Source organism: Chitiniphilus shinanonensis DSM 23277 (assembly GCF_000374805.1).
Lineage (GTDB): Bacteria > Pseudomonadota > Gammaproteobacteria > Burkholderiales > Chitinibacteraceae > Chitiniphilus > Chitiniphilus shinanonensis.
On record NZ_KB895359.1, the window covers coordinates 1 to 53,275 of the forward strand.

At 67.0% G+C, this 53,275-nt stretch carries 42 protein-coding genes and 1 rRNA gene; 22 read left to right on the forward strand and 21 right to left on the reverse strand.

Features of this window, described 5'->3' with window-relative positions; all coding sequences use genetic code 11:
- The first annotated feature begins 81 nt into the window (after positions 1 to 81).
- The 6 genes from rrf to C556_RS0117730 all read left to right on the forward strand — a co-directional run bounded on the left by rrf (position 82) and on the right by C556_RS0117730 (position 5,533).
- A 5S ribosomal RNA gene (gene rrf / locus C556_RS0117705) occupies positions 82 to 194 on the forward strand.
- 192 nt (positions 195 to 386) lie between these two features.
- On the forward strand, positions 387 to 680 hold the full coding sequence (locus C556_RS0117710) for a hypothetical protein (RefSeq protein WP_018749587.1): 294 nt from the start codon (positions 387 to 389) through the stop codon (positions 678 to 680).
- Positions 681 to 831: 151 nt separating this feature from the next.
- Positions 832 to 1,155 (forward strand): hypothetical protein, encoded by a 324-nt coding sequence (locus C556_RS0117715; RefSeq protein ID WP_018749588.1) that lies wholly within the window; start codon positions 832 to 834, stop codon positions 1,153 to 1,155.
- 180 nt (positions 1,156 to 1,335) lie between these two features.
- Positions 1,336 to 3,504 carry a type I secretion system permease/ATPase gene (locus C556_RS0117720; protein WP_051083266.1) on the forward strand — a complete coding sequence of 723 codons (2,169 nt, stop codon included), beginning with the start codon at positions 1,336 to 1,338 and terminating at the stop codon, positions 3,502 to 3,504.
- Positions 3,504 to 4,922 (forward strand): HlyD family type I secretion periplasmic adaptor subunit, encoded by a 1,419-nt coding sequence (locus C556_RS0117725; protein ID WP_018749590.1) that lies wholly within the window; start codon positions 3,504 to 3,506, stop codon positions 4,920 to 4,922. Before C556_RS0117720 ends, C556_RS0117725 begins: the two co-directional genes overlap by 1 nt.
- Positions 4,919 to 5,533, forward strand: a complete 615-nt coding sequence (locus tag C556_RS0117730) for a response regulator transcription factor (RefSeq protein ID WP_018749591.1) — start codon at positions 4,919 to 4,921, stop codon at positions 5,531 to 5,533. The genes C556_RS0117725 and C556_RS0117730 overlap by 4 nt, the downstream gene beginning before the upstream one ends.
- A gap of 169 nt (positions 5,534 to 5,702) precedes the next feature.
- Here the strand turns inward: C556_RS0117730 and C556_RS0117735 are convergent, their stop codons facing one another.
- From C556_RS0117735 to C556_RS0117745, 3 genes are all read right to left on the reverse strand, one after another.
- Entirely contained in the window at positions 5,703 to 7,292 is a 1,590-nt protein-coding gene (locus tag C556_RS0117735) for a peptide chain release factor 3 (RefSeq protein ID WP_018749592.1), read from the reverse strand.
- Between the two features lie 83 nt (positions 7,293 to 7,375).
- Positions 7,376 to 10,261, reverse strand: coding sequence for a PAS domain S-box protein (locus tag C556_RS21940; protein WP_018749593.1), 2,886 nt, complete (start codon positions 10,259 to 10,261; stop codon positions 7,376 to 7,378).
- Positions 10,262 to 10,277: 16 nt separating this feature from the next.
- Positions 10,278 to 12,182, reverse strand: a complete 1,905-nt coding sequence (locus C556_RS0117745) for an ATP-binding cassette domain-containing protein (protein WP_018749594.1) — start codon at positions 12,180 to 12,182, stop codon at positions 10,278 to 10,280.
- 169 nt (positions 12,183 to 12,351) lie between these two features.
- On the opposite strand from C556_RS0117745, the gene C556_RS21945 reads away from it, so the two are divergent.
- On the forward strand, positions 12,352 to 13,779 hold the full coding sequence (locus C556_RS21945) for an MltF family protein (protein WP_018749595.1): 1,428 nt from the start codon (positions 12,352 to 12,354) through the stop codon (positions 13,777 to 13,779).
- 93 nt (positions 13,780 to 13,872) lie between these two features.
- Here the strand turns inward: C556_RS21945 and C556_RS0117755 are convergent, their stop codons facing one another.
- From C556_RS0117755 to ppsR (C556_RS0117785), 7 genes are all read right to left on the reverse strand, one after another.
- A complete protein-coding gene (locus C556_RS0117755; RefSeq protein ID WP_018749596.1) occupies positions 13,873 to 16,449 on the reverse strand; it encodes a [protein-PII] uridylyltransferase in 2,577 nt (858 codons plus the stop codon).
- Between the two features lie 61 nt (positions 16,450 to 16,510).
- Positions 16,511 to 17,317: a type I methionyl aminopeptidase gene (map, locus tag C556_RS0117760; protein ID WP_018749597.1), complete on the reverse strand. Its 807-nt coding sequence runs from the start codon at positions 17,315 to 17,317 to the stop codon at positions 16,511 to 16,513.
- 70 nt (positions 17,318 to 17,387) lie between these two features.
- Entirely contained in the window at positions 17,388 to 17,648 is a 261-nt protein-coding gene (gene minE, locus C556_RS0117765; protein ID WP_018749598.1) for a cell division topological specificity factor MinE, read from the reverse strand.
- A gap of 3 nt (positions 17,649 to 17,651) precedes the next feature.
- Complete coding sequence (gene minD / locus C556_RS0117770; RefSeq protein ID WP_018749599.1) at positions 17,652 to 18,461, reverse strand: septum site-determining protein MinD; 810 nt, start codon at positions 18,459 to 18,461, stop codon at positions 17,652 to 17,654.
- Between the two features lie 68 nt (positions 18,462 to 18,529).
- Positions 18,530 to 19,237, reverse strand: coding sequence for a septum site-determining protein MinC (gene minC / locus C556_RS0117775; protein WP_018749600.1), 708 nt, complete (start codon positions 19,235 to 19,237; stop codon positions 18,530 to 18,532).
- A gap of 81 nt (positions 19,238 to 19,318) precedes the next feature.
- A complete protein-coding gene (gene ppsR / locus C556_RS0117780; protein ID WP_018749601.1) occupies positions 19,319 to 20,140 on the reverse strand; it encodes a posphoenolpyruvate synthetase regulatory kinase/phosphorylase PpsR in 822 nt (273 codons plus the stop codon).
- Between the two features lie 69 nt (positions 20,141 to 20,209).
- Positions 20,210 to 21,028: a posphoenolpyruvate synthetase regulatory kinase/phosphorylase PpsR gene (gene ppsR / locus C556_RS0117785; RefSeq protein ID WP_018749602.1), complete on the reverse strand. Its 819-nt coding sequence runs from the start codon at positions 21,026 to 21,028 to the stop codon at positions 20,210 to 20,212.
- 342 nt (positions 21,029 to 21,370) lie between these two features.
- Between ppsR (C556_RS0117785) and ppsA the strand changes: the two genes are divergently transcribed.
- The 4 genes from ppsA (at position 21,371) to C556_RS0117805 (ending at position 26,813) form a co-directional block, all read left to right on the forward strand.
- Complete coding sequence (gene ppsA / locus C556_RS0117790; RefSeq protein ID WP_018749603.1) at positions 21,371 to 23,752, forward strand: phosphoenolpyruvate synthase; 2,382 nt, start codon at positions 21,371 to 21,373, stop codon at positions 23,750 to 23,752.
- A gap of 132 nt (positions 23,753 to 23,884) precedes the next feature.
- Entirely contained in the window at positions 23,885 to 25,096 is a 1,212-nt protein-coding gene (locus C556_RS0117795; protein ID WP_018749604.1) for an acetylornithine/succinyldiaminopimelate transaminase, read from the forward strand.
- Positions 25,096 to 25,572 (forward strand): dihydrofolate reductase, encoded by a 477-nt coding sequence (locus C556_RS0117800; protein WP_018749605.1) that lies wholly within the window; start codon positions 25,096 to 25,098, stop codon positions 25,570 to 25,572. Before C556_RS0117795 ends, C556_RS0117800 begins: the two co-directional genes overlap by 1 nt.
- Before the next feature lie 224 nt (positions 25,573 to 25,796).
- Positions 25,797 to 26,813, forward strand: coding sequence for an LLM class flavin-dependent oxidoreductase (locus tag C556_RS0117805; RefSeq protein WP_018749606.1), 1,017 nt, complete (start codon positions 25,797 to 25,799; stop codon positions 26,811 to 26,813).
- 473 nt (positions 26,814 to 27,286) lie between these two features.
- Here C556_RS0117805 and C556_RS0117815 read toward each other — a convergent pair whose 3' ends face one another.
- The 8 genes from C556_RS0117815 to rpe form a co-directional block, all read right to left on the reverse strand.
- Entirely contained in the window at positions 27,287 to 27,946 is a 660-nt protein-coding gene (locus C556_RS0117815; RefSeq protein ID WP_018749608.1) for a phosphoglycolate phosphatase, read from the reverse strand.
- A 64-nt stretch (positions 27,947 to 28,010) separates the two neighbouring features.
- The gene (locus C556_RS0117820; RefSeq protein ID WP_018749609.1) at positions 28,011 to 28,451 is read right to left on the reverse strand and encodes a hypothetical protein; all 441 of its coding nucleotides are present in this window, start codon (positions 28,449 to 28,451) and stop codon (positions 28,011 to 28,013) included.
- On the reverse strand, positions 28,442 to 29,809 hold the full coding sequence (locus tag C556_RS21065) for a phosphatase PAP2/dual specificity phosphatase family protein (protein WP_018749610.1): 1,368 nt from the start codon (positions 29,807 to 29,809) through the stop codon (positions 28,442 to 28,444). Before C556_RS21065 ends, C556_RS0117820 begins: the two co-directional genes overlap by 10 nt.
- Positions 29,810 to 30,248: 439 nt before the next feature.
- Positions 30,249 to 32,015: a bifunctional alpha/beta hydrolase/class I SAM-dependent methyltransferase gene (locus C556_RS0117830; RefSeq protein WP_018749611.1), complete on the reverse strand. Its 1,767-nt coding sequence runs from the start codon at positions 32,013 to 32,015 to the stop codon at positions 30,249 to 30,251.
- Positions 32,016 to 32,085: 70 nt separating this feature from the next.
- A complete protein-coding gene (locus tag C556_RS0117835; protein ID WP_018749612.1) occupies positions 32,086 to 32,793 on the reverse strand; it encodes a lysophospholipid acyltransferase family protein in 708 nt (235 codons plus the stop codon).
- A gap of 368 nt (positions 32,794 to 33,161) precedes the next feature.
- Positions 33,162 to 34,109, reverse strand: a complete 948-nt coding sequence (locus tag C556_RS0117840) for a phosphatidate cytidylyltransferase (protein ID WP_018749613.1) — start codon at positions 34,107 to 34,109, stop codon at positions 33,162 to 33,164.
- Positions 34,106 to 34,705: a CDP-alcohol phosphatidyltransferase family protein gene (locus C556_RS0117845; protein ID WP_018749614.1), complete on the reverse strand. Its 600-nt coding sequence runs from the start codon at positions 34,703 to 34,705 to the stop codon at positions 34,106 to 34,108. Before C556_RS0117845 ends, C556_RS0117840 begins: the two co-directional genes overlap by 4 nt.
- Positions 34,706 to 34,853: 148 nt before the next feature.
- Positions 34,854 to 35,534, reverse strand: a complete 681-nt coding sequence (rpe, locus tag C556_RS0117850) for a ribulose-phosphate 3-epimerase (RefSeq protein ID WP_018749615.1) — start codon at positions 35,532 to 35,534, stop codon at positions 34,854 to 34,856.
- Between the two features lie 108 nt (positions 35,535 to 35,642).
- Between rpe and apaG the strand changes: the two genes are divergently transcribed.
- The 5 genes from apaG to C556_RS0117875 all read left to right on the forward strand — a co-directional run bounded on the left by apaG (position 35,643) and on the right by C556_RS0117875 (position 41,509).
- Complete coding sequence (gene apaG, locus C556_RS0117855; RefSeq protein WP_018749616.1) at positions 35,643 to 36,032, forward strand: Co2+/Mg2+ efflux facilitator ApaG/CorD; 390 nt, start codon at positions 35,643 to 35,645, stop codon at positions 36,030 to 36,032.
- Between the two features lie 277 nt (positions 36,033 to 36,309).
- Positions 36,310 to 38,097, forward strand: coding sequence for an ABCB family ABC transporter ATP-binding protein/permease (locus C556_RS0117860; RefSeq protein ID WP_018749617.1), 1,788 nt, complete (start codon positions 36,310 to 36,312; stop codon positions 38,095 to 38,097).
- A 319-nt stretch (positions 38,098 to 38,416) separates the two neighbouring features.
- A complete protein-coding gene (locus tag C556_RS0117865; RefSeq protein WP_018749618.1) occupies positions 38,417 to 39,745 on the forward strand; it encodes a hemolysin family protein in 1,329 nt (442 codons plus the stop codon).
- Between the two features lie 161 nt (positions 39,746 to 39,906).
- Positions 39,907 to 40,794, forward strand: a complete 888-nt coding sequence (htpX, locus tag C556_RS0117870; protein WP_026263194.1) for a protease HtpX — start codon at positions 39,907 to 39,909, stop codon at positions 40,792 to 40,794.
- Between the two features lie 232 nt (positions 40,795 to 41,026).
- A complete protein-coding gene (locus tag C556_RS0117875; RefSeq protein WP_018749620.1) occupies positions 41,027 to 41,509 on the forward strand; it encodes a bacteriohemerythrin in 483 nt (160 codons plus the stop codon).
- Positions 41,510 to 41,602: 93 nt separating this feature from the next.
- Here the strand turns inward: C556_RS0117875 and C556_RS21070 are convergent, their stop codons facing one another.
- Genes C556_RS21070 through hrcA form a run of 3 tightly spaced genes read right to left on the reverse strand, consistent with a single transcriptional unit; the run spans position 41,603 to position 44,687 of the window.
- Positions 41,603 to 42,580, reverse strand: coding sequence for a polysaccharide deacetylase family protein (locus C556_RS21070; protein WP_051083267.1), 978 nt, complete (start codon positions 42,578 to 42,580; stop codon positions 41,603 to 41,605).
- Positions 42,562 to 43,620, reverse strand: coding sequence for a lytic murein transglycosylase B (gene mltB / locus C556_RS0117885; RefSeq protein WP_018749622.1), 1,059 nt, complete (start codon positions 43,618 to 43,620; stop codon positions 42,562 to 42,564). The genes C556_RS21070 and mltB overlap by 19 nt, the downstream gene beginning before the upstream one ends.
- 44 nt (positions 43,621 to 43,664) lie before the next feature.
- Positions 43,665 to 44,687: a heat-inducible transcriptional repressor HrcA gene (gene hrcA, locus C556_RS0117890; protein ID WP_018749623.1), complete on the reverse strand. Its 1,023-nt coding sequence runs from the start codon at positions 44,685 to 44,687 to the stop codon at positions 43,665 to 43,667.
- 107 nt (positions 44,688 to 44,794) lie between these two features.
- Between hrcA and C556_RS0117895 the strand changes: the two genes are divergently transcribed.
- The 6 genes from C556_RS0117895 to C556_RS0117920 form a co-directional block, all read left to right on the forward strand.
- Positions 44,795 to 45,670 carry an NAD kinase gene (locus C556_RS0117895; RefSeq protein ID WP_018749624.1) on the forward strand — a complete coding sequence of 292 codons (876 nt, stop codon included), beginning with the start codon at positions 44,795 to 44,797 and terminating at the stop codon, positions 45,668 to 45,670.
- A gap of 308 nt (positions 45,671 to 45,978) precedes the next feature.
- Positions 45,979 to 47,634 carry a DNA repair protein RecN gene (gene recN, locus C556_RS0117900; RefSeq protein WP_018749625.1) on the forward strand — a complete coding sequence of 552 codons (1,656 nt, stop codon included), beginning with the start codon at positions 45,979 to 45,981 and terminating at the stop codon, positions 47,632 to 47,634.
- Entirely contained in the window at positions 47,627 to 48,133 is a 507-nt protein-coding gene (gene tadA / locus C556_RS0117905; RefSeq protein WP_018749626.1) for a tRNA adenosine(34) deaminase TadA, read from the forward strand. The genes recN and tadA overlap by 8 nt, the downstream gene beginning before the upstream one ends.
- 220 nt (positions 48,134 to 48,353) lie before the next feature.
- On the forward strand, positions 48,354 to 49,586 hold the full coding sequence (locus C556_RS0117910; protein ID WP_018749627.1) for a glycoside hydrolase family 18 protein: 1,233 nt from the start codon (positions 48,354 to 48,356) through the stop codon (positions 49,584 to 49,586).
- Positions 49,587 to 49,836: 250 nt separating this feature from the next.
- Positions 49,837 to 51,612 (forward strand): glycoside hydrolase family 18 protein, encoded by a 1,776-nt coding sequence (locus C556_RS21075; protein WP_018749628.1) that lies wholly within the window; start codon positions 49,837 to 49,839, stop codon positions 51,610 to 51,612.
- Positions 51,613 to 51,794: 182 nt separating this feature from the next.
- Positions 51,795 to 53,275 (forward strand): retention module-containing protein (locus C556_RS0117920; protein WP_018749629.1); only part of this gene is annotated, 1,481 nt, incomplete at its 3' end.

The following is a 53,275-nucleotide window of genomic DNA, read 5'->3' on the forward strand; positions in this document are numbered from 1 at the left end:
AGCTGACCGCGCCTGAGTAGTATTGCTTCTTCTATCGAATTGCGAGTTGTGACGAAGTACAGTCGTGACTCCAGAGTTACGTCTGGCGACCATAGCGAGTTGGCCCCACGCCTTCCCATCCCGAACAGGACCGTGAAACGACTTAGCGCCGATGATAGTGCGGATTCCCGTGTGAAAGTAGGTCATCGCCAGGCTCTTATGCGAAACCCCCGAGACCCAAAAGGCTCGGGGGTTTTACTTTAGGGGGTTTGGAACAGATCAGCGGTGGGGCAGGGCAATGGTCCGCTGCACTCCGGCCGCTACCGTTCGGCAATGGCAATTGTGCAGGCGGAACGACCACCCGCACCTCCTAAGATGGGCTTCCGCGCTCGAACCGGAGGCTCGCCATGAACGATGACAAGGCGCATCGCGCCATTGCCCATATTCAGTCCATCTCGGGCATCAAGCTCAGCCACGAGCAACTGGATCGATTGCTGGAAGAAGCGTCCCTCTTGCGCGACGCGGTCCGGCGCTGGAATGGCGAGAAAGGCGAAGCTGCCGGAATTGCCGGTGCGCTGGCCCAGACCATGCTCGGCGAACCCTGGCCCACTGAACCGCATGCCGGTCAGGGTGAGTTCGTTGACCGTTTGCAGGATGCCGCCACGCAACGTGGTTACGACATCGTTCCCATCGCCGATTGATCGATTCGACTTCCCCATAGCGTGTTGCAAGAACGGAGCGGGGCAACCCCGGTTCTTGGCGACCGGTGAGTCCCGCGTTCGCTGACCTCAGGGCGTTCCTGCTGTTGCGTGCTAGATTCAAAGGCAATCATGCTTCCAACCGGAGGCTTTCATGCCTTATGTCAAACGCAATGCCGCGGGCCAGCTCGTCGCCCTGTTCGACCAGCCCCAAGCGGACGCCGATGAATTCGTGCCGCATGCCGCGCCGGAGATCCTGGCTTTTCTCGGGCTACCGGGTGGGCGCGAGTCGTTCGATGCGCTCGATGTGGACTTCGTCCGGGTGCTGGAAGATCTGATCGATGTCCTTACCCAGAAGAACATCCTCAAGCTGACCGATCTGCCCGAGCAGGCGCAGGCCAAGTTGCTGGCGCGGCGCAGGCTGCGTGCCGATTTGCGTGCGCCTTCCATCCTGCTGGGCAATGACGACGTGATCTGACCTGACGACGTTGGGCTGCTTCAGCCACGATCCTTACAAGCGGAAACGATCATTCCTTGGATGGCAGTAAAAAAAGCCCACCCATTTTGAGCTTTTTCCGAGGTCATATTTCAGTCGACTGGACGATACTGAGACAACGTTCCGTTATCCCCTGACGCCTGATGCCATTAGGCGACCGCCATGCCGACGCCCACACCCTCAGAACACGAGCACTCCGATTGGAATCTGGGTGGCTCGCGTGCTCATTTCGACCCCTTGCTCGATTGCCTGGTGGAGATCACCCGCATCCATGGGGCACTGTGGACACACGAAGCGCTGTCGGCCGGCCTGCCGCTGTCCAATAACGTGATGACGCCCTCGTTGGTGCCGCGTGCCGCCGCGCGCGCCGGCTACAGCGCGCGCGTGGTGCGACGGGCGCTGAGCGATCTGCCGACCCGGCTGATGCCGATGATCCTGCTGCTGGATAACCGCGAAGCCTGCGTGCTGCTGGAGCACCTGCCGGGCGACCGGCTGCGCGTGCGTTTTCCGGAGGGCGGCGAGGACGGTGAGGAAATGAGCCGCCGCGAGTTGGAAACGCGCTATGCCGGCATCGCCATCTTCGTGCGGCCGCGTTTCCGCTTCGAGGCGCGTGCGCCGGAGCTGGGCAGCATTCGCGGCCGGCACTGGTTCTGGGGCGTGGTATTCGAGAACTGGCGGCTCTACCGCGACACCTTGCTGGCGGCGTTCCTGATCAACGTGTTCGCGCTGGCGTTGCCGTTGTTCACCATGAATGTGTACGACCGGGTGGTGCCCAACCACGCGGTCGAAACCCTGTGGGTGCTGGCGATCGGCGCCATGCTGGTGCTGGGGTTCGACTTCGCGATGCGCACGGTGCGCGGCCATATCATCGACGTGGCGTCCAAGCGGGTCGACATCAAATTGTCGGCGCTGATCATGGAGCGGGTGCTGGGCATCCGCATGGACCAGCGCCCCGCCTCGGTGGGCGCGTTCGCCGCCAACCTGCGCGCCTTCGAGGCCGTGCGCGATTTCATCACCTCCGCCTCCGCCACCACGCTGATCGACCTGCCGTTCGTATTCGTGTTCGTGCTGGTGCTGCTGTGGCTGTCGCCGTGGTTCATCGTCACCCCGCTGATCGGCATGGTGTTGATCGTCAGCTTCACCCTGCTGGCGCAGGACAAGATGCATCAGATGGTGGAACTCACCCAGCGCGCGGCCTCGCAGCGCAACGCCACCCTGGTCGAAAGCATGGTCGGCATCGAGACCATCAAGGCCCTGTGCGCGGAAAGCCGCTTCCAGCGGCGCTGGGAGCAGGCGACCATCTTCCTGGCGCAGGTCGGGGCGCGTCTGCGGCTGCTGTCCACCACCACCGTCAATTTCGCGCTGTTCATCCAGCAACTGGTCAACATCATCACCATCATCGTCGGCGTCTACCTGCTGACCGAGGCCAAGGTCACGCTCGGGGGCATCATCGCCGCCTCGATGTTGACCGGGCGCGCACTGGCGCCGTTCGGCCAGGTGGCGGGGGTGCTGATGCAATACCAGAACGCGCGCACCTCGCTGGCCGGGCTGGAGTCGCAGATGACACTGCCGGTGGAACTGCCCGCGGACAGCAACTTCCTGCATCGCCGCAGCTTCAAGGGCGATATCGAATTCCGCAACGTCAGCTTCGGCTACGACGAACACCAGCAGACGCTCAAGCACGTGTCGTTCCGGCTGCGCGCCGGCGAGCGCGTCGCCATCATCGGCCGCGTCGGTTCGGGCAAATCCACCATCGAGAAGCTGCTGCTCGGCCTCTATCACCCCTCCGATGGCGCGGTGCTGATCGACGGCATCGACACCCGGCAGATCTACCCGGCTGAGCTGCGCCGCGCCGTGGGCTACGTGCCGCAGGATCCGCTGCTGTTCTACGGCACCCTGCGCGACAACATCACCCTGGGCTCGCCGTTCGCCGACGACGCCATGGTGCTGGCCGCCGCGGCGGTTTCCGGCGTCAAGGAGTTCGCCGACGCGCATCCGCGCGGCTTCGAGATGCTGATCGGCGAGCGCGGCGAATCGCTGTCCGGCGGGCAGCGGCAGGCAGTGTGCATCGCCCGCGCGCTGGTCAACGATCCGCCGATGGTGGTGCTGGACGAACCCACCAGTTCGATGGATCACCAGTCCGAGGACAAGCTGAAGAAGCAATTGCGCTCGCTGCTGGTGGGCAAGACGGTGCTGCTGGTCACCCACCGCACCTCGCTGCTCGACCTGGTGGACCGGATGATCGTGCTCGACCGCGGGCAGATCGTCGCCGACGGGCCCAAGGCCCTGGTGATCGAAGCCCTGCAACAAGGGCAGGTGGCACGGGCATGATGAAGATCGAGATCCAGAAGCCGCCCGGCTTCGCCAAACGCATCTGGTGGCGCATCACCGCCTGGAGTTCGGGGCTGTTCGACCGCTACCTGTTCGCCAGCGAGAAGCGCGATCCGGCGGGCGACATCGATTTCGTCAGCGAGGCCGACTGGGCCATCGTCGAGCAGAATCCGCGCGGCGCGCGCATCCTGGTCTGGCTGACCGCGTGCAGCCTGCTGGCGCTATTGCTGTGGGCGTCGCTGGCCAAGGTGGACGAGGTGACGCGCGGCGAGGGCAAGGTGATTCCGTCGTCGCAGGTGCAGATCGTGCAAAGCCTGGATGGCGGCATCGTGCAGAAGATCCTGGTGCGTGAAGGGCAGCAGGTGACCGCCGGCCAATTGCTGCTGCGTATCGACCCGACGCGGTTCGTGTCGTCGCTCAACGAGAACCAGGCCCAGTCGCTGTCGTTGAAGGCCAAGGCCGCGCGCTTGTCAGCGCTGGCCAGCGGCAAGCCGTTCCAGCTGCCGGAAGAGGTGGTCAAGGCCGCGCCCGACCTCGCCTCGCAGGAAGAGTTGCTGTACCGCTCGCGGGTGGCCGAGCTGGATGCGTCGCTGGGCGTGGCACGACAACAGTTGTCCCAGCGCAGCCAGGAAATGAACGAAGTACGCGCCCGGCGCGACCAGGCGGCGCAGAGCCTGGTGCTGACCCAGCGCGAGTTGGATGCGACGCGGCCGCTGCTCAAGAGCGGCGCCGTGTCCGACGTGGACGTGCTGCGGCTGGAGCGCGATGTGGCGCGCTATCGCGGCGAGCGCGATGCCGCCGCGGCGCAACTGCCGCGTATCCAGGCGTCGATCGCCGAGGCCAGCCGCAAGATGCAGGAGGTGGAACTCGCGTTCCGCAACCAGGCCAGCGCCGAGCTTTCCGAAACCATGGGCAAACTTGCCAGCCTGAGCGAAGGGCGTGTCGCCCTGGCCGACCGGGTGAAGCTGTCCGAGGTGCGCTCGCCGGTACGCGGCACCGTCAAGCAATTGCTGGTCAATACCGAGGGTGGCGTGGTGCAGCCCGGCAAGGAGCTGGTGCAGATCGTGCCGACCGACGACGCGCTGCTGCTGGAGGCGCGCATCCTGCCGCGCGATATCGCGTTCCTGCACCCGGGGCAGAAGGCGCTGGTGAAGTTCACCGCCTACGATTTCGCCACCTACGGCGGGCTCGACGCCACGCTGGAGCAGATCTCCGCCGACACCGTGACCGACGAGAAAGGCAACGCCTTCTACCTGGTCAAGGTGCGCACCAAGACCGCGTTCCTCGGCGACGAGAAGCGCCCGATCATTCCCGGGATGGTGGCGGAGGTGGACATTCTCACCGGCAAGAAGACCATCCTGACCTATCTGTTGAAACCTGTGCTGCGCGCCAAGGCCACGGCGCTGACCGAACGATGAACAAGCTGCTACTTCTCTCGCGTGATCTGGCGCTTTGCGCCCACTGGCGCGGCTTTGCCGACGGCCACGACGTAGTGCTGGGCGCCGGCGTCGAGGCCCTCGACGAGCTGCCGCCCGACGGCATGGCCGTCTGCGACCTGGGCCTGCCCGGTCTGCCAGCACTGGACGATCAGCGCTGGCTGCGCTGGACCGCCACCCGCAAGCTGTTGGGCGCCGACGGCGTGCCATCGCAGGAGCGCAACGTCGCCGCGCTGGAGGTCGGTTTCCGGGGCTACGCGCATGCCTATGCCGCGCACGCCGACTGGCGCCACATCCTGGAAACGGTCGAAGCGGGCGGATTCTGGATCGGCCCCGAAGTGATGCAGCGCCTGCTGGGTGCGCTGCACCATGCGCAGCCGGCGCCGCAAGCCACGATGGATTGGCAGGCGCAATTGTCGGAACGGGAACGCGAGGTGGCGCTCCTGGCGGTGCATGGCCTGCCGAACAAGACCATCGCCAGCCAGCTGGGCATCACCGAGCGCACCGTCAAGGCGCATCTGACCGCCATCCTGGGCAAGCTGGGGGTGGCCGATCGGCTGCAACTGGCGCTGCTGGTGCTGGGCGCCCGCTAAGCGCGGCTGACAAAACCCTCCTGGCTGCGGCGCGCGAACCGGTCTGCGTTTCGCCCACCTGCCACGACCGCTGTGTTGGTCGCGCCAAAGCAAATCGGCCTTCCCCGATGGGTGAAGGCCGATGGTTTTCCGGGACATCGATCTGCCCCGATTTGCTGCGTTTGCGACGTTACAGCGTGACCGCGTGCTCGCGGGTGGCGTGGAACACCAGCTTGGGCCAGCGCTCCTGGGTCAGTTCCAGGTTGACGCGGCTGGTCGCCAGATAAGCCAGGCTGTCGGCGGCATCGCGCGCCAGGTTGTTCACCAGCTGCTTTTCGAAATCGGCCAGCATGCGCGCGTCGTCGCAGGTCACCCAGCGCGCGGTGTGGATGGTGGTCGAGTCGAACACGGCTTCCACGCCGTACTCATTGGCCAGCCGGCTGGCGACCACCTCGAATTGCAGCACGCCCACGGCGCCCAGGATCAGGTCGCTGCCGTTGAGCGGCTTGAACACCTGCACCGCGCCTTCCTCGCCCAGCTGCTGCAAGCCTTTCTGCAATTGCTTGATCTTGAGCGGGTTCTTGATGCGCGCGATGCGGAACAGCTCGGGCGCGAAGTAGGGGATGCCGGTGAAGGCCAGCGCTTCGCCGTCGCTGAACGAATCGCCGATCTGGATATTGCCGTGATTGGGCAGGCCGATGATGTCGCCGGCGTAGGCTTCCTCCACCTGCTCGCGGCCCTGGGCCATGAAGGTGACCACCGAGTTGGCGGCGATCTCGCGCCCGAGGCGCAGGTGCTTGAACTTCATGCCGCGCTCGAACCTGCCCGAGCACACGCGCAGGAAGGCGATGCGGTCGCGGTGGCGCGGGTCCATGTTGGCCTGGATCTTGAACACGAAGGCCGAGAATTTCTCTTCGGCCGGATCCACCGCGCGCGCGGTGGCGTCGCGCGCGCCGGGGGCCGGCGCCCAATCGACCAGCGCGTTCAGGATCTCGCGCACGCCGAAGTTGTTGATCGCCGAGCCGAAGAACACCGGCGTCAGCTCGCCGGCCAGGAATTCCTCCAGCACGAACGGGTGCGACGCGCCGCGCACCAGTTCCAGCTCCATGCGGGTCTGCTCGATCTCCAGCGGGAACAGTTCGTCCAGGCGCGGGTTGTCGATGCCATCGATCACTTCCACGTCGTCCAGCGGACCCTGGCCGGCCTTGAACAGCAGCACCTGATCCCGAAGGATGTGGTATACGCCGCGGAAGGTCTTGCCCATGCCCACCGGCCAGGTGATCGGCGCGCAGCGGATCTTGAGGATGCTCTCCACCTCGTCGAGCAATTCCAGCGAATCGCGCACCTCGCGGTCGTACTTGTTCATGAAGGTGACGATGGGCGTGTTGCGCAGGCGGCAGACGTTGAGCAGCTTGATGGTCTGCTCTTCCACGCCCTTGGCGGCGTCGATCACCATCAGCGCCGAATCGACGGCGGTGAGCACGCGGTAGGTGTCTTCCGAGAAGTCCTGGTGACCGGGGGTGTCCAGCAGGTTGACCACGTGTTCGCGGTAGTCGAACTGCATCACGCTGGACGCGACCGAGATGCCGCGCTGCTTTTCGATCTCCATCCAGTCGGAGGTGGCGAACTTGCCGCCCTTCTTGCCCTTGACGGTGCCGGCGAGCTGGATCGCGCCCGAGAAGAACAGCAGCTTTTCGGTCAGCGTGGTCTTGCCGGCGTCGGGGTGGGAGATGATGGCGAAGGTGCGGCGGCGGCCCACTTCGCGGGCGATCTCGGTCATGGTATTGAATGGATTGGGAAAAGGGCGGGATTGTACCCGATTCGCCGCCGTTTTGCGGGGCGCCGTGGCGGACGGCGCGGCGCTCAGCGCCCGTCCGCGGGCAGCAGCAGGGTGAACAACGCGCCGCCTTGCGGGTGCGAGGTGGCGAAGATCTCGCCGCCGTGGTCTTCCATGATCTGGCGGCTGATCGCCAGCCCCAGGCCGGTGCCGCCGCCGGTTTCGCGCATGCGGCTGCTCTGGATGAACTTGTCGAAGATCAGCTCTTCCTCGCCCGGCGGAATGCCGGGGCCGCGGTCGCGCACCGTCAGCCCGACCGCGGGCGTGCCGTCGTGCAGCAGGGCGGTGGCCAGGTAGCGGATTTCGATCGCCCCGTCCACCGGGCTGAACTTGATCGCGTTCGACAGCAGGTTGACCACCACCTGCGTCAGCCGCGCCCGGTCGAACACCGCGTACAGCGCCGGCGTGGCCTCGTCGATGTCCAGGTGCAGGCGGCGGGTCTGCAACAGCGGCGAGATCTCCTGCGTGGCGCCCAGTACCGTCTGTTGCAGGTGGCTGCGGGTCTTGTCGTAGGTCATGCGGTTGGCTTCCAGCCGCGACATGTCGAGCAGATCGTTCAGCAGCACCAGCAGGCGGTTGCCGCTGGAGTGGATGCGCTCGAAGTAGCGCGCCAGGTTGTTCGGCTCGGTGCGCCCCACCTTGGATTGCCCCATCTCGGAGAACGACAGGATGGCGTGCATCGGCGTCCGCAGTTCGTGCGACATATTGGCCAGGAACGCCGACTTGGCGACGTTGGCGGCTTCGGCCGCCTCCTTGGCTTCCACCAGGTTCTTCTCGATCTCCTTCAGGTAGGAGATGTTGGTCAGGAAGGCGAAGGCGTATTCCAGCCTGCGGTTGTCGTCGTGGATCGCCGCGGAGTTGACCAGGAACGGCATCGGCTGGCCGTCGAGCGTGCGCAGCGTCACTTCCTCGATGTGGTTGCGCGTGGTGTCGCGGTCGGCCAGGTCGGCGGGGAAGATCTGCTCGGCGGCCTCGCCCCACAGCAGCGTCGCCTGCTGGCCGATCAATTCCTCGCGGCGATAGCCCAGCAGCAGGCAGAACGCCTGGTTCACGTCGACGATGTGGCGCGCCTCGTCGATCAGGATGTAGCCGTCGGCGGTGGTGTCGATGATGGTGCGCTTCAGCCGTTCGGACTGGCGCAGCGCCTGTGCGGCGATGCGCTGCGAGGTGACGTCCTCGATCACGCAGATCACGCCCTTGCTCACGTCGCCGGGTACCAGCGCCTTGGCGTAGACCATGGCCCAGAAGCTGGAGTGGTCGCGTCGGTACAGCTCCATCTCGCCACGGAACACGCCGCCCGCCGACACGCGGGTCCACACCGTCTGCATGATCTCCTCGAAGCGGCTGGGCGAGGCGAACAGGGCGTGGGTGGGCAGGCCGATGATTTCGCTGCCTTCATAGCCGAACAGCGTTTCGAACACCGGGTTCACCAGGCGCACCGAGTTCTTCACCGACAGCATGATCGCCAGCGGGCTGGCGTCGAGCACGGTACGGATCTCGGCGGTGCGTTCCAGCACCAGATCCTGCAGGTGGTCGCGGTGACGGCGCAGTTCGCGTTCGGTGTTCTGCTGCTCGGTGATGTCGCGCACGGTGCAGCAGGCGTAGGCGTCGGTGTTGAATTCGATATGGCTGAAGGTGATTTCCACCGGCAGCAGGTGTCCGCCGTGGTCGCGCAGGTGGGTGTTGAGGATCATGCGCTTGTCGATGTGCAGCCGCGCCCAGATTTCCTCCCACTGCGCCTGGCCCATGTCGGGGAACAGGTCGGTCAGGCGCGACGCCAGCAGCTCGTCGTTGGCCAGCCCGGTGTTGCGTTCCGCCGCATGGTTGGCGTAGCGCAGGTAGGACAGGTGGTCGGCCCACAGCACCACGTCGGGCGACTGGTCGACCGTGAACTGGGTGAGATAGAGCCGGGATTCGATCTCCTCCACGTGCCGCAACTGGCGCAGCAACAGGTAGAGCAGCACCGTCACCACCAGGATCAGCCCGACCGCGGCGATCGAGCGCGTCAGCAGGTCGCCGCGGAACTTGGCCAGCGCGCTGCCCAGGTCGATCGACACCCGCACGATCAGCGGCAGATCGCTGGTACTGGTGTGGAACACCACCAGCCGCTCGTTGCGGCCGCTGGCGTCCAGCTCGCGGTAGGCCGAGGCGTGGCGCAGCCGGCGCGCCTCGAATTCCAGCGGCGCGCTTTCGCGCATGTTGCGGCCCAGCTCGGCCGGCTGGAACGGGAAGTTCAGCAGCACCATGCCGTCGGCGCGCATCAGTTCGATGCGGGTGGAAGGAGGCAGCTTGAGCGACTGATAGAAGCGCAGGAAGTACTCGGGTTCGACGCCGGCCAGCACCACGCCGCCGAAGCTGCCGTCGGGGCGGTTGATGCGGCGGGTGACCGGGATCAGCCACAGGTTGTCGGTACGGCTGATCACCGGGCGATCCATGCGCAGGCGCAGGTCGTCGAAGGTGCGGTGGTAGACGAAGTAGTCGCGGTCGGCCAGGTTGACGCGCCGCACCGGGTATTCCAGGCCGTGCGCGCGGATGTAGCCCTGGTCGTCGATGGTGATCAGGCCGCGCGTCTGCGGGGTGAGCTGCGTCTTGTCGCGCAGCAGGATGTGCATCATGTATTCCTCGGCCCGGTCCACCCCGCCCAGGCCGTTCAGGCTTTCCACGATGTTCTGCATGCCCTGTTCGACCGAGATGAAGGTGCGGGTCGCGTGCTCGTCCAGCGAGCGCGCCAGCGACAGCTGCTGCCGTTCCAGGCCGTCCATGGTCTCGCGGTAGTCGCGCATCGTCATCCAGGCGAGGCTGGCGGCCACCGCCACCAACAGGATGCAATAGAACACGATCAGCCCGGTGCGCAGCGGTCTGAGCGACGGCTGCGGCGTGGCGGAAGGGCGAAGGCGGAACAGCCGGTTCATCGGGCGCTTGCGTCGCCTAGCGGCGCGCCTCCAGGGCTTCCCAGCGCTCCAGCTTGTCGAGCAGCTCGGCTTCGATGGTGTCGATGCGCGCCTGCATCTCCTTGGCCTTCAGCGGGGCGCTGCGGTACAGCTCGGGGTCGAGCAGGCCCTGTTGCAGCGCCGCCTGTTCGGTTTCCAGCGCCTCGATCTCGCCGGGCAGGCGCTCCAGTTCGCGTTGTTCGTTGAAGCTCAGTTTCTGCGAGCGCGGCTTGGCGCGCTCGGCGGGCTTGGCGGCCGGCTCGGCCTTTTTTGCGATGGCCGCGCGGCTGGCTTCGGCGCGGGCGCGCGCCGCCTGGTAGTCGCTGTAGCCGCCGGCGTTCTCCATCAGCACGCCGTCGCCCTCGAAGGCGATGGTCTGGGTGACCACGTTGTCGAGGAAGGCGCGGTCGTGGCTCACCAGGAACACCGTGCCGGGGTAGTCGGCCAGCAGTTGCTCCAGCAGGTCGAGCGTGTCGATGTCCAGGTCGTTGGTGGGTTCGTCCAGCACCAGCACATTGGCAGGGCGGGTGAACAGCATGGCGAGCAGCAGGCGGTTGCGCTCGCCGCCCGACAACGACTTCACCGGGCTGCGTGCGCGCTCCGGCGCGAACAGGAATTCCTCCAGGTAGCCCATCACGTGCTTGCGCGCGCCGCCGATCTCGACGTAATCCTTGCCCTGGCCGATCACGTCGACGATGGCGGCCTCTTCGTCGAGCTGGGTGCGGAACTGGTCGAAATACGCCACCTGCAGGTTGGTGCCGCGCTTGACGACACCGCTGTCCGGCTCGATCTCGCCCAGGATCAGCTTGAGCAGGGTGGTCTTGCCGGCGCCGTTGGGGCCGATCAGGCCGATGCGGTCGCCGCGCATCAGCCGGGTGGTGAAATCGCGCATGATCACCTTGTCGCGGCCGGCGGCATCGCGGAATACCTTGCTGGCGTGCTCGAACTCGGCCACCAGCTTGCCGGAGCGCTCGCCGGCGTCAAGCTGGAAGCTGACGTTGCCGACCCGGTCGCGCCGCGCCGCGCGTTCGCGCCGCAGCGCCTCCAGCCGGCGCACGCGGCCTTCGTTACGGGTGCGGCGTGCCTCGATGCCCTTGCGGATCCACACTTCCTCCTGCGCCAGCACCTTGTCGAACTTGCGGTTGACGGTCTCCTCCTGCGCCAGCAGGTCGGCCTTGCGCGTCTCGTAGGTGCTGAAGTTGCCGGGGAAGCTGGTCAGCCGGCCACGGTCGAGTTCGACGATGCGGGTGGCCACGTTGTCGAGGAAGCGCCGGTCGTGGGTGACGAACAGCACGCTGCCGGCGAAATTGTTGAGCAGGCCCTCCAGCCATTCGATGGCGGACACGTCCAGATGGTTGGTCGGCTCGTCCAGCAGCAGCAACTGCGGCTGGGCCACCAGCGCGCGCGCCAGCGCCACGCGCTTTTTCCAGCCGCCGGACAGCTCGTCCACCTTCAGCTCGGGCGCCAGCCCGAGGTGCGACAGCGTGGTGGCGATCAGGGCGTCGAACTTCCAGCCGTCGCGCGCTTCCAGCGCGTGTTGCAGCTCGTTGAGGCGCGCCATCGCCGCTTCGCTGCCGTCCTGATGCAGCGCCACGTGGTGGTAGTCGGTCAGCAATTGGCGCAACTCGCCCAGGCCGTCGGCCACCGCTTCGAACACCGTCGCGCCGGGCGCGAACTGTGGTTCCTGCGCCACGAATGCCACCTGGGCATCCTGCGCCAGGCGGATCTCGCCGTCGTCCAGCCGCACCACACCGGCGATGGCCTTGAGCAGCGACGACTTGCCCTGGCCGTTGCGCCCGATCAGCCCGACGCGCTCGCCCGGCTCCACCACCAGGTTGGCGTGGTCCAGCAGCGGCCAGTGGCCAAAGGCGAGGGAGGCTTGTTCGACGAGCAGCAGGGGCATGGCGGGGACGGCAATAGGGTGGCGGAGTCGGGCGATTATACCTATCGGCGGGTGTCGCAGTCCGGCCCACGGGCGAATCGACGCAGGTTGCGCATCCTGCGCAGGCAAATAGTTCACCCTGTCGGGCGGGAAGGGGACGTTGCCGGGGTTTTGTGGCTAGAATCGGCGGATGCGCACGATCTATTCCATATGCATGGCGGGCTGCCTGCTGCTGGCGCTGGCGACCTCCGTCCAGGCCGCCAGGCCCAAGGTGGCCACCGCCGATGGCGAGCACCCGCAACTCGACGCGCCCACCGAGCTGGCCGACAGCGACTACGATCCGGCCAACCCGCCGCGGCGCCTGCGGGTGCTGGTCGCCAAGGGCGCGAGCACTTTCTTCTTCCGCAACGGCGCGCCGCATGGGGTGGAGCACGCCATGCTCTACCAGCTCGAACTGTTCCTCAACCGCAACCGCCCCGCCAGCCGCGCGCCGACGCGCGTGCTGTACGTGCCGGTGGAGCCGGGCGAGCTGATCCCGGCGCTGATGGAAGGACGCGGCGACGTGGCCGCAGGCCTGATGCCGGTGATTCCCGGCGTCGGCCAGTTGGTGGAGTACACCGAGCCTTACCTCAGCGACAGGTGGTGCCTGGTGCGCCATCGCAGCCGCCCCGCGCTGCCCGGGCTGGACGCGCTGGGCGATACCCCACTGACGCTGCCCAAGGCCAGCTTCGCGCGGCGGGTCGCCGCCGGCGAGCCCGGCCTGCGCATCATGGACGCGGCGGAGGGCGCCAGTACCGAGAGCCTGCTGGTGTCGATCAACGGCGGCAGCGACGCGGTGACGCTCGCCAGCGAATACGTGTTCAAGCTATGGCAGAAACGCCTGCCCAACCTGCGCCAGGACGGCTGTATCGACGGCCCCGTGGCGGTGTCGTGGGCGGTGGCGCCGCACCACCCGCAACTGCTGGCCGAACTGAACCGCTTCGTCGCCGCCAAGGGCGGCAAGCTGGCGACGCAGGCCGCCGCGCAGACCCAGCGCTTCCTGCCCGCCGACGGCCGCGCCGACCTGCCGGAAAGCCCGTCGTCCGGCCTCGACCGGCTGGCGGTGCTGGCGCCGGTGTTCCAGGTGGTGGCTGCCGCCAACGACATGGATTGGCTGCTGCTGGCCGCCATCGGCCAGCGCGAATCCAAGCTCAACGCGGTCACCCGGCAGAACGGCCCCACCGGCATCATGCAGGTGAACCCGAGCACCGCGCGCAAGATGGGGGTCAAGGATCCGCACGGCACCGAGGGCAACATCACCGCCGCGGCGCGCTATCTGGCCTATCTGCGCAAGATGTTCACCCGCAGCGAGATCGCCGAGGACGATCAGCTCTATTTCATGCTGGCCGCCTACAACGCCGGCGAGGGCCGGGTGCAGCAGATGCGGCGGCAGGCCGCCAAGGAAGGGCTGGACCCGAACCGCTGGGGCGGCAACGTGGAGGTCGTGGCACGGCGCATGGTCGGGCAGCGCCTGCTGGACTACGTGTCGTCGGTGAATCGCTTCTACCTGGCCTATCAGGCGTCCGAGCGCGACGGCGCGCCCAAGTCCAGGGCGGCCAGCATCGCCGAGCGCGACTGATACGGCGCATCGCAACGGAATGAAACAGGGAGTGCCGCGGCACTCCCTTCGTTTTTCAGCCCGACCGCCGCGCGGTGGCCGCGGCGTCGGCGCTCAGGTCGCCACCGCCTGCAACAGCGCGCCTTCCAGTTGCAGCGCCGCCTGTTCATCTTCCAGCAGCGTGCCGCTGACCAGGAAGTTGTCCTCGGCGCGTTCGCCCAGCGTCATGATCTTGGCCGAATGGATGTCGATGTGATGGGCGGCCAGCACCCGCGCGATGCTCGACAGCAGGCCGGTGCGGTCGCCCGCGGTGATCGACAGCACGTGGCGGCCGCGCTCGTCGGCACGGATCAGCACGTGCGGCGTCACCGGGAAGTGCCGCTGCTGGCGCGAGATGCGCGCCTTGGTCGGCGGCGGCAGCGGCCCGCCCTGGGCGATGGCGGCGGCGAGTTCGTATTCGACGAAGTTGGTCAGGTCGCGGTAGTTGTCCACCCGCTCGCCGGGGATGTAGACGTAGAAGCTGTCCAGCGCGTAGCCGTGGCGCGTCGAGTGCAGGTGCGCGTCGAAGATGGTGTAGCCGGCGCGCTCGAAGAAGCCGCAGATACGCGCGAACAGGTCGGGCACGTCGCGGGCGTATACCAGCACCTGCAAGCCCTCGCCCGATTCGGACAATTTGGCGCGCACCACCGGCTGCGCGGTATCGACCCGGCCGTAGAGCTGGCGGGTGTGCCAGGCGATCTCGCGCGCTTCGTGGCGCAGGAAGTACACGGTGTCGAACTGCTGCCACAGCGCCTCGTGCGCGTCCGGACGCAGGCCGTACAGCCGCAGCAGGCGCAGCGCTTCTTCCTTGCGTTCCTCCAGCCAGGAACGGGTATCGACGTTCTGTTCGCGCAGCGAGCGCAAGGTGGCGTGGTACAGGTCCTCGAGGAGCTTGGCCTTCCAGGCGTTCCACACCTTGGGACTGGTGCCGCGGATGTCGGCCACGGTCAGCAGGTAGAGCGCGGCCAGCCGGCGCGCGTCGCCCACCATGGTGGCGAACTCCACCACCACGTCCGGGTCGTACACGTCCTGCTTCTGCGCCACGTGCGACATGGTGAGATGGCGCGCCACCAGCCAGGGCACCAGCGCCATGTCGTCCGGGTGCAGCGGGTGGCTGGCGCAGAAGCGCGCGGCGATCTCGGCGCCCAGTTTGGAATGGTCGCCGCCGCGCCCCTTGCCGATGTCGTGGAACAGCGCGGCCAGGTACAGCGCCTCGGGGCGCTCGAATTCCTCGATCAGCCGCGAGCACAGCGGGTATTCGTGGGTGAAGGCGGGCACGGCGAAGCGGCGCAGGTTGCGCAGCACCATCAGCGTGTGCTCGTCCACGGTGTAGACGTGGAACAGGTCGTGCTGCATGCGTCCGACCACGTGGCCGAAGTCGGGGATATAGCGCCCCAGCACGCCGTACTGGTTCATCCGCCGCAGCGCGCGGGTCAGGCCGCGCGGTTCGCGGAACATCTGGATGAACAGTTCGCGGTTGTGCGGATCGGTACGGAAGCGCTCGTCGATCAGCGGCCGCGCATGCCACAGCGCGCGCAGCGTTTCCGGCGCGATGTCGGTGATGGCGCGTTCGCGCTCGGTGAGCAGGAACAGCTCCAGGATCGCCGACGGCTCGCGCTGGAAGGTGTCGGGCGCGGCGATCTCCAGTACGCCGCCGCGCAGGTTGAAGCGCGGGTTCAGCGCCACCAGCTCGCTGCCGACCTGCGAATAGATGCGTGCGCGCAGCGCCTGCACCAGCAGCGGCACCAGCTGGCTGACGACGCGGGCGGCGCGGTAGTAGTGCGCCATCAGTTGTTCGCTGGCGCGGTTGAAGTGGTCGTCGATGAAGCCGAAGTCGGCGGCGAGGCGGTTCTGGTAATCGAACAGGATGCGATCTTCGCGGCGGCGCGCCAGCCGGTGCAACTGGATGCGCATGGTGCGCAGCACCCGCTCGGCGCGGCGCAGCTTGAGGCTTTCCTCGCCGGTGAGCATGCCCTCGGCCGCCAGCGCGCGCCAGTCGTGGCCCAGGCGCAGCGCGGCGGCGATCCAGCCGACCAGGTGCAGGTCGCGCAGGCCGCCGGGGGCTTCCTTGATATGCGGTTCCAGCTTGTAGGTGGCGTTCTGGAAGCGGCCGTAGCGCGCCTGCTGTTCCAGCAGCTTGGCCTCGAAGAAATCCTTGGGGTCGATGTGCTGGAACACCGCGGCCTGGAACCCGGCGAAGCGCTCGGCGTCGCCGGCGAGGCGCCGCGCCTCGATCAGTGCGGTCTGCACCGTGATGTCGCGGGCCTCGGCCAGGCATTCGGCGATGGTGCGCACCGCGTGCCCGACCTCCAGCCCGATGTCCCACAATTCGCCGATCAGTCCTTCCAGTTCGGCGAGCAGCGCCGGCGGCGCGTCGTCGGGCAGCAGGATCAGCAGGTCGATGTCGGAATACGGGTACAACTCGCCCCGGCCGTAGCCGCCGACGGCGACCAGCAGGGTGTCGTGCGGGAAAGCGTGGCGCGCCCACAGCGCTTGCAGGGTGCGGTCGGTCAGCCGCGCCAGGCGCCGCAGCAGCGGGGCGGACAGGCGCGGGTTGGCACAGTTGTCCAGCAATTGCTGCTTGGCGTCGGCGTAGGCGATGCGCAGCGCGGCGAGCGAGCCGGGTTCGGCGGTGGCGGGCGAGGTGGGCATCGGGGTTCCTGGGGCGGCGGTCCGCCAAAGCGGAAGGGCCGGGCAATGCCCGGCCCCGCGTTCAACCGAGCAGCCAGCCTTCCGGGCGCGGCGGCGTGCCGTCCGACACGGTGAGGATCTCGTAGCCGGTCTCGGTGACCAGCACGGTGTGCTCCCACTGCGCCGACAGCGAGCGATCCTTGGTGACGATGGTCCAGCCGTCGGCCAGCCCTTTGATCTCGCGGCGGCCGGCGTTGATCATCGGCTCGATGGTGAAGATCATGCCGGGCTTCAGTTCCGGGCCGGTGCCGGCGCGGCCGTAATGCAGCACCTGCGGCTCTTCGTGGAACACCTGGCCGATGCCGTGGCCGCAGAATTCGCGCACCACCGAATAGCCGGCCTTCTCCGCGTACTTCTGGATGGCGGCGCCGATGTCGCCCAGATGCGCGCCGGGCTTGACCTGGTCGATGCCGATCCACATGCAGTCGAAGGTGATGCGCGCCAGCCGCTGGGCGTGGTTGGCGACCTCGCCGACATTGAACATGCGGCTGGTGTCGCCGTGGTAGCCGTCCTTGATCACGGTGACGTCGATGTTCAGCACGTCGCCGTTCTTCAGCGGCTTGTCGTTGGGAATGCCATGGCAGACCACCTGGTTGATCGAGGTGCAGACCGAGGCCGGGTAGGGCGTGTAGCCCGGCGGCGCATAGTTGAGCGGCGCGGGCGTGGTGCCCTGCACCTTCACCATGTAGTCGTGGCACAGGCGGTCCAGCTCGGCGGTGGTGACGCCCGGCTTCACGAACGGCGTGATGTAGTCGAGCACTTCGGAGGCCAGCCGGCCGGCGATGCGCATCTTGGCGATGTCTTCGGTGGTCTTGATGATGATGGGCATTGATGCTCCCCGAAAAGACAAAGAGAGGCTGCGCCTCTCTTTGTGGAATCTATGCAGTCAGTAGCGGATTTTAGCGCTTTGCCGCCTCGGGCAAAACGATATTCACTTCCAACACCTCGAAGTCGTCCTTGCGGTCGAGCTGTACCTTGATGTCGTCCGGGTTGACGGCCACGTATTTGGAGATGACCTCGATCAGCTCCTTTTGCAACTGCGGCAGGTAATCCGGGGTGTTCCGGCCGGCGCGTTCGTGGGCGAGGATGATCTGCAGGCGCTCGCGGGCAACCGACGCGCTCTTTTTCTTCTCTCCGAAAAAGTAACTGAGAATGGACATGGATCAGCCTCCGAACAGCCGTTTCCACAACGGCTGCTTCGGCGCTTCGATGAAGCGCAGGGGTTTTTCTTCGCCGAGGAAGCGGGCCACGACGTCCTTGTAGGCTTCCGACACGTCGGAATTGGCCAGGTGGATGGCCGGCGTGCCGGAGTTCGATGCCTGGAGCACGGTTTCCGATTCGGGCACCACGCCGATCAGCGGAATGCGCAGCAGGTGCTGCACGTCGTCCAGCGACAGCATCTCGCCGGTATCGACGCGCTTGGGCGAATAGCGGGTGATCAGCAGGTGGGTCTTCACCGTGCCACCTTCCTCGGCCTTGCGCGACTTGGCGTCCAGGATGCCGATGATGCGGTCCGAATCGCGCACCGAGCTGACTTCGGGGTTGGTGACGACGATGGCCTCGTCGGCGAAGTAGGCGGCCATCAGCGCGCCGGTCTCGATGCCGGCCGGGCTGTCGCAGACGATGTAGTCGAAGCCGTCGTGGATCAGGTCCTTGATCACCTTTTCCACGCCGTCGCGGCTGAGCGCGTCCTTGTCGCGGGTCTGCGAGGCGGGAAGGATGAACAGGTTGTCGCAGTGCTTGTCCTTGATCAGCGCCTGCTTGAGCGAGGCTTCGCCGTGGATCACGTTGACGAAGTCGTAGACCACGCGCCGCTCGCAACCCATGATCAGGTCGAGATTGCGCAGACCCACGTCGAAGTCGATCACGGCGGTCTTGAAGCCGCGCAACGCCAGCCCGGAGGCGAAGCTTGCGCTGGTGGTGGTCTTGCCGACACCACCCTTGCCCGAAGTTACGACGATGATTTTCGCCACTTGATGAATCCCCTAGGTTCTTTGAAACGACGGCCCCCGGCGCGGGTGCCGTGCGGTGATGGTGCGGATCAGCCCGCCAGCGCCTCGATCACCAGTTTGTCCTGGTCGAGCAACACCTGGGCCGGCTTGGATTTGAGCGACGCCGGCAATGCGTCGTCGAGCGTACGGTACACACCGCCGATGGAGACGAGTTCGGCCTCCAGACAGGTAGTGAAGATGCGCGCACTGACGTCGCCGCGTGCCCCGGCCAGGGCGCGGCCGCGCAGTGGCGCGTAAACGTGGATATTCCCGTCGGCGATCACCTCGGCGCCGGCCGACACCAGCGCCAGCACCACCAGGTCGCCGCCGCGGGCATAGACCTGCTGGCCGGTGCGCACCGGGCGGCTGACGATCATCGCCGGCACCGGCTTTTCCGGCTGGCGCGATGGCGGGACCACCGCGGCGGCCTCGTCGGACAGCACCACCAGCCCGGCTTCGCGGGCCGCCGCCTGCTGGTCGGCATTGCCGCCGCGCGCGGCCACCGGCTTGAGGCCGAACTGGCGCAGCAACTGCATCAGCGCGGAGATCTCCATTGCGCTGGGCAGGGTGGGCAGGCTGTCGAAATCGATGGCGAGCTGTTCGCCGCTGAGCATGTGCTCGCCTTCGCCCAGCTTCTCGCGCAGCGCCGTTTCCAGGCGCGCCGCATCCAGCGTGGCCGGCACGAACGACAGCAGCTTGAGCGACAGGCTCTTGAACTCGAAAGCGACCGGCGTATCGACGGAAGGGTGGAGCGGCATGGGGATCGGGCGGGGTTTGCGGGTAAAGCCGGCAGTTTACCGTCTGGCTACCGCTGGCGAAAGCGCCGCCAGCGGGGGCGGTCAGTACACCCGCCGCTTCATCCCGGTGCGATGCATGATGGTGGTCGCCAGCTCTTCGATCGACAGGCTGGTGGTGTTGAGGAATGGAATGCCGGCCTGGCGCATCAGCAGCTCGGCCTCCTCGACCTCGCGCTTGCAGATCTCGGCCGAGGCGTACTGGCTGTCCGGCTTGCGCGCGTGGCGGATCTGCGCCAGCCGCTCCGGCGAGATCGAGATGCCGAACAGCTTGTTGCGCAGCGGCATCAGCGCGCGCGGCAGCGTGTGCGCGGCGAAATCCTCGGGCGTGATCGGGTAGTTGGCGGCCTTGATGCCGTATTGCAGCGCCAGGTAGAGGCAGGTAGGCGTCTTGCCGGCGCGCGATACGCCGATCAGGATGATGTCGGCGTCGGACAGGTTGCGCGAGATGCCGCCGTCGTCGTGGCTCATCGAGTAGTTCACCGCGTCCAGCCGGGTCTGGTATTCCTCGAAGTTGGCGATGCCGTGGGCGCGGCCGGCGGTATGCGACGACTGCACGCCAAGCTCTTCCTCCAGCGGCTTGATGAAGGTCTCGAACATGTCGAGCGTCACCGCCTCGGGGATGAAGAAGCGGGCGCGCGTCTCCTCGTTGATGAAGGTGGAGAACACCACCGGCTTGCAGCCGTCGGTGCGTGCCTGCTCGCGGATCTGCGCCAGCGCCGCTTCCACCTTCTCGGGGGTGTCGATGTACGGGAGGGTGATGCGGCGGAAGCTCACCTCGTCGTCGAACTGGCTGATCAGGCTGTGGCCGAGCATCTCGGCGGTGATGCCGGTACGGCCGGAGACGAAGAACGCGGTGCGGGGCATGAAACCACTCCAGTTTGATGGACGGTGCTGCGGGGTTGTTGTGCTGCGGTTTCCCGGAGTCCGGTGCGATCAGTAGTTGCGGCGGGTCAGTCCGGCCTGGTGCATGATCGTGGTCGCCAATTCCTCGATCGAGCGCGTGGTCGAGGCCAGGTAGGGCACGCCGACGTGGCGCATCAGCGCCTCGGCCTCGTTCACCTCGAACTGACAGTTGTCGAGCGCGGCGTACTTGCTGCCCGGCTTGCGTTCCTCGCGGATCTGGGCCAGCCGCACCGGGTCGATGGTCAGGCCGAACAGCTTGTTGCGGTAGGGCAGCAACAGGCGTGGCAGCGTGTGCTGGCCGAAATCCTCGGGGGTCAGCGGGTAGTTGGCGGCCTTGATGCCGTATTGCAGCGCCAGGTAGAGACAGGTGGGCGTCTTGGCCGCGCGCGATACGCCGATCAGGATGATGTCGGCCTCGTTCAGGTCGCGCGGCATCACGCCGTCGTCGTGGATCATCGCGTAGTTCACCGCGTCGATCCGCGTCTTGTATTCCTCGAAGTTGGTGATGCCGTGCGATTTGCCCACGGTGTGCGACGATTTGCGCGACAGCTCCTGTTCCAGCGGGCCGATGAAGGCCTCGAAGAAATTCAGGGTGAAGGCTTCGTCGATCTGGAACGCGGTGCGCAACGCCTCGTCGACCATGGTGCAGAACACCAGCGGCCGGCATTGGTCCAGCCGTGCCTGCTCGCGGATCTTCTGCACCGCCTCCTGCGCTTTTTCCGGGGTGTCGACGAAGGGCAGCGTCACGCGGTGGAACTTCACGTCCTCGAACTGGGTGAGCAGGGTGTGGCCCAGCATCTCCGAAGTGATGCCGGTGCGGTCCGAGACGAAAAAAGCGGTGCGGGGCATGCGTCGCTCCAGGCATGGTTGCGCTGCACAATCGCGGCAGCATAAAGGGGCGGTGCGGGGCTGCCATTACGGGATATCCCCCATTCTGGCATTTAAGAGCCTGAACAGGCTCTAAGACGATCACCGCCAGTGTGCACCATTCACCGTGCCGCCGGCGAGGATCGCAACCGCCGTGGCCTGTCCAGGGGTACCTCGCGCCAGGGCGCGCCGCCGCTGGCTTTGCGGCAGGCGCATCAGGCGGACGCCGCCCGCCGATTCATTGTGGATTACCCCACTAGGCGCTCCCTCGTCACCGCCTAGAATGGGACCAATCCATTTTTGCAACGCACCAGAGGCCCTGCAATGAGCCCGACTCTCAGCGAACAGTACGTGATCGAGTTCTCCCACCTGCGCATGACCGACGTGGAACACGTGGGCGGCAAGAATGCCTCGCTCGGCGAAATGATTTCCCAGCTCGACGCCAAGGGCGTGCGGGTGCCCGGCGGGTTTGCCACCACCGCGCAGGGTTATCGCGAGTTTCTGGCCCACAACAACCTGGCCCGCCGCATCGACGACGTGCTGTCGTCGCTGGACGTGGACGACGTGAAGGCGCTGGCGCAGGCCGGGCGGATGATCCGCGAGCAGATCGTCGGCACGCCGTTCCCGCCGGCGCTGGAGGCCGAGATCCGCCAGCACTACGCCCTGCTGGGCGACGGCGCCACCGTGGCGGTGCGGTCGTCGGCCACCGCCGAGGATCTGCCGGACGCCTCGTTCGCCGGCCAGCAGGAAACCTTCCTCAACATCGTCGGCATCGACAACGTGCTGCACGCCATCAAGGAAGTGTTCGCCTCGCTCTACAACGACCGCGCCATCGCCTACCGCGTGCACAAGGGCTTCGACCACAAGCTGGTGGCGCTGTCGGCCGGGGTGCAGCGCATGGTGCGTTCCGACCTGGGCGCGGCCGGCGTGATGTTCTCGATGGACACCGAAACCGGCTTCGACCAGGTGGTGTTCGTCACCGCCTCGTATGGCCTGGGCGAGACGGTGGTGCAGGGCGCGGTGAATCCGGACGAGTTCTACGTGCACAAGCCCACGCTCCAGGCCGGCCGGCCGGCGCTGGTGCGCAAGCACCTGGGCGGCAAGGCGCTCAAGATGGAATTCGACACCGAGGCCCGCGCCGGGCGCTCGGTCAAGACCGTGGACGTGCCGCTCGAACAGCGTCGCCAGTTCTCGATCAGCGACGCCGAGGTCGAGGAACTGGCGCGCTACGCGCTGATCATCGAGGCGCACTACCAGCGCCCGATGGACATCGAATGGGGCCGCGATGGCGTGGACGGCAAGCTCTACATCCTCCAGGCCCGCCCCGAGACGGTGAAATCGCAGGAAAGCGCGGTCGACAAGCTGTCCAAGTTCCGCCTCAAGGAAAAGGGCGAGGTGGTGACCCACGGCCGCGCCATCGGCCAGAAGATCGGCCAGGGCAAGGTGCGGGTGATCCGCGACGTGTCGGAGATGGACAAGGTGGCGCCGGGCGACGTGCTGGTGTCCGACATGACCGACCCGGACTGGGAGCCGGTAATGAAGCGCGCCTCGGCCATCGTCACCAACCGCGGCGGGCGCACCTGTCACGCCGCCATCATCGCGCGCGAGCTGGGCATCCCGGCCGTGGTCGGCTGCGGCGACGCCACCCGCGTGCTGCGCGACGGCCAGGAAGTCACCGTCTCCTGCGCCGAGGGCGACACCGGCAACGTCTACCAGGGCCTGCTGGCGTTCGAACGCCAGGAAGTGGCGCTGGAAAAGATGCCCGTCCCGCCGGTCAAGCTGATGATGAACGTCGGCAACCCCGAGCTGGCGTTCGAGTTCTGCCAGTTGCCCAACGAGGGCGTGGGCCTGGCGCGGCTGGAGTTCATCATCAACCGCATGATCGGCGTGCACCCCAAGGCGCTGCTGGCGTATCCCAAGCTGCCGGCCGAGCTGAAGGCGCAGGTCGAGGAGCGTATGGCCGGCTATCGCTCGGCGGTCGACTTCTACGTGGACAAGCTGGGCGAAGGCATCGCCACCCTGGCGGCCGCGTTCTGGCCCAAGAAGGTCATCGTGCGCCTGTCCGACTTCAAGTCGAACGAATACGCCAACCTGCTGGGCGGGCCGATGTACGAGCCGCACGAGGAAAACCCGATGATCGGCTTCCGCGGCGCGGCGCGTTACGTCGATGCCAGCTTCCGCGATTGCTTCGAGCTGGAATGCCGCGCGGTGAAGAAGGTGCGCGACGGCATGGGGCTGACCAACGTCGAGGTGATGATCCCGTTCGTACGCACGGTGAAGGAGGCGTCCGAGGTGATCGACCTGCTGGCGGCCAACGGCCTGAAGCGCGGCGACAACGGGCTGCGCGTGATCATGATGTGCGAGATCCCCGCCAACGCCGTGCTGGCCGAGCAGTTCCTGCAATACTTCGACGGCTTCTCCATCGGCTCCAACGACATGACGCAGCTGACGCTGGGCATCGACCGCGACTCGGGGGGCCCGGTATCGGCCAGCTTCGACGAACGCAACGACGCGGTGAAGGCCATGCTGTCGATGTCGATTCGCGCCTGCCGCGCCCATGGCAAGTACGTCGGCATCTGCGGCCAGGGGCCGAGCGACCATCCCGACTTCGCGCAATGGCTGGTGGAAGAGGGCATCGAGACCATCTCGCTCAACCCCGACACCGTGGTCGAGACCTGGCTGTACCTGGCGGGTCAGGCACGCTGACGCGCGACCGCCGTTCCGGCCCCGGGCGGATGGTTCGGTCATCCGCCCGACGCACCCTCGGCGCGATATTCATCGCGCCGGGCTTGTTTTAAGATTCGGGTTTTCCGACCCGCCGCCCACAAAGGACCCGCAATGTCGCTCTCCCGCTCCGATTTCGATCAGTACATGGTGCCCAACTACGCCCCCGCCGCCTTCGTGCCGGTGCGTGGCGCCGGCAGCCGCGTCTGGGATCAGGAGGGGCGCGAGTACATCGACCTGGCCGGCGGCATCGCCGTCAACTCGCTGGGCCATTGCCACCCGGCGCTGGTCAAGGCACTGACCGAGCAGGGCAACACCCTGTGGCACGTGTCCAACGTGTTCACCAACGAGCCGGCGCTGGCGCTGGCCGAGCAACTGGTGGCGGCCACCTTCGCCGAGCGCGTGTTCTTCTGCAATTCCGGCGCCGAGGCCAACGAAGCCGCGCTCAAGCTGGCGCGCCGCGCCGCCATCGAACAGCACGGCGAGCGCAAGCACAAGGTGCTGTCCGCCTGGAACAGCTTCCACGGCCGCACCTTCTTCACCGTCTGCGTCGGCGGCCAGGCCAAGTATTCCGACGGCTTCGGCCCGCGCCCGGCCGGCATCGAACACTTCGATTTCAACGACCTCGACAGCCTCGCCCGGCTGATCGACGACGACACCGCCGCCGTCATCATCGAGCCGATCCAGGGCGAAAGCGGCGTGCTGCCCGCGTCGCGCGAATTCCTGCTCGGCGCGCGCGAACTGTGCGACAAGCACGGCGCCTATCTGATCTTCGACGAAGTGCAGACCGGCGTCGGCCGCACCGGCCACCTCTACGCCTACATGGATTACGGCGTGGTGCCGGACATCCTGAGCAGCGCCAAGGGCCTGGGCGGCGGCTTCCCGATCGGCGCCATGCTGACCACCGCCGAGCTGGCCAAGCACCTGGCGGTCGGCACCCACGGCACCACCTACGGCGGCAACGCGCTGGCCTGCGCCGTGGCCGGCGCCGCCATCCGCACCATCAACACCCCGGAAGTGCTGGGCGGCGTGTGTCGCCAGCACGACCGCGTGATCGCCGGGCTGGCGGCGCTCAACGCCCGCCACGACGTGTTCGGCGAAGTGCGCGGCAAGGGCCTGCTGATCGGCGCCGAGCTCAAGGCCGAGTACGCCGGCCAGGCGCGCGAGATCCTGGCGCAGGCCGCGTTGCAGGGCCTGATGGTGCTGATGGCCGGCCCCAACGTGATCCGCTTGGCGCCGTCGCTGGTGATCGAGGACGCCGACCTCGACGAGGGCCTGGCGCGGCTGGAACGCGCCATCGCCGCCTTCCTGGCGGCGCGCGGCTGATGTCGCTGGCATTGATCGCAGCCGTCGCCCGCAACCGGGTGATCGGCGTGGACAACCGGCTGCCGTGGCGCCTGCCGGACGACCTGAAGCGCTTCAAGGCGCTGACCATGGGCTCGCCGATGCTGATGGGCCGCAAGACCTTCGAATCGCTGCCCGGCCTGTTGCCCGGCCGCCGCCATCTGGTGGTCACGCGCAATCCGGGCTGGTCGGCGCCGGGGGCGGAAACGTTCCCCGACCTGGCCAGCGCGCGCGCGGCGGCGGGCGAGGGTACGCTGTTCGTGATCGGCGGCGGCGACATCTACCGCCAGGCGCTGCCGCTGGCCGACACGCTCTATCTCACCGAAGTCGACCTCGCGCCCGAGGGCGACGCCTGGTTCCCCGAGATCCCCGCCGGCGAATGGCGCGAGGAAGGCCGCGAAGCGCACCAGCAGGCCGACGGCGTGCGCTACGACTTCGTCACCTATCGCCGCGCCTGAACGGCAAGGCGAACCGACCCGCGCCGTGGCGCGAAGGTCGATCCACTCCAGGCCGCTCCGCGCCGGTTGAAATCCAGCGCGGGGCGCGCATCTAACGCGCAGGGTCACGCCGTTCGCGGCAAAGCCGACCTACCGGGCCGGAATGTGCCCGGTGCCCGCCACGCGTTTCGCGTCCCTTCATCCCGCACCCGCCTGTCCGTCCGCGCCGCAGGCCAGGAGCCGCCATGATTCCGTTTTCCGTTCTCGACCTCGCGCCCATCGTCGCCGGCGGCGACGCCGCCCAGGCGTTCCGCAACACGCTGGATCTGGCGCGCCATGTGGAAAAGCTGGGCTACCGGCGCTTCTGGTTGGCCGAGCACCACAACATGAGCGGCATCGGCAGCTCGGCGACCGCGGTGCTGATCGGCCACGTGGCCGGCGGCACCTCGACCATCCGCGTCGGCTCGGGCGGGGTGATGCTGCCCAACCATGCGCCGCTGGTGGTCGCCGAACAGTTCGGCACGCTGGCCTCGCTCTATCCGGGCCGCATCGACCTGGGGTTGGGGCGCGCACCGGGCACCGACCAGCGCACCGCGCGCGCCTTGCGGCGCGAGATGACCATGAGCGCCGAGACTTTCCCGCAGGACGTGCTGGAGTTGCAGGGCTATTTCGCGCCGGCCACGCCGGGGCAGGCGGTGCGCGCCGTGCCTGGCGCCGGGCTGGAGGTGCCGATCTGGCTGCTCGGCTCCAGCCTGTTCAGCGCACAACTGGCCGCGTCGCTCGGCCTGCCGTTCGCCTTCGCCTCGCATTTCGCGCCCGACTACCTGCGGGCGGCGATCGAGGTGTACCGCAGCCAGTTCCGGCCATCGGCCGCCTGGCCGAAGCCGCATGTGATGCTGGGGATCAACGTGTTCGCCGCCGACAGCGACGACGCGGCGCAGCGCCTGTTCCTGTCGCTGCAACAGCAGTTCGTCAACCTGCGGCGGGGCCAGCCGGGCCCGCTGCGCGCGCCGCAGGATTGTGAGCCGGACGACTGGTCGGAGATCGAGCGCGCCGGCGTGGCGCACGCGCTGGCCTGCGCCGTGGTCGGCTCACCGGAGACGGTGCGCCAGGGGCTGGCGGACTTCATCGCCGACACCGGCGCCGACGAGCTGATGGTCACCGGGCAGATCCACGACCACGCCGCGCGACTGCGTTCATTCGAGATCGTGGCGCAGGTTCGCGAGCAACTGGCCGGAACGCCGCGACCGTTCGCTTTCTGAAGTCGGGCCGGGGGTTGGCGCCGCCGGCCGATGCAACCGCGAGCAAAGCGAGCCTACCTCGCGGCGGCGAGGGCGGGGGGAGTGGAATCGACCAAGAAGCGCCGTTGCCGGCAGACCCGTACCGTTATGCGCCCGGCTCTGCCGGGGGCCTGATGCCGCTGGGTGATCAGCGGGAGATGCAAATTCGCCAAGGTGCGGGCGGCGAGGGCGGGGGGAGTGGAATCGACCAAGAAGCGCCGTTGTCGGCAGACCCGTACCGTTATGCGCCCGGCTCTGCCGGGGGCCTGATGCCGCTGGGTGATCAGCGGGAGATGCAAATTCGCCAAGGTGCGTGCGGCGAGGGCGGGGGGAGTGGGATGGATCAGGGGAGCCGGCCGTTTGCGCATCACAGGGCTTGCGCGCCCGGCTTGGCCGGGGGCTTGCTACCGTAAAAGCTGCGCGACCGTTGGAATGCTAGCGCCGGCTCAGTCGGCTCAGTCGATGAACTCCAGCACTTCGGAGAAGAAGCGGATCACATGGTCCGCGCCCATCTCCTGCACGTCGCGGCCATAGCCGTAGCTGACCAGCACCGACGGCGTGCCGGCGGCCTTGGCGGCCAGCACGTCGTTCTTGGAGTCGCCCACCATCAGCAGTTGCTCGGGCGACAGCGACAAGCGCTCCAGCACGAACTGCAACGGCAGCGGCGACGGCTTCTTTTCCGCCAGCGTGTCGCCGGAGACGATCACGTCGAAGCGCTCGGAGATGCCCAGTTCGCGCAGCAGCGGCAGCGTATAGCGCTCGGGCTTGTTGGTGACGATGGCCAGCGGGTATTCCAGTTCGTGCAGCGAATGCAGCGTTTCCTGGACTTCCGGGTAGAAGCGGGTGGCGATGGTGAGGCCGGCCTTGTAGTGCACGTCGAAGCGCGCCATGGCCTGCTGTTGCTCGGCGGTGTTGTGCCAGTTGGCGGCGTGGTCGCCCGCCAGGGTGCGCGCCACCAGGCTGGCGGCGCCGTCGCCGACGAAGCCCTGCACCGTCTCCTCGGCCAGCGGCGGCAGCCCCAGGTCGGCGCGCGCGGCGTTGGCGGCGCGGGCGAGATCGGCGATGGAGTCGACGAGGGTGCCGTCGAGGTCGAAGGCGAAGGCGCGAATGGTCATGGCGGGTTCCCTGGGGCAAGAGTTGCCATGATAGCGGATGCCGGCCACCGCGCTTTGCGCCGGATTATGCCCAGGCGCGCGAGATCAGGGCGATGACCCAGATCGTCGCCTGCGCGCCGCACAACAGCACGAAGACCCGGACCAGCCTGCGCGTGCCGCGCCAACGATCCGCGAGCGGGCGTGCGCCTTCCTCGGGCGCGGGGCGGCCGAACAGTTCGGCCAGCGCCTGGTCGAACGCCGCCGCGTCGGCGCCGTCCCGGTACAGCACGCGGAACAGCCGTGCATCCAGGGCCAGCCGCAGCGCCAGGTACTGCACGCCCAGGCCCAGCGTCACCACCGCGGTCATGGTCAGCCACAGCGGGAGCGGCACGCCGCCGCTCAACAGCCAGCCGGCGTGCAGGGTGAACGCCAGCGAGAGCCAGCCCAGCCGTGCGCAGCAATCCAGCAGGGCGATCAGGGTGCCGCCGGCGGTGGCGTGGGCGCGTTGTGCTTCGTTCAGGGCCATGGGATGGGCGTGGTGGCGATGATGGGGTGCGAGGCGTCGAGCGCGCGGAGGTGGGTGGTATGCAGTACCACGGCGGGGTGCGCGGCGCGCAGCCGGCGCAGCGCGTGCCCGGTGTCGGGCTCGCGGCCGCTGGCGACCAGCCATGCGGCGACGACCGTGGCGCTGCGCGACAGGCCGAGCGCGCAATGCACCAGCACGGCGCCGTGCTGCTGCCGCAGCTGTTCCAGCCGGGCGACCGCCTGCGCCAGTTCGTCCGGTGTCGGCGGCAACAGGTCGAGCAGCGGCACCGCGGCGTAGGGTTGACCCGGCAGCGCGCGGCGCGGCAGTTCGCCGCAGACGTCGAGCACGGCGGCGCAGCGGGCGAGCGTGGCGGCATCGGGATGGCAGCCGAGCCACACCTCGTCGTCGACCCGCGTCAGCCGTGCCAGCCGGGGCCGATACAGGCGGAACGAGCACCACGCGCCCAGGCGATGCGGTGCCAGCAGCAGCCACGCCGCCAGCGTCTGCCGGCCGGCGGCATCCTTCTGGAACACCGCCGGCCCGGCATGACCGTAGCCCCAGGCCAGCAATGCCAGCGCCCAGGCCGGCCACAGCAACAGCCAGCTCCAGCCGCCCCAGTACAGCGCGGGCGACAGCAACGCCAGCCCGCCGATGGCGTAGCAAGCGGCCAGCCGACGCGCGCGCGCCGGATCGGCGCTGCGCCAGCGCGGCCAGCCATGCGGCGGCATCGGCAGCGCGTAGGCAATGAACAACCCCACCGCCAAGCCGCTGACCACGTCGATCATGTGGTGCTGCCAGGTGGTCAGCACCGACAGCCCGATCAGGAAGAACCAGCCGTGCAGCAACGGCCGCCAGCCGCGCGGGGTGTGCGCGGCATAGCGCAGCCACAGCAGCCACAGCAACGAGATATGCAGCGACGGCGCCTGGTTGTACGGCAGGTCGAACGCGGTCAGCGAATCGAACAGCGCGCCGAATACGCCGTCGGTATCGGGTCGGACGAACGAGAAGCGCAGTGGGAACAGCAGGAAGCCGACCACCGAGATCGCGGTCGCCGCCGCCAGCCGCAGCGCATGGGTGTCCAGCTCGCGCCGGTCCAGGCACAGGAACAACGACGCCGCATACAGCAGATCGATGCTCCAGTACGGCACGATGGTCCACGGCCAGAACGGAATATGCCGCTCCCAGCCGTAGACCAGACTGGGGACCTGCGGCAGTTGCGCGGTATACCAGTTGGCGAAGCCATAGGCGCCGAAGAAGAAGGGCCCCAGGAACAACAGCCAGAGTAGCGCGCGCCGCCACGGCCGGCCCGGAGCGGCCGCCGCAACCGGCACGGAAGGAATCAGCGGATCAACAGACATGGGCCGTATGCTCCTGGGCAACGCGAGGTTCGCTCGCGGCGCCGAAGACGGTAGGGGTGGAATCGATCAAGGCACGCCACCGGATCGCCGCAAGCTTGGTTGAGAGCGCCCCCGGATGGCTGGTGCATCTGGCGGACGGATCGCGGACTCGTCCAGGCGCCCCAAGCAAAGCGAGGCCCCCTCGCGGCGGCGAGGGCGGGGGGGATTCGACCAGGAAGCGCCGGTGCTGGCATGCCACGGCTGTCGCGTCCCCGGCTTCGCCCGGGGGCTTGCCACATCAGACCAACCACCCAGCATGAATCGAGCGCCAACCGAGCGCAGCGAGGCTCCCTCGCGGCGGCGAGGGCGGGGGGAGTGGATTCGATCAGGAAGCGTCGGTGCTGGTGCCACAGCCCCGCTTCGCGCCCGGCTGTGCCGGGGGCTTGCTCCAGGTGGCTTTTCATACACGAGCGAGAGGTTCACCCAGACGCTGCGCCAGCGCCACACTGAAAATCCCCCACTGGTCGATGCGCTGGACCAGCTTGCGAAAGCCGGCGGCCTCCACCAGCGCGTCCATCTCGGCCTGGGTGCGGCGGCGCATGATCCAGGGCTTGCCGTCACGGTGACTGGTCAGCGCGCGGGCGATCATCTCCAGTTGCGGGTGCCACGGCTGGTTGGTGTAGATCAGGTAGCCGCCGGGCGGCACGGCGTCGGCCAGGCCCTTGAGCGAGGCGAGGATCGGCGCGTTTTCGGGGAACAGCTCATACAGGCCGGAGACGATGGCCAGCGTCGGGCGCGGCGCCAGCGTGGAGAGACTGTCGCGGTCGAACGCGTCGCCCTGGACGAAACGCGCCTTGTGCGCCAGCCCGCGCTCGGCGATCAGCCGGCTGCCGGCTTCGACGTTGAGCGGGCTGTAGTCGCGCAGCAGGATCTGCTCGGCGTCGGGCACCTGGGACAGCGCGTCGAGGACGTAGCGGCCATGCCCGGCGGCGATGTCCACCACGCGGATCGATTCGCCGCTCTGCTTCAGCCGCGCGGCGGCATCCTGGATCAACTGTTCCAGGTGCGTCTTGCGCACGCGGATGCCGCGCCAGCCGATGCTGTCCAGGTAGACCTTGTCGGCCAGCCGGCCCAGCGGCGTGTGGCCCTGCACCCGGTTGCGGTAGACGTAGTCGAGCGTGCTGCCGGAGTCGAAGCCGGTTTGCAGCCCCAGCTTGATGCCGTGCGACAGGCTGCCCAGCGAGCGCATGTTGAGCCGGGTCAGCCGGTAATACAGCGCCTTGGGCGACAGCGACGGCAGCGGTTGCTGCAAGGTGCGGTATTCGTGCGCGGTATAGCCGTGGCGGTCGGCGACGGCGTAGTCCGGTTGCGGTGCGGGGGCGGCGTACAGCCGGTCGAGAAAGTCGCGGATCAGGACAAAGGCGCGCTCGCGCTCCAGTTCGCCCAGCGTGTCGTGATAGAAGCCTTCCAGCACGTGCTTTTCCTTGACCGCGCTGCCCAGGCGCTCGAAGAACGCGTGTTGCGGTGCGTGCTGTACCACCCAGTCGGCGCCGGAGATCAGCAGCTGCGTCGGCACGGTGATCGCGCCCGCATCGGCCACCACCCGTTCGGCGGCCTCGTACAACGCCAGCAGGATATGCGAGGCGATGGGGCGGGTGATCAGCGGATCGTTGTCGTAGGAGGCAATGCGCGCCGGGTCGTGGGTCAAGAATCTGGCCTTGACGTAGCTGTTGACGAAGAACTGCCCGCGCAGCTTTTCCAGCACGCGCAGGCCGGGGCGCGCCAGCGGCACGTACAGCTTCACCTCGAACGCCGGCGACGCCAGCACCATGCCGCGGATCTTCGGCGCGTAGTCGTGCACCCAGGTGGACACCAGCACCGCGCCGACGCTCTGCGCGATCACGGTGATCTGCTCGATGGGCACGCCGGATACCTCGGACGCGTGCCGCACGAAATCGTCCACATCGCGCACCGAGGCGGCCAGGCTGGGGCTGAAGCCGCGCGGCCCGGGCGAGCGACCGTGGCCGCGCGCATCCCAGGCGAACATCGGCACGTCCGGCAGGGCCAGCTCGTCCACCACGTGTTGCAGGCGCCCCGAATGCTCGTGGCCGCGATGGAACAACACGATGGCGCGGCTGGGCTGGGTGCCCTGCGTGGCCGGCCAGTAACGGTAGAACAGGTGCTGCTGGTCGAAGGTCTGGAACTGACGTTCTTCGGCTTGACGCATGGATTGACTCCTCGGCGTGGATTCACGCGACATCAGAGGGCCGGCCCCGTCGGGCCGACAAGGTGGCGCATCACTTGCCATGCACCGCGTTTCGGTGCACGGGCGCTTCGTCGGCCAGCCCGGCCGCTTTCTTCTGCAAGGCCACGAAGCGGCCCTGCACCTCGGCCTTGAAGGCGGCCTTGTCCTCCTGCCACGGCAACGGGCGGTCGACGTGTACATCGACGAAGAACGGCACCGGAATGCGCGAACCCTTGCCCATCGAGCGTCCCAGTCCGTGCATGTACACCGGCACGATCGGCACTTCGGGAAAGCGTCGCCCCAGGAACCACAGCCCGGATTTCACCTCGGACAGCCGCTCCGGCTCGCCGCGCGTGCCCTCGGGGAACAACACCAGGATCCGCCCGGCCGCCAGCGCGTCGTAGCAACCGGCCAGCGGATCGACGCTCTTGCTTGCGCCGCCGCGGATCACCGGGATGATGCCGACCACGTGGGTGGCGAACCACGCCAGCGCGCGGCTGCGCAGGAAGTAATCCGCCGCCGCCGCCGGCCGCACGTTCAGCACCCGCGACAACGGGAACAAGGTGTACAGCGTGAGGATGTCCAGATGGCTGTTGTGGTTGGCGACGACGATGGCCGGCCCGCGCAGCGGCAACCGCTCGCGATGACGGATCGCCAGCCCCAGCCACACCAATGTCACCGGCCACGCCACCCCGACCACGAAGCCCAGCCGCAGCACCGCGTGCCACAGCCGTCGCAGGAACGAGGGCCGATCAGTCATGGCGGACCTCCGACACATCCGCCACCGAGCAGGCGGTTTTGATCTGCTTTTGGGACCACCACAGCAGGCTCGACAAACCAGCATTTCGAGCAAAGCGAGGCCCCCTCGCGGCGGCGAGGGCGGGGGGAGTGGAATCGATCGGGGAGCGCCGGTGTCGGCATCCCAAGGTGGTTGAGCGCCCGGCTTTGCCGGGAGCTTGCGTCAGGCAGCACGCCCTCGGCGGTTGCTTAATCGCCAAGGCGCGCGCGGGGGGCGTGGAATCGAGCAGGGAGTGCCGGTGCTGGCATTCCACAGATGCCGAGCCCCCGGCTCTGCCGGGGGCCTGCTTCCCCTTACTCATCTGCAATGCGCGCATATAAACCCGGCACTCAATAGTACAGATAACGCAAATAGTGGAAAAACAGCGGCGCGGTGTAGGTCAGCGAATCCAGCCGGTCGAGGATGCCGCCGTGGCCCGGCAGCAGGTCGCCGCTGTCCTTGACGCCGAGGTCGCGCTTGACGGCGGACATCACCACGTCGCCGACGAACCCGGTCACGCCGATCAGCAGGCCGGCCACGGTGGCGTGGACGGTGGACATCGGCGTCAGCACCGGGCCCAGCAGGCAGCCCAGCACCGTAGTGGTGGCCACTCCGCCCAGGAAGCCCGCCACCGTCTTGTTGGGGCTGACCTTGGGAATCACCTTGATCCGGCCCAGGCTCTTGCCCCACAGGTACTGCGCCACGTCGTTGAACTGGGTGAGCGCCACCAGGAACAGCACCAGCAGCGCGCCGTCGCCCTTCATGCTGCCGGTGACGTCGCTGGGCAGCACCAGCAGATAAGCCATGTGCGACAGACTGAACACCGTGGTCATCAGCCCCCAGTGCAGCGTGGACGCCGCGCGCAGGAAGCCCTGGGTGTCGCCCAGCAGCACCATGCGCATCGGCAGGAACAGAAACGCATACACCGGGATGAAGATGATGAACATGCCGTACCAGCCGTCCCAGATCCAGAAATACTGGATCGGAATCGCCAGGTAGGCCCACAGCAGCGGCAGGTGGTCGGCGCGGCGTGTCGGCACCAGCGTCAGGTATTCCTTGAACGCCAGGAAACTGACGAAGCCCAGCACCAGCAGCGACACGGTGCGGTTGACCGAGATCGCCAGCACGAACACCGCGACGATCCACCACCAGGTGCGCACGCGCTGGCGCAGTTCCAGCCAGTTCTTCTGCGGAAAGCGCCAGCCCAGCACGGCCACGCTGGCGCTGGCCGCCAGCAGCACGGCGCCGATGATCAGCAGCGCGTGGAACAGCGTGTCGGAAATCGGGAACGGATTCATGCCGGCTCCTTCAGTGCGGCGCGGGCGCGGTTGAGGCAGGTCAGGGCGGACAGCGCCGCCAGCGCCCAGAACAGCCAGCCGCTCCAGGCCAGCGCCGGCGCATACAGGTTGATCGCCAGGGCGTAGGCGCCGAGCGCGAAGGCGCGGTCGCTCTTGCCCAACGGGCCGTCGTAGCGCCGTGGTGCGCCGATGGTCTGGCCGGCGACGCCGACGAACTCGCTGAGATTGGCCAGCAGCACCATCACCACCACGGCGGCGGGGGCGGCGCCGGGCAGCAGCGCGAACGGCAGGTAGAGCGCGGCGTCGGACAGCACGTCGCCCACCTCGTTGAGCAGCGCGCCCAGGCGCGACTGCTGGGCGAATTCGCGCGCCAGCATGCCGTCGATGGCGTTGAGCGCCATGCGGATGAACAGGAACGGGGGCAGCAGCAGGAACCACAGCGGGTCGGGGTACAGCGCCAGGACAACGCCCAGGGCCAGCGACAGCAGCAACGCCAGCAAGGTCACCTGGTTGGCGGTCATGCCCGCGCCGGCCAGCCCGCGCAGCAACGGGCGCAGCAGCGCCTGGAAGCGCGGCTTCAGATCGTAAAGCGTCATGAGTGGAAGCTTGTTATTGGTTTTGTGACGGTGAAGTGATGCGGATGGTGTTACCAAACTTGCATAAGTGCAAGCTTTTCTTGGTTTTGAGTAAGCTTCAAAACAAAAAGCCGGCCATGGTGGCCGGCTTTCGCACTGGGATGCCGCTTCAGATCGCCTTGGCGATCTCTCCCCGCATCTGGTCGATGATCGCCTTGTAGTCCGGGTGACCGAAGATGGCCGAGCCGGCGACGAAGGTGTCGACCCCGGCGGCGGCGATCTCGCCGATGTTGTCCACCTTCACCCCGCCGTCGATCTCCAGGTGGATGCGGCGGCCGCTCTTTTCCTCGTAGGCGTCGAGCCGGGCGCGGCAGGCGCGGGCCTTGTCCAGCATGGCGGGAATGAACGACTGGCCGCCGAAGCCGGGGTTCACCGACATCAGCAGCACCATGTCCACCTTGTCCAGCACGTAGTCGAGGTAATCCAATGGCGTGGCGGGGTTGAACACCAGCCCCGCCTGACAGCCGTGATCGCGGATCAGGCCCAGCGTGCGGTCCACGTGTTCCGAGGCCTCGGGGTGGAAGGTGATGATGCTGGCGCCGGCCTTGGCGAAATCGGGCGCGATGCGGTCCACCGGCTTGACCATCAGGTGCACGTCGATGGGCACGGTGGCGTAGGGCTTGATCGCTTCGCACACCAGCGGGCCGATGGTCAGGTTGGGCACGTAATGGTTGTCCATCACGTCGAAGTGGATCAGGTCGGCGCCCGCGGCGATCACGTTCTTGACTTCCTCGCCCAGGCGAGCGAAATCGGCGGAAAGGATGCTGGGGGCGATGCGATGGCTGTGCATGGGCGTTCCCGGACGGTTGGCGATCCTGCGATTGTAGCCGCTGCCGCCGGCCGTTTGCCGGCACCGCCTGTTAAGATTGCGCAGACGCAAACCCCGGAGCGCCGGCAGATGACAGACGAGGACGACGACAAGTACCGCGTGACGGTGGACCCGCGCGCCATGTATATGGCCGAGCAATCGGACGAGGAAGGCGAGCGCTACGTGTTCGCCTACCACATCACCATCACCAACCTCGGCTCGGCCACGGTGCAGCTGGTGTCGCGCCACTGGGTGATCCGCGACATGCACGACAAGGTGCAGGAAGTGCGCGGCCTGGGCGTGATCGGCGAACAGCCGGTGCTGGAGCCCGGGCAGTCGTTCGAGTACATGAGCGGCGCCACCCTGGAAACCCCGGTGGGCACCATGCGCGGCTGCTACCAGATGCGCGCCGTCGACGGTACCGAGTTCGAGACCGACATCCCCGAGTTCGTGCTGTCCATCCCCCGCACCCTGCACTAGGGTGAATCGACCTTCAAACGTGGGTGCGAAGGACGAAGGCCGGGCGCAGGGCTGCGTTGCGCCTCGCTTGCGGGGATTGCCCCGCGGCACTCGGCACGCCTTGCCCTGCATCCCGGGCTTCGTCCTTCCCTGCGGGTTGGTCCGTGGCCAACGCATCCCGCGTTGGAAGGTCGATTCACCCCGGGCGGCCCGCGCCGCCCGCTCCGCGGCGGCTTGCAGCCTTGCAATGCCGTCGCCGCGCCCCTATCTGTAGCCGATTCCCCCGCAGGACCCGCCCATGGCCGACACCCCCGCCCGCCGCAACGACTGGAACACGCTGCGCACCCTGTTCCCCTACCTGTGGCGCTACAAGAACCGCGTGCTGCTGGCGCTGGCACTGCTGATCGCCGCCAAGTTCGCCAACGTGGCGGTGCCGCTGGTGCTCAAGGACATCGTCGACGTGCTGGACGGCAGCAAGGGGGCGCTGGTGATGCCGCTGGCGCTGGTGATGGCCTACGGCGCGCTGCGCATGTTCTCGTCGGTGTTCGGCGAACTGCGCGACGCGGTATTCGCCAAGGTGGCGCAAGGGGCGATCCGCAAGGTGGCGCTGGAGGTGTTCGAGCACCTGCACGCGCTCAGCCTGCGCTTCCACCTGGAGCGCCAGACCGGCGGCATGAGTCGCGACATCGATCGTGGCACCAAGGGCATCGCCTTCCTGTTGAACTTCATGCTGTTCAACATCCTGCCGACCCTGGTCGAGATCGTGCTGGTGGCGGTGATCCTGCTGCAACGCTACGACTGGTACTTCGCCGCGATCACCTTCGGCACCATCGTCATCTACATCGGCTTCACCCTCGGGGTGACCGAATGGCGCATGGCGTTCCGCCGCCAGATGAACGACATGGATTCCAAGGCCAACACCAAGGCCATCGACAGCCTGCTCAACTACGAGACGGTCAAGTACTTCGGCAACGAGCGCTGGGAATCCGAGCGCTTCGACGCCAGCATGGCGCAGTACGAAGCGGCGGCGGTGAAGAACCAGGTGTCGCTGTCGCTGCTCAACGCCGGCCAGGCCGTGATCATCGCGTTGGGTGTCACCGCGCTGGTGTGGCTGGCCGCCGCCGAGGTGGTGGCCGGCACCATGACGCTGGGCGATCTGGTGCTGGTGAATGCCTTCCTGTTGCAGCTCTACGCGCCGCTCAACTTCCTGGGCTTCGTCTATCGCGAGATCAAGCACTCGCTGGCCGACATGGAGCGCATGTTCACCCTGTTGCACCAGAACGCCGAGGTCGGCGATGCGCCGGATGCCCAGGCGCTGCGCGCCGGCGAAGCGCGCGTGGCCTTCGAGCACGTGGATTTCGGCTACGAGCGCAACCGGCAGATCCTGCACGACGTGAGCTTCACCATCCCCGCCGGCGGCACGCTGGCGGTGGTGGGGGCGAGCGGGGCGGGCAAATCCACGCTGTCGCGGCTGATGTTCCGCTTCTACGATGCCTGGGCCGGGCACATCACCATCAATGGCATCGACCTCCGGCAACTGACGCAGGAATCGCTGCGCGCGCATATCGGCATCGTTCCGCAGGACACGGTGCTGTTCAACGACAGCATCTACTACAACATCGCCTACGGCCGGCCCGGCGCCACGCGCGAAGAGGTGATCGAGGCCGCGAAATCCGCCCACATCCACGACTTCGTCACCCGTCTGCCCGAAGGCTTCGACACCCTGGTCGGCGAGCGCGGGCTGAAGCTGTCCGGCGGCGAGAAGCAGCGGGTGGCGATCGCCCGCACCATCCTCAAGAACCCGCCGATCCTGATCTTCGACGAGGCCACCAGCGCGCTCGACTCCAAGACCGAGAAAGCGATCCAGGCCGAACTGCGCGAGATCTCGGCCAACCGCACCACGCTGATCATCGCCCACCGGCTGTCCACGGTGGCCGATGCCGACGAGATCATCGTGCTCGACGGCGGCCGGGTGGTGGAGCGCGGCACCCATCGCGCGCTGCTGGCGGCCGAGGGCGCGTATGCCCGGCTGTGGGCGCTGCAACTGCACGAGCAGCACGATGCCGACGCGCCGCCGCCGGCCTGATCCGGCCGCTGCGGCAACGCTCGGTGGCAGCTGACAGCCGCGTGGAATCGCGTGGCGCAACCCCTTTCGTCAGGGGCTATAACGGCAGACAGCACCGTGGAATTGCGGTAGATTCGCAACGTCATTCATTCACCCAAGGAGTAACGGGGCCTGTCTTGTCCCCGCGTATGAGTCGACCTCGATCTTGGCGCTTCGATGCGCAACCTGGGCCGATGCCCGCCATCTTTTCCGATCACGCCCACTTTGCCGTGATCCTCCGCCCGCCAGCGACCTCGCTCCGCCCGAACCGCGGCGCTCGCCCAACCGAAGGGGAGCCGTCGTGGAAATCCTGATTCTTCTTGGCCTGATCCTGCTCAATGGCGTATTCGCCATGTCCGAGATCGCGCTGGTCACCGCGCGTCGCGCCCGTCTGGCCAAGCTGGCCGAGAATGGCGACGTCGCCGCTGCCGCCGCCATCAAGCTCGGCGACGATCCCACCCGCTTCCTGTCCACCATCCAGATCGGCATCACCTCGATCGGCGTGCTGTCCGGGATCATGGGCGAAGCCGCCTTGGCCGAGCCCTTCGCCCTCTGGCTGGAATCGCTGGGCCTGCCCACGCAGGTGAGCGAAACCGGCGCCACCGTGATCGTGGTCGCCGTGGTGACGTACTTTTCGATCGTGCTGGGCGAACTGGTGCCCAAGCGCGTCGGCCAGATCAATCCCGAGGCGATCGCCCGGCTGGTGTCGCGGCCGATGGAAAGCCTGGCCTTCCTGGCGCGCCCGTTCGTGATCCTGCTGTCGTTTTCCACCACCACCGTGCTGCGCACGCTGGGGGTGAAGAGCACCGCCGGCCCGTCGGTGACCGAGGACGAGATCCACGCCATGCTGGAGGAAGGCTCCGAGGCCGGCGTGATCGAGCAGAACGAGCATGCGCTGCTGCGCAACGTGTTCCGCCTGGACGACCGCCAGATCGCCTCGCTGATGATTCCGCGCTCGGACATGATCTACCTCGATCTGGAAGACGAGCCGGAGATCAACCTGGCCAAAGTGGCCGAGGCCGACTACACCCGCTTCCCGGTGTGCCGTGGCGGGCTGAGCAACGTGCTGGGCATCGTCAGCGCCAAGGATCTGTTGCAGCAGACGCTGGGCGGCAAGCCAATCGACCTGCCGGCCACGCCGTTGCGCCCGGCGGTGTTCGTGCCGGAAACGCTGACCGGCATGGAACTGCTGGAACAGATCCGTGCCTCCGGCGTCGAGATGATCTTCGTCGTCGACGAATACGGCGAAGTGCAGGGCCTGGTGACGTTGCAGGACGTGCTCGAAGTGATCACCGGCGAATTCATGCCGCACGACACCGAAAACGCCTGGGCGGTGGAGCGCGAGGACGGCTCCTGGCTGCTCGACGGCCTGATCCCCATCCCCGAGCTGAAGGACAAGCTGGAGCTGGGTACCGTGCCCGAGGAGGACAAGGGCCGTTACCACACCCTCTCCGGCATGATGATGCTGCTGCTGGGCCGCCTGCCGCATACCGCCGACATCGCCACCTGGGAAAACTGGCGGCTGGAAGTGGTGGACATGGACGGCAAGCGCATCGACAAGGTGCTCGCCAGCCGCATCGTGCTCGCCGACGATGAACCACCCGCGGGCGAGTCGGTCACAGGCTCCTAGGGCGACCTGCTTGTCCAGTCCCCCGGACGGGTGAAGCGGTGTTCCGCGCCCGTCCGGCGGCGAGTCGCCCCGGCGCCCCCCTTGAATCCATGCCGTGAATCCATACATCCATCCAGACGCGGGCAATCGCGTGCACCTTCGATAAAAGACGAGAGAGGATCATGAAACGAGTCGTTCTGTTCATTGCCACCAACCTTGCGGTGATGCTGGTGCTCAGCGTCGTGGCCAGTCTGCTGGGGGTGAACCGCTATCTCACCGCCAACGGCCTGAACCTCGGTGCGCTGCTGGTGCTGGCCGGCATCTTCGGCTTCGGCGGCGCCTTCATCTCGCTGTTCATGTCCAAGATGATGGCCAAGTGGAGCACCGGCGCGCAGGTGATCGAAACGCCGCGCAACCCCAGCGAGCGCTGGCTGGTCGATACCGTGGCCAAGCTGGCGCAACGCGCCCAGATCGCCATGCCGGAAGTGGCGATCTACGACGGTGCGCCCAATGCCTTCGCCACCGGCCCCAGCAAGAACAACTCATTGGTCGCCGTTTCCACCGGCCTGTTGCAGACCATGAACAAGGAAGAGGTCGAGGCGGTACTGGCGCACGAGGTCGCGCACGTGGCCAACGGCGATATGGTCACGCTGACGCTGATCCAGGGCGTGGTGAACACCTTCGTGTTCTTCCTGGCGCGCGTGGTCGGCTACTTCGTCGATTCCTTCCTCAAGCGCAACGACGACAACGCGCAACCGGGGCAGGGCATCGGCTTCTTCGTCACGGTGATCGTCTGTGAAATCGTGTTCGGCATCCTGGCCAGCATCATCGTCGCGTTCTTTTCGCGTCATCGCGAATACCGCGCCGACGAGGGCGCCGCGCGCTACCTGAACACGCCGCAGCCGATGATCAACGCGCTGCGCCGCCTGGGTGGCCTGGAAGCGGGCGAACTGCCGTCCAACATGGCGGCCTCCGGCATCGCCGGTGGCGCGCATGGCCTGATGGCGCTGTTCGCCAGCCACCCCAGCATCGAGCAACGCATCGCCGCGTTGCAGACCGCCGCGCGCTGATCGCGACATCCGCTGTAAAAAAGCCCCGGCATGCCGGGGCTTTTTGCTGGGCGTCGCCAATGTCCGGATAGTAAATCGCCGTATCGTGCTTTGATCGAAATCGCCGGAATCGGCAGGCGTTGATGTTTTTGACCATCGGCTTGACGTGCGTCAAGGTGTGGCCCGGCTCAGCCATTAGCCTCGACCCCTTCCACGTGGGTACACCACCGCGTAATGCAACAAAGGAAAGGCTATGAGTCAGGAGCAGGAACTGTTTCACTGGACCGGGGAATTCAGCATCGGCCTGGAGGAGATCGACGAGCAGCACATGGAGCTGGTGCGGCTGCTCAACGAATTGCACCAGGCCATCATCGAGCGCCACGCCACCTCCACCTGTCGCGAGATCCTCGGCGCGCTCACCGACTACACCCGCACCCACTTCGCGGTCGAGGAAAGCCTGATGCGCATCTCGGGCTATCCCGAATTCGCCGAGCACAAGCAAAGCCACGAAGACCTGATCGCGCAGGTGCTGGCGTTGCAGGACAAGCTGGATTCGGGCGAAGCCAGGATCACCTTCGAACTGCTGCACTTCCTCAAGCAGTGGCTGATCCATCACATCAACGAATCCGACCGGCGTTTCGGCCAGTACTTCCTGAAGGCGGGCGGACGTCCGCGCGGTTCGGCGGAGTTCAAGGCGGCAATGCGCGAGCGCAAGCCGTGGTGGAAGATCTGGTGAATCCGATTGGCGGGACGCGCTTCCTCGCGCCTGTATGAAGCAGACACGGCCGCCGGATCATGTCCGTGCGGCCGCGTCGGGTTTCGGATCAACTCAGCGCTTGAGGCAGCGCTCGTCGCCCGCGTTGATCCGCGCCTGCATCGCTAGCAACGCGCGGTAGTCGGTGTGCAGCGTGCCCTTGCCCAGCTTGGCGGTGGCGGCGTCGTTCCATACCGCGAAATCGGACAGCCGCAAGGTCAGGTCGGCGATGGCGGCGCGGGCCGACGGCGTATCGGTGCCCGGGTGGATCGCCAGGTGACTGATGCCGGCAGGCAACTGCGCGAACAGGTCGTCGTAGCCGGCGTAGCGCTGGCCAGGCCGGCGCTGGGGCGGGTCGTAGCGCATGAAGAAGGCGTCGGGCGTCAGCACGCCGTTGACTTGCAGGTCGTGCGTGGCGGCCAATTGATCCGCCACCGGCATGCCGCTGCCCTGCATCACCACCGGGATACCGGTCTCGCCCGGCAGGCTCACGTAGAGCTTGAACAGGTCCGGACTGGCGGCCCAGAACACCATGTGGGCATCCAGGTGGGTGAGGGTCAGCCCGGCGGCCCGCGCCTTGGCGATCTGCGCCAGCAGTTCCTTCCTGGCTTCCTCGGGCTTGGCGTGCCGGGCGACCTCTTCGGTGGTGGCCCACAGGCGGCCCTGCGGGTTGTACAGCGACGGCACCTCGGCCTTCGGTAGCACCGTGCCCCACGGCTGGGCCGCCTGCCATTCGTTGGTCAGCGTCAGGTGTACGCCGACAGGCAGCTTGCGCGACTTGGCCATCTGCGCCGCCTGCGCGAAGTTGGGCGTCGGCGGCATCAGCGACAGCGACTGGATCCTGCCGCTGTCGATCAGCGCGAACGCCGCGCGATCCAGGTCGGGGTGCATGCCGACATCGTCGGCGTTGACCACCAGCACCTTGTCGCCCGGCTTGAAGCCCAGGCATTCGCTCAACGGGCTCGCATTTGCCAGCTGCGCCGCGATGGCGGCGGCCAGCGTCAGCAGGCGCAATGGCAGGCGCGGCAGGCTCGTCATTTCGCTTTCTTCCATTTACCGCTGCTGCGGGCTGGTTTCTTCGGCGGGGGCGGCGGCGCCAGGTCGGCTTCGCTGTCGTAGGCGCCGCGGATCGCCGACGCCAGTTCGAACACCGCGGCGGCGTAGTGCTTGCTGCGGTTGTAGCGGGTGACCACGTAGAAGTTGGTCAGGCCCAGGTAGTAGCGCTCGACGCCGGGTTCCAGTTCCAGCGTGAACAACACGGCGGGCTGCGCGGTATCGAGTTCGGTCAGCGGCATGGCGCCGCGCTGCATCAGCTCGGCGACGCTGTGGGTCAGGTCGAACGGCTTTTCCATCACCTCGGCCAGCGTGTTGTCCTCGCGCACGTTGACCGGCAGGTAGCTGTCGCCGTGACGCTGCCAGCCGTGCAGTTCCAGGTAGTGCGCCACGCTGGCGATCACGTCCTCGGGCGTGCTCCAGATGTCGCGATGATGGTCGCCGTTCCAGTCCACCGCGTAGGTGCGGAAGCTGGACGGCATGAACTGCGGCCAGCCCATGGCGCCGGCATACGAACCCATGAAGCTGAGCGGATCGCTTTCCTCCTCGCGCGCCAGCAGCAGGAACTCGGTCAGCTCCTTGCGGAAGAAGTCGGCGCGGCGCGGGTAGTCGAACGCCATGGTGGTCAGCACGTCCAGCACGCGGTAGTTGCCGGTGAGGCGGCCGTAATTGGTCTCGACGCCGACGATGGCGGTGACGATCTCCGGCAGCACGCCATAGCGCTGGTAGACCGCGTCCAGGATCTTCGGATAGCGGCGCATGAAGCGCGCGCCGCCCAGGATGCGCGACTCGCTGAGAAAACCCTCGCGGAACTGGTACCACGGCCGGCTGGTGCCGGGCCGGTCGAAGATCGGCAGGATCGCCGGCTGCGGCGTCACCCGCAGGAACAACTGGTCGAGCGCGGCGCGATCCATGTTGTGTTCCATGGCGACGCTGTCGAGGTATTGGCGCACATCGTCGCGCTGGAGCAGCGCTTCATCGGCATGGGAAAGGGGGGCGAGCAGGGCGAGGCAGAGCAGGAGCGGGCGGAAGCAGCGCATGGAGGATCCGGTTGCGGTCGCGGGCGGGATGCCCGCGCCTGGGTTCAGGAAAGCGACAATGCGTTGGAGAGCAGGCGGGCCGTCACGTCGACGATGGGGATGACCCGTTCGTAGGCCATGCGGGTGGGGCCGATCACCCCCAGTGTGCCGACCACCTGGCCGTCCACGTGGTAGGGCGCGGTGATGACCGAGCATTCGTCCAGCGGCGCCAGGCCGGATTCGCCGCCGATGAAGATCTGCACGCCGTCGGCGGCGCAGCCGCTTTCCAGCAGTTGCAGCAGCGCGGCCTTGCGCTCGAACAGCTCGAACAGCTGCTTGAGACGGTTCATGTTGGCGGCCAGTTCCGCGCTGCCCAGCAGATGGTGTTCGCCGGAGATCAGCACCGTCTCGCCCTGGTCGCCGGTCGATTGCGCCAGCGCCGCGTTGAGCAGGCCGACCAGCTCGCCGCGCAGCTGGTGCATCTCCGCCTCCACCGTGCCGCGCAGCGAGCCCAGCGTGCGGCCGGCGCAATGCGCGTTGAGGAAATTGGAGGCTTCCAGCAACTGGGCCGGATCGAGGTCGGTCTCGGTGTGCAGGATGCGGTTCTGCACGTCGCCGTCGGTGGTCACCAGGATCAGCAGCACGCGCTTGTCGGACAGCTTGAGGAATTCCACCTGCTTCAGGCGCACGTCCTGGCGCTTGGGCGCCAGCACCACGCCCGCGAAGTTGGTCAGCTGCGACAGCAGTTGCGACGCCGACATCACCGCGCGCTGCGGGTTGTCCGACAGCAGGCTGCCCGGATGCGCGCGCAGGATGTCGTCGGTGGACAGGCGCTCGGGCGGGGTGACGGCGAGGAAGTGATTGACGAAGAAGCGATAGCCGCGCGCGGTGGGGATGCGGCCGGCGGAGGTATGCGGGCTGGCGACGAAGCCCAGTTCTTCCAGATCCGCCATGACATTGCGGATGGTGGCCGAACTGACGTCCAGCCCGGAGTAATGGGTCAGTGCCTTGGAGCCGACCGGCTGGCCGTCGGCGATGTAACGCTCGACCAGCGTTCGAAGCAGGATTTGCGCGCGTTCGCTTAACATGGGCCGATTGTAGCGTGCGCGCCGCGTCGTGCGCACCCCGCGCGGCGTATGGTTAAATGCGGATCGAAAGCGCGGCCCGGCGGCCGCGCGCGCCCCTCGGAAAGCCCATGCAAAGCCTGTTCAAGACCATCGCCCTGGTGCCGCGCCACAACACCCCCGCCATCGCCGAACCGATCAGGCGGCTGGCGCGGATGCTGGCCGACGAAGGCGTGCGGGTGCTGATCGAGACCGAGTCGGCGCAGGAACACGGGCTGGGCGATTTCGACTGCGTGGATCGCGAGGACATCGGCAAGGTGGCCGACCTGGTGATCGTGCTGGGCGGCGACGGCACCATGCTGGGCGTGGCGCGGCTGGTGGCGCCTTACCGCACGCCGCTGATCGGGGTGAACCAGGGCAAGCTGGGCTTCCTGACCGATCTGCCGCTGGGCGACATGGAACGCATGGTGCGCGAGATGCTGAACGGCGCCTTCGAGCCCGAGGAGCGCATCCTGCTGGAGACCTCGGTCTGGCGCGACAATGTGGAGATCGCCCAGGCGCTGGCGTTCAACGACGTGGTGTTCAGCCGCGGCTCCACCGGCGCCATGATCGAATTCGAAGTGTTCATCGACCGCAAGTTCGTCTACAGCCAGCGCTCCGATGGGCTGATCGTGGCCACGCCGACCGGCTCCACCGCCTATTCGCTGGCCTCGGGCGGCCCCATCATGCACCCCAGTCTGCCGGCGCTGGCGCTGGTGCCGATCTGCCCGCAATCGCTGTCCAACCGCCCCATCGTCATCAACGACACCTGCGATGTCGAATTCTTCCTCACCCGCGGGCACGACGCGCGCGTGTACTTCGACAACCAGTCCGACTGCGAACTGCGCGAGCAGGACCGGGTGATGATCCGGCGTTATCGCAACACGCTGCGGATCCTGCATCCCACCGGCTACGACTACTACGACACCCTGCGCCTCAAGCTGCACTGGGGCGCGCGGCTGCACTGAGCGCCCTTAGAGCCTGTTCAAAATCTTTTCGCGGCAGCGCCGGGCCGGAAAAAGGTCAGGCACAAGGCGTGCGACGCAGGCAATAACCGGTTATTTCCAAGGAGCACAACGCAGTGGATGACCTTTTTCCGGCCCGGCCTAGCGCGGCCCGGCCCCAAGGGTTCGGGGCATTGCCGGCGCGCTGCTGCGTTGCACGCCGCTCACGGTATTCATACCGCAGCGCGTCCTGCGCCTTGCCGCACACCGGCACAGCCCCGAACGCTGTCGTGAAAAGATCTTGAACAGGCTCTTACTGCCATCGACCATCCATGCTCAGCACCCTCAGCCTCAAGAACTTCGTCATCGTCGACGACCTCACGCTGGAGTTCGGCGCCGGCCTGTCGGTGCTCACCGGCGAAACCGGCGCCGGCAAGTCGATCATCCTCGACGCGCTCGGCCTGCTGCTGGGCGACCGCGCCGACCCGGCCATGCTGCGGCACGGCACCGAGCGCGCCGAACTGGCGGCCGAGTTCGACCTGACGGCCGTGCCGGCCGCCCGCGCCTGGCTGGCCGATCACGAGCTGGCCGGCGACGAGGCCGACAGCGTGCTGCTGCGCCGCACGCTCGACGCCGCCGGCAAGAGCAAGGCCTTCATCAACGGCGCGCCGGCCACGCTGGCGCAACTGAAGGCGCTGGGCGAAACGCTGGTGGACATCCACGGGCAGCACGCGCACCAGCAACTGTTGCGCCCGGAGGTCCAGCGCGCCTTGCTCGACGACTACGCGGGCGCCGCCGAACTGGCGGGGCAGGTGGCCCTGGCCTGGCGCGGCTGGCGCGCCGCCGCCGCCGAACTGGACGATGCCGAACGCAACGCCGCCGCCTACGCCGCCGAGACCGAGCGTCTGCAATGGCAGGTGGACGAAGTCGCCGCGCTGTCATTCGCCGCCGAGGAATGGCCGACCCTGTCCGCCGAGCATGCGCGCCTGCATCACGCCGCCGGCCTGATCGACGGCGTGCAGAGTGCGCTGCTGGCACTGTCCGAGGGCGACGACAACCTGCAAGGCTGGCTGTCCGGCGTGACCGGCCGGGTGGGCGAGCTGATCGACTACGACCCGGCGCTGGGTGAGGTGGGCGAGCTGCTGGGGGCGGCCGAAGCCAGTCTCTCCGAGGCGGTGCACGCCTTGCAGCGCTACGCCGACCGACTGGAACTGGATCCGGCGCGGTTGGCCGAGGTCGAGGCGCGCATGGACGCGATCTGGCGCACCGCGCGCAAGTACCGCGTGGAACCGGAGCGGCTGCCGCAATTGCTGGGCGACTGGCAGGCGCGGCTGGAGGTCATCGGCGGCAGCGGCGGGCTGGCGGCGTTGCGCCAGCGCGTGGCGACCGCCGAGGGGCTGTACCGCACCGCCGCCGAGGCGCTGTCGGCGCGCCGTGCCGCGCATGCCGCCACGCTGGCCGAGGCGGTCACCCGCGAGATGCGGCCGCTGGCGCTGGCCGACAGCCGCTTCGAGATCGCGCTGGTGGCGGGCGAGGCCGGCGCGCACGGGCTGGAAGGCGTCGAATTCCGCGTGGCGCACGGCGCCACGCCGGCGCGCGACATGGCGAAGATCGTGTCCGGCGGCGAGTTGTCGCGCATCAGCCTGGCGTTGCAGGTGATCGTGAGCAACCTGTCGGGCGTGCCGACGCTGGTGTTCGACGAAGTGGACGTCGGCATCGGCGGACGCGTGGCCGAGATCGTCGGCCGGCTGCTGGCCGGGCTGGGCCAGGCGCGCCAGGTGCTGTGCATCACCCACCTGCCGCAGGTGGCCGCCTGCGGCAGCCATCACTTCGTGGTCAGCAAGCGCAGCGACGCCGACGGCATCGTCAGTGCCGTCACCGCGCTGACGCCGGCGCAGCGTGTCGAGGAGATCGCCCGCATGCTGGGCGGCCTCGAGATCACCGAGACCACCCGCCGCCACGCGGCCGAGCTGCTGGGCCATGACTGAACCGGCGGTCGCGCCCGCGTGGGGCGAGGACGACTACCGTTTCATGCGCGTCGCGCTGCAACTGGCGGCCCGCGCCGCCACGCGCGGCGAAGTGCCGGTGGGGGCGGTGGTGGTGCACCAGGGCCTGATCGTCGGCCGCGGCTGCAACGCGCCCATCGCCCGGCACGACCCCAGCGCGCACGCCGAGATGCTGGCATTGCGCCAGGCCGCGCGCCGCCTGGGCAACTATCGCCTGCCCGAATGCGAGCTGTACGTCACGCTGGAGCCCTGCATCATGTGCGCCGGCGCGATGATGCACGCGCGGGTGGCGCGGCTGGTCTTTGCCACGCGCGATCCCAAGACCGGGGCGGCGGGCAGCGTGATCGACCCGTTCGCCGACCGCCGCCTCAACCATCACACCCACGTGGTGGGCGGGCTGCTGGCCGACGAGGCCGCGGCCCAGCTGTCCGGCTTCTTCGCCGAACGGAGAAGGCTGCAAAAGCAGCAAAAAAGCGGCTGAGGCGCAGCAAGCGGGGATAAATCCAGCCCGCTGGATGCTGTTAGCATGGCCGCACGCCATTTTTGGTGCATTTCAATTTCAATATGAGCGGCTAACAAAACCCAGCGAAGCGGTCCTGGCAAGAAGTGCGAAACGCAGACAGTACGTGTAGTACGGCAAGTTCGCGCGACGCAGCCAGGAGGGTTTTGTTAGCCGCGTTAACACGAGAGGAGTTCATCCAATGCGTCAGCACCTTCTTGCCCTGCTGCTTGCCGCCGCGTTGTCGCCGCTGGCGGCCCAGGCCGCCGACACCCCGGCCGCCAAGCCCGCCGCGGTCGCCGTCCCCGAAGCCAGCAAGCCGTACCGCGTCGTCGCCTACTACATCTCCTGGGGCGCCTATGGCCGCTCCTATTTCCCGTCCGACATCGACTACAGCAAGGTCACCCATATCAACTACGCCTTCGCCAACATCAAGGACGGCGAAGTGGTGGTGGGCGATCCGGGCGTGGACGATGGCGGCAAGAACAACTTCACCGCGCTGCGCAAGGCCAAGAAGGCGCATCCGCACCTGCGCAACCTGATCTCGGTGGGCGGCTGGAGCTGGTCCAGCGGCTTCTCCGACGCCGCCGCCACGCCGGAGGCGCGCAAGCGCTTTGCGGACAGCGCCGTGGCGTTCATCCGCAAATACGGTTTCGACGGCGTGGACATCGATTGGGAATACCCGGTGGAAGGCGGCGCCGAGAACATGAAGCACCGCCCGGAGGACAAGCAGAACTACACGCTGCTGACCCGCTCGCTGCGCGAGGCGCTGGATACCGCCGGCAAGGCCGACGGCAAGTACTACGAGCTGACCACCGCCGTCTGGGGCAACGACAAGTTCATCGCCAACACCGAGATGGACAAGGTCAGTCGCGACTTCGACTTCATCAACGTGATGTCCTACGACTTCAACGGCACCTGGAACAAGTTCTCCGGCCATAACGCGCCTTTCGTCAACGATCCGGCCTACGACAAGCCCGGCATCGGCAAGACCTTCAACGTGGTGTCGGCGGTGGAGGCCTACCTGAAGGCCGGCGTACCGGCCGACAAGCTGGTGGTCGGCGTGCCGCTCTACGGCTACAGCTGGAAGGGCTGCGCCGCGGGCGAGCGCAACGGCGAGTACCAGGACTGCAACGGCAAGGGCCGCGGCACCTGGGAGGACGGCAACCTCGACTTCACCGACATCGAGAAGAACCTGCTGAACAAGAAGGGCTTCAAGCGCTACTGGAACGACACCGCCAAGGCGGCGTACCTGTACAACGCCGAGACTGGCGAGTTCGTCACCTACGAAGACCCGCAGGCGCTGAAGATCAAGCTGGATTACATCAAGTCCAAGGGGCTGGGCGGTGCGATGTATTGGGAAATCACCGCCGATCGTAAGCAGACCCTGGTCAATCTCATCGCCGACGAATTGCTGACCAAGTCAGTGAAGTAACACGCCATTTTGCGGACATTGCGGGATGCCTCGCCCCGATGGTGGGCCAGCCCGCCACCGCGAATCCCGCAACGGCCGGCGCTGCACTGCACGCCGGCCGTTGCGCGTCCGGCACGGCCGTTGCAAGGCGCCTGACAGCGCGGGAGCACCATGCTATATACGATGCTTGGCGCGGCGAAGCACGTGTGGATGGATCGCCGGTGCTGATAACAAACATCGGTCATTCCGACCGGTGCCCCGGAGGAAAAAAATGAAGAAGCTGTTTCTGCCCCTGCTGTTGGTGGCGGCATTCGCCCATGCCGACAAGGTGGTTCTGGAAGAGACGTTCGATGGCGACCTGGACAAGCTCTGGGTCGGTCAGAACGGCGACGGAACCGTTCCGATGCACGCCACCATCGTCGACGACCCGCTGCGTCCCGGCAACAAGGTCATGCGTTTCGACAAGCCGGTCTTCGGTGGCGATATCTTCAGCAAGGAGAAATTCCCCGAAGGCAAGTACAAGCTCACCTTCGACTACCTGGGCACCTGCAAGAGCAACTGCGGCGGCGTGATCGGCATCACCGCCGAATTCCCGGGCCGCGACTACTGGGTGGCCGGCACCGCCAGCTCCGGTTTCCCGGAGCGCATCAAGGACACCGGCAAGTGGGAGTCGTATGACTTCGACTTCAAGGGCCGCTTCGACTTCCACCTGGCGCTGGAGCAATGGGTGCAGTCCAACGGCGCCGGCGGCGACGTCTACTTCGACAACATCAAGCTGATCCAGAAGGGCGACGGCGACGCCAAGGTCAAGGAAGCCGCGGCCCCGGTGGTCGCCACCGTGGCGGCGGGCGATGCCCCGGCCGGCAAGGGTCCGCAGATGGTCTACTACTTCACCAGCTGGGGCACCAGCCGCGGCTACTGGGTGAAGAACATCGAGACCAGCGGCGCGGCGGCCAAGACCACCGTGATCCAGTACGCCTTCGGCAACGTGGTCGACAACAAGTGCTCGGTCGGCGTGGAGAAGGACGGCGTCGGCAGCGCGGGCATCGACTACTGGAACCCGATCCCGGCCGAGCACACGCTCGACGGCAAGGAAGACAAGGGCGACAACGGCCTGTTCGGTCACTGGAATCAGCTCAAGCAGCTGAAGAAGAAGTATCCCAACCTCAAGGTGCTGATCAGCCTGGGTGGCTGGAACTGGTCCAAGGGCTTCTCCGATGCCGCGCTGCCGGCCAATCGTGATGCGTTCATCAAGTCGTGCATCGACGCCTACATCAAGGGCAACGTGCCGGACAAGAACGGCAAGGTGGTGCCGGGCCTGGCCGCCGGCGTGTTCGACGGCATCGATATCGACTGGGAATACCCCGCCAGCCAGGGCGCCCCGGGCAACGTGGTCCGTCCCGAGGACAAGCAGAACTTCACCGCGCTGCTGAACGAGTTCCGCAAGCAACTGGATGCGACCAAGCCGGGTTCGCTGCTGACCATCGCTTCCGGTGCGCCGTCCAACATCCTGGCCGGCATGGAACTGGAAAAGATCCACAAGCCGCTGAACTGGATCAGCGTGATGACCTATGACTTCAACGGCCCGTGGTCGAACAAGTCCGGTCACCTGGCCACCTTGTACGGCTCGTCCGCCGAAGTGACCACCTCGGGTGCCATCAAGGAGTTCATCGAAGGTGGCGTGCCGCCGCAGAAGCTGGTGGTGGGCGTGCCGTTCTACGGCTACGGCTGGGTCCTGAGCAAGACCGACAACAACGGCATGGGCCAGCCGATCAAGGGCAAGGCCAAGGGCACCTATGACGAGGGCGCCGCCGGCTACACCGACATCAAGGCCATGCCGGGCAAGGTGTTCCGCGACGACAAATCCCGCGCCGTGTGGAAGCTGGATGGCGATGTGATGTGGGTGTACGACGACGTGCAGGCCATCAAGGACAAGGTCGAGTTCGTCAAGAAGAACAACCTGGGCGGCATCATGGCCTGGGATCTGGTCGGCGACAGCCAGGGCGAACTGGTCGATACCGTCTACCAGGGACTGACCAAGAAGTAATCGATCGGGCAGACCAGAAAGGGCAGCCGGCTGGCTGCCCTTTTTTTTTGCGCTGGATCAGGCGAAAGTTTGAGCCAGATCAAACAAAAGGGCCATTTGGTGTACCGCGGTACAATGGCCCGGTTATCGCCGTGCTCATAAATTGTTAACAACCGTCATTGGTTGTATGCAGGAGCACGATCATGGCCACACCCGCTCAAGCAACCATCGTCCACATCCTGGGCGATGCCTACCTGCGTGATGCCACCGGCAAACTTACCGCACTCAAGCCGGGCGATCACGTCAACGAGAACCAGGTTGTCGTCACCGGTCCCGACGGCAGCATGGTCCTGCAACTACCCAATGGCGAACAGGTCGCCATTGGCGAGGACCGTTCCCTGCTGGTCGATGCGGCCTTCCTCGGCACCGCCCCGGCCGAACCGCAGGACGCCGTACTGAGCCAGGTGGACCAGGACACCGCCCAGGTGGCGCAGGTGCTGGCCCAGGGCGGCGACATTTCCGAACTGCTCGACCCCGCCGCGGCCGGCCTGACCGCCGCTGGTGAGAACAGCGGGCACTCGTTCATCCGCCTGATGCGGGTGGTCGAATCGGTCGATCCGCTGGCCTTCAACTTCGGCCAGACCGGCAGCGAAACGCCGCCCGACATCGATCTCGGGCTGGCCGCGGCAGACCAGGCGCTCGCCAATGCCGCGCCGGTGGGCGCCGATGCGCACCACGTCATCGAGGAAGACACCAGCGTCACCGGCCGCATCGTCGCCAGCGACCCCAACGGCGACCCGCTGAGCTTCACCATGGCGGACAACGGCATGCCGACCCACGGCACCGTGGTGCTCGGCCCGGACGGCACCTACGTCTACACGCCGAACCAGGACTACAACGGCAGCGACCGCTTCGTGGTCGAAGTGTCGGACGGCCGCGGCGGCACCACCACCGTGGTGATCACCATCGACATCACGCCGGTCAACGATCCGCCCGTGGGCGAAGACCAGGCCATCGTGACCAACGAAGACGTGCCGGTCTCCGGCCAGCTGGTGGCGCACGACGTGGACGGCGACCCGCTGACCTTCACCAAGGCCAGCGACCCGCAGCACGGCACCGTCGTCATCAACCCGGACGGCAGCTACACCTACACGCCGGCCCAGGATTACAACGGCAAGGATTCCTTCACCGTGACTGTCGATGACGGCCAGGGCGGCCAGGACACCATCGTCGTCACCATCGACGTGATGCCGATGCCCGATCCGGCCATCATCACGCCCGCCACCCCGGGGGCCGACCAGGGTCTGGTCAAGGAAGACACCATCTTCACCACGTCCGGCAAGCTGGACATCGTCGATCCGGATGCCGGCGAAGCCGTATTCAATGCCGGCACCATCCAGGACGGCCCGTACGGTTCGCTGACCATCGACGCGGCCGGTAACTGGACCTACACGCTGAACAACGCCGATCCGGCGGTGCAGGTGCTGAAGGAAGGCGAGAGCATCGTCCGCCCGATCACCGTGACCAGCGCCGACGGCACCACCCATGTCATCACCGTGACCATCCAGGGCACCAACGAAACCGCCACCCTCGGTAGCGGCACGGTGCAGGAAGACACCACCCTCACTGCCGATGGCACCTTGGTCGCGACTGGTGTGGCGACCTTCGTGCCGAGCACGCAAGC

Bases quoted from the DNA above. Each gene is read 5' to 3' on its own strand.
- C556_RS0117710 (WP_018749587.1), top strand. From the start codon at position 387: ATGAACGATGACAAGGCGCATCGCGCCATTGCCCATATTCAGTCCATC.
- C556_RS0117715 (WP_018749588.1), top strand. From the start codon at position 832: ATGCCTTATGTCAAACGCAATGCCGCGGGCCAGCTCGTCGCCCTGTTC.
- C556_RS0117720 (WP_051083266.1), top strand. From the start codon at position 1,336: ATGCCGACGCCCACACCCTCAGAACACGAGCACTCCGATTGGAATCTG.
- C556_RS0117725 (WP_018749590.1), top strand. From the start codon at position 3,504: ATGAAGATCGAGATCCAGAAGCCGCCCGGCTTCGCCAAACGCATCTGG.
- C556_RS0117730 (WP_018749591.1), top strand. From the start codon at position 4,919: ATGAACAAGCTGCTACTTCTCTCGCGTGATCTGGCGCTTTGCGCCCAC.
- C556_RS0117735 (WP_018749592.1), bottom strand. From the start codon at position 7,292: ATGACCGAGATCGCCCGCGAAGTGGGCCGCCGCCGCACCTTCGCCATC.
- C556_RS21940 (WP_018749593.1), bottom strand. From the start codon at position 10,261: ATGAACCGGCTGTTCCGCCTTCGCCCTTCCGCCACGCCGCAGCCGTCG.
- C556_RS0117745 (WP_018749594.1), bottom strand. From the start codon at position 12,182: ATGCCCCTGCTGCTCGTCGAACAAGCCTCCCTCGCCTTTGGCCACTGG.
- C556_RS21945 (WP_018749595.1), top strand. From the start codon at position 12,352: ATGCGCACGATCTATTCCATATGCATGGCGGGCTGCCTGCTGCTGGCG.
- C556_RS0117755 (WP_018749596.1), bottom strand. From the start codon at position 16,449: ATGCCCACCTCGCCCGCCACCGCCGAACCCGGCTCGCTCGCCGCGCTG.
- map (WP_018749597.1), bottom strand. From the start codon at position 17,317: ATGCCCATCATCATCAAGACCACCGAAGACATCGCCAAGATGCGCATC.
- minE (WP_018749598.1), bottom strand. From the start codon at position 17,648: ATGTCCATTCTCAGTTACTTTTTCGGAGAGAAGAAAAAGAGCGCGTCG.
- minC (WP_018749600.1), bottom strand. From the start codon at position 19,237: ATGCCGCTCCACCCTTCCGTCGATACGCCGGTCGCTTTCGAGTTCAAG.
- ppsR (WP_018749601.1), bottom strand. From the start codon at position 20,140: ATGCCCCGCACCGCGTTCTTCGTCTCCGGCCGTACCGGCATCACCGCC.
- ppsR (WP_018749602.1), bottom strand. From the start codon at position 21,028: ATGCCCCGCACCGCTTTTTTCGTCTCGGACCGCACCGGCATCACTTCG.
- ppsA (WP_018749603.1), top strand. From the start codon at position 21,371: ATGAGCCCGACTCTCAGCGAACAGTACGTGATCGAGTTCTCCCACCTG.
- C556_RS0117795 (WP_018749604.1), top strand. From the start codon at position 23,885: ATGTCGCTCTCCCGCTCCGATTTCGATCAGTACATGGTGCCCAACTAC.
- C556_RS0117800 (WP_018749605.1), top strand. From the start codon at position 25,096: ATGTCGCTGGCATTGATCGCAGCCGTCGCCCGCAACCGGGTGATCGGC.
- C556_RS0117805 (WP_018749606.1), top strand. From the start codon at position 25,797: ATGATTCCGTTTTCCGTTCTCGACCTCGCGCCCATCGTCGCCGGCGGC.
- C556_RS0117815 (WP_018749608.1), bottom strand. From the start codon at position 27,946: ATGACCATTCGCGCCTTCGCCTTCGACCTCGACGGCACCCTCGTCGAC.
- C556_RS0117820 (WP_018749609.1), bottom strand. From the start codon at position 28,451: ATGGCCCTGAACGAAGCACAACGCGCCCACGCCACCGCCGGCGGCACC.
- C556_RS21065 (WP_018749610.1), bottom strand. From the start codon at position 29,809: ATGTCTGTTGATCCGCTGATTCCTTCCGTGCCGGTTGCGGCGGCCGCT.
- C556_RS0117830 (WP_018749611.1), bottom strand. From the start codon at position 32,015: ATGCGTCAAGCCGAAGAACGTCAGTTCCAGACCTTCGACCAGCAGCAC.
- C556_RS0117835 (WP_018749612.1), bottom strand. From the start codon at position 32,793: ATGACTGATCGGCCCTCGTTCCTGCGACGGCTGTGGCACGCGGTGCTG.
- C556_RS0117840 (WP_018749613.1), bottom strand. From the start codon at position 34,109: ATGAATCCGTTCCCGATTTCCGACACGCTGTTCCACGCGCTGCTGATC.
- C556_RS0117845 (WP_018749614.1), bottom strand. From the start codon at position 34,705: ATGACGCTTTACGATCTGAAGCCGCGCTTCCAGGCGCTGCTGCGCCCG.
- rpe (WP_018749615.1), bottom strand. From the start codon at position 35,534: ATGCACAGCCATCGCATCGCCCCCAGCATCCTTTCCGCCGATTTCGCT.
- apaG (WP_018749616.1), top strand. From the start codon at position 35,643: ATGACAGACGAGGACGACGACAAGTACCGCGTGACGGTGGACCCGCGC.
- C556_RS0117860 (WP_018749617.1), top strand. From the start codon at position 36,310: ATGGCCGACACCCCCGCCCGCCGCAACGACTGGAACACGCTGCGCACC.
- htpX (WP_026263194.1), top strand. From the start codon at position 39,907: ATGAAACGAGTCGTTCTGTTCATTGCCACCAACCTTGCGGTGATGCTG.
- C556_RS0117875 (WP_018749620.1), top strand. From the start codon at position 41,027: ATGAGTCAGGAGCAGGAACTGTTTCACTGGACCGGGGAATTCAGCATC.
- C556_RS21070 (WP_051083267.1), bottom strand. From the start codon at position 42,580: ATGGAAGAAAGCGAAATGACGAGCCTGCCGCGCCTGCCATTGCGCCTG.
- mltB (WP_018749622.1), bottom strand. From the start codon at position 43,620: ATGCGCTGCTTCCGCCCGCTCCTGCTCTGCCTCGCCCTGCTCGCCCCC.
- hrcA (WP_018749623.1), bottom strand. From the start codon at position 44,687: ATGTTAAGCGAACGCGCGCAAATCCTGCTTCGAACGCTGGTCGAGCGT.
- C556_RS0117895 (WP_018749624.1), top strand. From the start codon at position 44,795: ATGCAAAGCCTGTTCAAGACCATCGCCCTGGTGCCGCGCCACAACACC.
- recN (WP_018749625.1), top strand. From the start codon at position 45,979: ATGCTCAGCACCCTCAGCCTCAAGAACTTCGTCATCGTCGACGACCTC.
- tadA (WP_018749626.1), top strand. From the start codon at position 47,627: ATGACTGAACCGGCGGTCGCGCCCGCGTGGGGCGAGGACGACTACCGT.
- C556_RS0117910 (WP_018749627.1), top strand. From the start codon at position 48,354: ATGCGTCAGCACCTTCTTGCCCTGCTGCTTGCCGCCGCGTTGTCGCCG.
- C556_RS21075 (WP_018749628.1), top strand. From the start codon at position 49,837: ATGAAGAAGCTGTTTCTGCCCCTGCTGTTGGTGGCGGCATTCGCCCAT.